Annotated in this window: 48 protein-coding genes and 1 tRNA gene (2 of these 49 cut by a window edge); 22 read left to right on the forward strand and 27 right to left on the reverse strand. The window is 70.1% G+C overall.

Annotated elements, in window-relative coordinates; all coding sequences use genetic code 11:
* The 7 genes from MT346_RS09965 to MT346_RS09995 form a co-directional block, all read right to left on the reverse strand.
* Positions 1–452, reverse strand: partial view of an endonuclease domain-containing protein gene (locus MT346_RS09965; RefSeq protein WP_243562910.1) — the beginning only. Its footprint begins 457 nt before the window's first position; only the first 452 of its 909 coding nucleotides appear in the window; its start codon is at positions 450–452; the stop codon falls past the left edge of the window.
* A 460-nt stretch (positions 453–912) separates the two neighbouring features.
* Positions 913–2,535 carry a chaperonin GroEL gene (gene groL, locus MT346_RS09970; RefSeq protein ID WP_123656295.1) on the reverse strand — a complete coding sequence of 541 codons (1,623 nt, stop codon included), beginning with the start codon at positions 2,533–2,535 and terminating at the stop codon, positions 913–915.
* Between the two features lie 285 nt (positions 2,536–2,820).
* A complete protein-coding gene (locus tag MT346_RS09975) occupies positions 2,821–3,024 on the reverse strand; it encodes a cold-shock protein (protein WP_056120541.1) in 204 nt (67 codons plus the stop codon).
* 258 nt (positions 3,025–3,282) lie between these two features.
* On the reverse strand, positions 3,283–3,855 hold the full coding sequence (locus MT346_RS09980; RefSeq protein WP_243562911.1) for a LytR C-terminal domain-containing protein: 573 nt from the start codon (positions 3,853–3,855) through the stop codon (positions 3,283–3,285).
* Entirely contained in the window at positions 3,852–4,145 is a 294-nt protein-coding gene (locus tag MT346_RS09985) for a DUF3263 domain-containing protein (protein WP_243562912.1), read from the reverse strand. Before MT346_RS09985 ends, MT346_RS09980 begins: the two co-directional genes overlap by 4 nt.
* Before the next feature lie 107 nt (positions 4,146–4,252).
* The gene (locus tag MT346_RS09990; protein ID WP_243562913.1) at positions 4,253–5,323 is read right to left on the reverse strand and encodes a DUF2332 family protein; all 1,071 of its coding nucleotides are present in this window, start codon (positions 5,321–5,323) and stop codon (positions 4,253–4,255) included.
* Positions 5,320–5,796 (reverse strand): GNAT family N-acetyltransferase, encoded by a 477-nt coding sequence (locus MT346_RS09995; protein ID WP_243562914.1) that lies wholly within the window; start codon positions 5,794–5,796, stop codon positions 5,320–5,322. Before MT346_RS09995 ends, MT346_RS09990 begins: the two co-directional genes overlap by 4 nt.
* Positions 5,797–5,852: 56 nt before the next feature.
* Between MT346_RS09995 and msrB the strand changes: the two genes are divergently transcribed.
* Both msrB and MT346_RS10005 read left to right on the forward strand, forming a co-directional pair.
* Positions 5,853–6,263, forward strand: coding sequence for a peptide-methionine (R)-S-oxide reductase MsrB (gene msrB, locus MT346_RS10000; RefSeq protein ID WP_243562915.1), 411 nt, complete (start codon positions 5,853–5,855; stop codon positions 6,261–6,263).
* Positions 6,264–6,305: 42 nt separating this feature from the next.
* A tRNA-Thr gene (locus MT346_RS10005) sits at positions 6,306–6,381 on the forward strand.
* A 217-nt stretch (positions 6,382–6,598) separates the two neighbouring features.
* Here MT346_RS10005 and MT346_RS10010 read toward each other — a convergent pair.
* Both MT346_RS10010 and MT346_RS10015 read right to left on the reverse strand, forming a co-directional pair.
* Entirely contained in the window at positions 6,599–7,630 is a 1,032-nt protein-coding gene (locus tag MT346_RS10010) for an aldo/keto reductase (protein WP_243562916.1), read from the reverse strand.
* Between the two features lie 54 nt (positions 7,631–7,684).
* A complete protein-coding gene (locus tag MT346_RS10015; RefSeq protein WP_243562917.1) occupies positions 7,685–8,470 on the reverse strand; it encodes an alpha/beta fold hydrolase in 786 nt (261 codons plus the stop codon).
* Between the two features lie 33 nt (positions 8,471–8,503).
* Between MT346_RS10015 and MT346_RS10020 the strand changes: the two genes are divergently transcribed.
* On the forward strand, positions 8,504–9,205 hold the full coding sequence (locus MT346_RS10020; protein ID WP_243562918.1) for an NAD(P)H-hydrate epimerase: 702 nt from the start codon (positions 8,504–8,506) through the stop codon (positions 9,203–9,205).
* Positions 9,202–10,095: a neutral zinc metallopeptidase gene (locus tag MT346_RS10025; protein ID WP_243562919.1), complete on the forward strand. Its 894-nt coding sequence runs from the start codon at positions 9,202–9,204 to the stop codon at positions 10,093–10,095. The genes MT346_RS10020 and MT346_RS10025 overlap by 4 nt, the downstream gene beginning before the upstream one ends.
* Positions 10,096–10,467: 372 nt before the next feature.
* On the opposite strand, the gene MT346_RS10030 is transcribed toward MT346_RS10025, so the two are convergent.
* On the reverse strand, positions 10,468–11,415 hold the full coding sequence (locus tag MT346_RS10030; protein ID WP_243562920.1) for a thioredoxin domain-containing protein: 948 nt from the start codon (positions 11,413–11,415) through the stop codon (positions 10,468–10,470).
* A gap of 279 nt (positions 11,416–11,694) precedes the next feature.
* Here MT346_RS10030 and MT346_RS10035 point away from each other — a divergent pair, with 279 nt between their 5' ends.
* On the forward strand, positions 11,695–12,795 hold the full coding sequence (locus MT346_RS10035; protein ID WP_243562921.1) for an ABC transporter ATP-binding protein: 1,101 nt from the start codon (positions 11,695–11,697) through the stop codon (positions 12,793–12,795).
* A 139-nt stretch (positions 12,796–12,934) separates the two neighbouring features.
* On the forward strand, positions 12,935–14,245 hold the full coding sequence (locus tag MT346_RS10040; protein WP_243562922.1) for a DUF4032 domain-containing protein: 1,311 nt from the start codon (positions 12,935–12,937) through the stop codon (positions 14,243–14,245).
* A 278-nt stretch (positions 14,246–14,523) separates the two neighbouring features.
* On the opposite strand, the gene rlmB is transcribed toward MT346_RS10040, so the two are convergent.
* From rlmB to MT346_RS10060, 4 genes are all read right to left on the reverse strand, one after another.
* Positions 14,524–15,534 carry a 23S rRNA (guanosine(2251)-2'-O)-methyltransferase RlmB gene (gene rlmB / locus MT346_RS10045; protein WP_243562923.1) on the reverse strand — a complete coding sequence of 337 codons (1,011 nt, stop codon included), beginning with the start codon at positions 15,532–15,534 and terminating at the stop codon, positions 14,524–14,526.
* A gap of 64 nt (positions 15,535–15,598) precedes the next feature.
* The gene (gene cysS, locus MT346_RS10050) at positions 15,599–17,008 is read right to left on the reverse strand and encodes a cysteine--tRNA ligase (protein WP_243562924.1); all 1,410 of its coding nucleotides are present in this window, start codon (positions 17,006–17,008) and stop codon (positions 15,599–15,601) included.
* Between the two features lie 32 nt (positions 17,009–17,040).
* A complete protein-coding gene (gene ispD, locus MT346_RS10055; RefSeq protein WP_243562925.1) occupies positions 17,041–18,267 on the reverse strand; it encodes a 2-C-methyl-D-erythritol 4-phosphate cytidylyltransferase in 1,227 nt (408 codons plus the stop codon).
* A 12-nt stretch (positions 18,268–18,279) separates the two neighbouring features.
* A complete protein-coding gene (locus tag MT346_RS10060) occupies positions 18,280–18,762 on the reverse strand; it encodes a CarD family transcriptional regulator (RefSeq protein WP_017888066.1) in 483 nt (160 codons plus the stop codon).
* Positions 18,763–18,927: 165 nt separating this feature from the next.
* Here MT346_RS10060 and MT346_RS10065 point away from each other — a divergent pair, with 165 nt between their 5' ends.
* Positions 18,928–19,512 (forward strand): hypothetical protein, encoded by a 585-nt coding sequence (locus tag MT346_RS10065; protein WP_243562926.1) that lies wholly within the window; start codon positions 18,928–18,930, stop codon positions 19,510–19,512.
* A 124-nt stretch (positions 19,513–19,636) separates the two neighbouring features.
* On the opposite strand, the gene MT346_RS10070 is transcribed toward MT346_RS10065, so the two are convergent.
* The gene (locus MT346_RS10070; protein WP_243562927.1) at positions 19,637–20,317 is read right to left on the reverse strand and encodes a response regulator transcription factor; all 681 of its coding nucleotides are present in this window, start codon (positions 20,315–20,317) and stop codon (positions 19,637–19,639) included.
* A complete protein-coding gene (locus tag MT346_RS10075) occupies positions 20,314–21,480 on the reverse strand; it encodes a cell wall metabolism sensor histidine kinase WalK (RefSeq protein WP_243562928.1) in 1,167 nt (388 codons plus the stop codon). Before MT346_RS10075 ends, MT346_RS10070 begins: the two co-directional genes overlap by 4 nt.
* A gap of 146 nt (positions 21,481–21,626) precedes the next feature.
* Here MT346_RS10075 and phoU point away from each other — a divergent pair, with 146 nt between their 5' ends.
* From phoU to MT346_RS10090, 3 genes are all read left to right on the forward strand, one after another.
* Positions 21,627–22,283, forward strand: a complete 657-nt coding sequence (gene phoU / locus MT346_RS10080; protein WP_243562929.1) for a phosphate signaling complex protein PhoU — start codon at positions 21,627–21,629, stop codon at positions 22,281–22,283.
* Positions 22,284–22,397: 114 nt separating this feature from the next.
* Positions 22,398–22,937: an AAA family ATPase gene (locus tag MT346_RS10085; RefSeq protein ID WP_243562930.1), complete on the forward strand. Its 540-nt coding sequence runs from the start codon at positions 22,398–22,400 to the stop codon at positions 22,935–22,937.
* Positions 22,938–23,022: 85 nt separating this feature from the next.
* Positions 23,023–23,967: a hypothetical protein gene (locus tag MT346_RS10090; RefSeq protein ID WP_243562931.1), complete on the forward strand. Its 945-nt coding sequence runs from the start codon at positions 23,023–23,025 to the stop codon at positions 23,965–23,967.
* 77 nt (positions 23,968–24,044) lie between these two features.
* Here MT346_RS10090 and MT346_RS10095 read toward each other — a convergent pair whose 3' ends face one another.
* Positions 24,045–24,791, reverse strand: coding sequence for a phosphoglyceromutase (locus MT346_RS10095; protein ID WP_243562932.1), 747 nt, complete (start codon positions 24,789–24,791; stop codon positions 24,045–24,047).
* Between the two features lie 43 nt (positions 24,792–24,834).
* Between MT346_RS10095 and MT346_RS10100 the strand changes: the two genes are divergently transcribed.
* Positions 24,835–25,608, forward strand: coding sequence for a class I SAM-dependent methyltransferase (locus tag MT346_RS10100; protein ID WP_243562933.1), 774 nt, complete (start codon positions 24,835–24,837; stop codon positions 25,606–25,608).
* Between the two features lie 148 nt (positions 25,609–25,756).
* Here the strand turns inward: MT346_RS10100 and MT346_RS10105 are convergent, their stop codons facing one another.
* From MT346_RS10105 to MT346_RS10115, 3 genes are all read right to left on the reverse strand, one after another.
* Positions 25,757–26,827 (reverse strand): folate-binding protein YgfZ, encoded by a 1,071-nt coding sequence (locus MT346_RS10105; protein ID WP_243562934.1) that lies wholly within the window; start codon positions 26,825–26,827, stop codon positions 25,757–25,759.
* Complete coding sequence (locus MT346_RS10110) at positions 26,827–27,435, reverse strand: FABP family protein (RefSeq protein WP_243562935.1); 609 nt, start codon at positions 27,433–27,435, stop codon at positions 26,827–26,829. Before MT346_RS10110 ends, MT346_RS10105 begins: the two co-directional genes overlap by 1 nt.
* 137 nt (positions 27,436–27,572) lie before the next feature.
* Positions 27,573–27,854 (reverse strand): hypothetical protein, encoded by a 282-nt coding sequence (locus tag MT346_RS10115; protein ID WP_243562936.1) that lies wholly within the window; start codon positions 27,852–27,854, stop codon positions 27,573–27,575.
* An 85-nt stretch (positions 27,855–27,939) separates the two neighbouring features.
* Between MT346_RS10115 and MT346_RS10120 the strand changes: the two genes are divergently transcribed.
* From MT346_RS10120 to MT346_RS10130, 3 genes are read left to right on the forward strand one after another with little or no spacing between them, the layout of a single operon-like run.
* A complete protein-coding gene (locus MT346_RS10120; RefSeq protein ID WP_243562937.1) occupies positions 27,940–28,626 on the forward strand; it encodes a response regulator transcription factor in 687 nt (228 codons plus the stop codon).
* The gene (gene mshD / locus MT346_RS10125; RefSeq protein ID WP_243562938.1) at positions 28,623–29,465 is read left to right on the forward strand and encodes a mycothiol synthase; all 843 of its coding nucleotides are present in this window, start codon (positions 28,623–28,625) and stop codon (positions 29,463–29,465) included. The genes MT346_RS10120 and mshD overlap by 4 nt, the downstream gene beginning before the upstream one ends.
* 46 nt (positions 29,466–29,511) lie before the next feature.
* On the forward strand, positions 29,512–31,605 hold the full coding sequence (locus tag MT346_RS10130) for a serine/threonine-protein kinase (RefSeq protein ID WP_243562939.1): 2,094 nt from the start codon (positions 29,512–29,514) through the stop codon (positions 31,603–31,605).
* 58 nt (positions 31,606–31,663) lie between these two features.
* Here the strand turns inward: MT346_RS10130 and MT346_RS10135 are convergent, their stop codons facing one another.
* From MT346_RS10135 to MT346_RS10145, 3 genes are read right to left on the reverse strand one after another with little or no spacing between them, the layout of a single operon-like run.
* Positions 31,664–35,890 (reverse strand): FtsK/SpoIIIE domain-containing protein, encoded by a 4,227-nt coding sequence (locus MT346_RS10135; protein ID WP_243562940.1) that lies wholly within the window; start codon positions 35,888–35,890, stop codon positions 31,664–31,666.
* Between the two features lie 50 nt (positions 35,891–35,940).
* Positions 35,941–37,344: an ABC transporter substrate-binding protein gene (locus MT346_RS10140; RefSeq protein ID WP_243562941.1), complete on the reverse strand. Its 1,404-nt coding sequence runs from the start codon at positions 37,342–37,344 to the stop codon at positions 35,941–35,943.
* Positions 37,341–40,034: a hypothetical protein gene (locus tag MT346_RS10145; protein WP_243562942.1), complete on the reverse strand. Its 2,694-nt coding sequence runs from the start codon at positions 40,032–40,034 to the stop codon at positions 37,341–37,343. The genes MT346_RS10140 and MT346_RS10145 overlap by 4 nt, the downstream gene beginning before the upstream one ends.
* A 263-nt stretch (positions 40,035–40,297) precedes the next feature.
* Here MT346_RS10145 and MT346_RS10150 point away from each other — a divergent pair, with 263 nt between their 5' ends.
* Positions 40,298–41,113, forward strand: coding sequence for a hypothetical protein (locus tag MT346_RS10150; protein ID WP_243562943.1), 816 nt, complete (start codon positions 40,298–40,300; stop codon positions 41,111–41,113).
* 19 nt (positions 41,114–41,132) lie between these two features.
* Complete coding sequence (locus MT346_RS10155; RefSeq protein ID WP_243562944.1) at positions 41,133–41,276, forward strand: hypothetical protein; 144 nt, start codon at positions 41,133–41,135, stop codon at positions 41,274–41,276.
* Between the two features lie 344 nt (positions 41,277–41,620).
* Here the strand turns inward: MT346_RS10155 and MT346_RS10160 are convergent, their stop codons facing one another.
* The 4 genes from MT346_RS10160 to MT346_RS10175 form a co-directional block, all read right to left on the reverse strand.
* Positions 41,621–42,025: a hypothetical protein gene (locus tag MT346_RS10160; RefSeq protein ID WP_243562945.1), complete on the reverse strand. Its 405-nt coding sequence runs from the start codon at positions 42,023–42,025 to the stop codon at positions 41,621–41,623.
* 103 nt (positions 42,026–42,128) lie between these two features.
* Positions 42,129–42,920, reverse strand: coding sequence for a hypothetical protein (locus MT346_RS10165; protein WP_243562946.1), 792 nt, complete (start codon positions 42,918–42,920; stop codon positions 42,129–42,131).
* A gap of 2,086 nt (positions 42,921–45,006) precedes the next feature.
* On the reverse strand, positions 45,007–50,343 hold the full coding sequence (locus tag MT346_RS10170; RefSeq protein ID WP_243562947.1) for a DUF6531 domain-containing protein: 5,337 nt from the start codon (positions 50,341–50,343) through the stop codon (positions 45,007–45,009).
* Between the two features lie 104 nt (positions 50,344–50,447).
* Positions 50,448–50,729, reverse strand: a complete 282-nt coding sequence (locus MT346_RS10175; RefSeq protein ID WP_243562948.1) for a pyrophosphorylase — start codon at positions 50,727–50,729, stop codon at positions 50,448–50,450.
* Positions 50,730–50,928: 199 nt separating this feature from the next.
* Here MT346_RS10175 and MT346_RS10180 point away from each other — a divergent pair, with 199 nt between their 5' ends.
* From MT346_RS10180 to pstB, 6 genes are all read left to right on the forward strand, one after another.
* Positions 50,929–53,094, forward strand: a complete 2,166-nt coding sequence (locus MT346_RS10180) for an RNA degradosome polyphosphate kinase (protein ID WP_243562949.1) — start codon at positions 50,929–50,931, stop codon at positions 53,092–53,094.
* Positions 53,091–54,038: an NUDIX hydrolase gene (locus tag MT346_RS10185; RefSeq protein ID WP_243562950.1), complete on the forward strand. Its 948-nt coding sequence runs from the start codon at positions 53,091–53,093 to the stop codon at positions 54,036–54,038. Before MT346_RS10180 ends, MT346_RS10185 begins: the two co-directional genes overlap by 4 nt.
* A gap of 274 nt (positions 54,039–54,312) precedes the next feature.
* Positions 54,313–55,422: a phosphate ABC transporter substrate-binding protein PstS gene (locus MT346_RS10190; RefSeq protein ID WP_243562951.1), complete on the forward strand. Its 1,110-nt coding sequence runs from the start codon at positions 54,313–54,315 to the stop codon at positions 55,420–55,422.
* Positions 55,423–55,511: 89 nt separating this feature from the next.
* Positions 55,512–56,456, forward strand: a complete 945-nt coding sequence (pstC, locus tag MT346_RS10195; RefSeq protein ID WP_243562952.1) for a phosphate ABC transporter permease subunit PstC — start codon at positions 55,512–55,514, stop codon at positions 56,454–56,456.
* Positions 56,457–56,471: 15 nt separating this feature from the next.
* Positions 56,472–57,551 carry a phosphate ABC transporter permease PstA gene (gene pstA, locus MT346_RS10200; protein WP_243562953.1) on the forward strand — a complete coding sequence of 360 codons (1,080 nt, stop codon included), beginning with the start codon at positions 56,472–56,474 and terminating at the stop codon, positions 57,549–57,551.
* 31 nt (positions 57,552–57,582) lie between these two features.
* Positions 57,583–57,671, forward strand: partial view of a phosphate ABC transporter ATP-binding protein PstB gene (gene pstB / locus MT346_RS10205; RefSeq protein ID WP_243562954.1) — the start only. 691 nt of this gene lie beyond the right edge of the window; only the first 89 of its 780 coding nucleotides appear in the window; the start codon lies at positions 57,583–57,585; its stop codon lies beyond the right edge, outside the window.

The following is a 57,671-nucleotide window of genomic DNA, read 5'->3' on the forward strand; positions in this document are numbered from 1 at the left end:
TGGTCCCCGACGGCGACGAGCGCGCGGACCCCGAGCAGTGACGCGCACTGCGCCCAGGCCGTTGCGGGCGTGGCCAGCGACAGCCCGGAATGCTCGACCGCCTGGGCGGCCGAGAGGCGATGGGCGCGGACGTTGGGCCGACGCATCCGAGCGCGATCCGCGGTCGTGGACACGTGCACCGTCGGGTCGTCCTGCACGGCGCGGGGAAGCGGTGCACCCCACAGTCGGGCCGCGGTGGTGTGACTGAAGAACTGGTCCGGACGCATGACGACCGCCAGCGCCTCGATGAACGACGCGAATCCCTCGTTGCCCATGACGACACGAACGCCGTGCACCGGAGCGGACAGGTCAGAACGCCGGAGCCGTTCGGCGTTCACTCCGAGGGCAGCGGCGTCGGAGACCCGGAAGGCTCCGCGTCCGAGGTCTCCGGGCAGGGGTCGCAGGCGGGGCATCCTCGATCATGACGTCGACCGCCGTGGTCGCAACCGCTCGTCGGACGGAACTGTGGAGAACCAGGCGTGCCGAGCCTCCTGTGCAGGACCTCGAAGCGGTGTTCTGGCCGCGTCCGAGCCCACCCGCCGATCTCACCGGTCAGGAATCACCGGCGGTCTGACGCCGACTGGTCGCAGGTCGTCGCTCCAGGCCCGGCGGACCGACAGTTCGTGACCGCTCAGCGGACGTGAGCGGGGTGTTGTGACCGGTCGTTGCGGGAGCTCCGCCACCGGCGCGCGGGAGCCCCGGCGCACGGGAGCGCGGGAGCCCCGGAGCGCGGCAGCACCCGCCTCCGGCACCGCCCCGGCGCGCGAGAGCCCCGGCGCGCGGCAGCACCGCCCCGGCATCGCCACCGCCCCCGGCACACGGAAGGGCCCCCGCACGCGCTGCGTGCGGGGGCCCTTCCGTGTCAGGACTGGATCAGAAGTCCATGCCACCCGTCGGGTCGCCGGCCGGAGCGGCCGCGGCGCGCTCGGGCTTGTCGGCGACGACGACCTCGGTCGTCAGGAACAGACCGGCGATCGACGCAGCGTTCTGCAGCGCCGAGCGCGTGACCTTGGCGGGGTCGATGATGCCCGCGGCGATCAGGTCGACGTACTCGCCGGTCGCGGCGTTGAGGCCCCAGCCCGCTTCGAGCTCGCGGACCTTGGCGGCCACGACACCCGGCTCGAGACCGGCGTTGAGCGCGATCTGCTTGAGCGGCGCGTCGATGGCCACGCGGACGATGTTCGCACCGGTCGCCTCGTCACCCTCGAGGGTGAGCGAGTCGAGCGCGACCTTGCCGGCCTGGATCAGGGCGACGCCACCGCCGGCGACGATGCCCTCTTCCACAGCGGCCTTGGCGTTGCGCACGGCGTCCTCGATGCGGTGCTTGCGCTCCTTGAGCTCGACCTCGGTCGCGGCACCCGCCTTGATGACGGCCACGCCACCGGCGAGCTTCGCGAGGCGCTCCTGGAGCTTCTCGCGGTCGTAGTCGGAGTCGGTCGCCTCGATCTCGGAGCGGATCTGACGGACGCGGCCCGCGATCTGCTCGGTGTCGCCGGCACCTTCGACGATCGTGGTCTCGTCCTTGGTGATGACGACCTTGCGCGCCTTGCCGAGCAGGTCGAGCGTGGCGTTCTCGAGCTTGAGGCCGACCTCTTCGGAGATGACCTGGCCACCGGTCAGGATCGCGATGTCCTGCAGCATGGCCTTGCGACGGTCACCGAAGCCCGGGGCCTTGACGGCGACGGACTTGAAGATGCCGCGGATCTTGTTCACGACGAGCGTGGCCAGGGCCTCGCCGTCGACGTCCTCGGCGATGATGAGGAGCTGCTTGCCGGCCTGGATCACCTTGTCGACGACCGGCAGCAGGTCCTTGATGTTCGAGATCTTCGAGTTGACGATCAGGATGTAGGCGTCTTCGAAGACGGCTTCCTGACGCTCGGGGTCGGTGACGAAGTACTGCGACAGGTAGCCCTTGTCGAAGCGCATGCCCTCGGTGAGCTCGAGTTCGGTGCCGAAGGTGTTCGACTCCTCGACGGTGACGACGCCTTCCTTGCCGACCTTGTCGATCGCCTCGGCGATGAGCGCACCGATGGTCGGGTCCGCGGCCGAGATCGACGCGGTGGCGGCGATCTGGTCCTTGGTCTCGATCTCCTTGGCGTTCGCGAGCAGCTGGTCCGAGACGGCCGCGACGGCCTTCTCGATGCCGCGCTTCAGCGAGACGGGGTCGGCGCCGGCTGCGACGTTGCGCAGGCCTTCGCGGACCAGGGCCTGGGCGAGCACGGTCGCGGTGGTCGTTCCGTCACCGGCGACGTCGTCGGTCTTCTTGGCGACCTCCTTGACGAGCTCGGCACCGATCTTCTCGTACGGGTCGTCGAGCTCGATCTCCTTGGCGATGGAGACACCGTCGTTCGTGATCGTGGGGGCGCCCCACTTCTTCTCGAGGACGACGTTTCGGCCGCGCGGGCCGAGCGTCACCTTCACGGCGTCGGCCAGCTGGTTCAGGCCGCGCTCGAGGCCACGACGGGCCTCTTCGTCGAAAGCAATGATCTTTGCCATGTGAGTTTCTCGTCCCTCCAGGACAACGTGGGGGTCTTCCGGCACTCAGCGTGACCGAGCGCCTGCGCACGCGGCGTCAGCCGGTGCACCTGGCACTCAGTACGACCGAGTGCCAAGCCCGATTCTGGCACTCGACCCCTGAGAGTGCAACACGCACCGACCAGCGGGTCCCGGCACGACGAACGCGCGCACCCGGCCGACACGACCAGCACGCACGCACGCACACCCGGCACGACGAACGCGCCGCCCCGGTGGGGACGGCGCGTTCCTCGTGTGGTTCGGCGACTACGCCGGACGGACCGACTCGGCCTGCGGGCCCTTCGACCCCGTGCCGACGTCGAACGTCACTGCCTGGCCCTCCTCGAGGACCTTGTAGCCGTTCATGTCGATGGCCGAGTAGTGGACGAACACGTCCTGGCCCCCTCCATCGACGGTGATGAAGCCGAAGCCCTTCTCAGCGTTGAACCACTTGACGGTTCCGTTGGCCATGATCTGTTGCTCCCTGCGGTACTGCTTGTCGCGAACGACGGGGCCGTCGGGTGACGCCGTCGGGTCCAGGGTGGTGCGCATCGTGCGTACCGAGGTCCGACGACATTGCGATCACTCCGGTGACCACTTGTGACTCTAATCAGGAACAGCCCGCGGGCAAGCGGTGTGACGGACATTTCCGGTACCCGCCGCCGGAACTCAACGTGCCGGAAACACGATCGTCACAAATGCGGTCCCGAATGCGCCGACTGCCACGGATCAACCGGTGTAGTCAGCCCCCAGCACGACACTGACGTCGGCGTTCGGGAATGCAGCGGACTGTTCCACAGCGGTCGTTCCGAGGGACTTCGCGATCCCTTCGGCGAGGGCCTTCTGTGACTCCTGCTGGTAGTACACGATGGTGGACGCCGTGCCGGTCGTGCCCGCGTTGCCGCTCGACGTGACCTTCCACCCCGCCGTGGTCAGCGTGCTCGTGCCCTTCGCCGCGAGTCCCGCGGTCGAGGTGCCGTTCAGGACGACGAGCGTCGTGCTGCCCTGGTCGGCCGGCGTGGCCGCTGCCGGGGTCGACGGCGACGACGAGTCCGAGGGGGACGCCGATGCCGACGCGGACGAGGACGCCGACGGCGAGGACGACGCGTCCGACCCGGAGAACGAGTAGCTGCCGTTCAGCAGCGCCAGCACGAGCACGCCGATGCCGACCAGCACCCCGGTGGCCAGGGCGGCCCAGGCGAACGCGATCCATCCGCGACCACGACGGTGCATGCCACGGTGCGCCCCGACGCGCGGACCGTCGGTCACGTCGTCGAAACGGTCATGGGGGAATCTCGTCATCGTTCCTCTTCGGTTCCGTTGGCACCCGGCAGGGCGAAGCTGCGCGCCGCACGCGCCGCGGTGCGCGACCGGCGCAGCCGCTGCAGGCGTCCGACGAGCTGCGGGTCGTGGGCGAGCGCGGCCGGCGAGTCGATCACGCGGTTGAGCACCTGGTAGTAGCGCGCCGGCGACATGTCGAACTCGACCCGGATCTCCGCCTCTTTCGTCCGGTCGTGCCGTGCCCGTTCGTGCTCGAACGCGAGCACGTGCTTGGCGAGCTCGCTGAGCTCGTCCGCGGGGATGGCGGTCACGACGGGTCCGATCGCGTTCGGGGAACAGGTCTCGCACATCGTAGGGGCGCGGTCGATGCCGACCCTGGCATGGCCCTGGACTGTCGCGGAATCGGCCCTGGGGGTTCTCAGACCGGACGGACCCACCGCACGCGTGTGCCGAACGCGTCGGACACCGCGACCGCGACGCCGTCGAGCGAGAGCGTCGCGAAGGCGTCCGGGTCGGCAGGGTCGACGTCGTCGGGCAGTGTGGCCGCCACGTCGCGCAGGATGCCGGTGCGCTCGAGCGCGACCCACCGCACGCCGCGCTCGCGGATCCGGTCGACGAACCGTTGCCGTTCGGCTCCCGGCACGTAGACCAGGGTGCCGGTGGTCAGGACGAGGGGCTCGCAGCCATCGGGCAGCGCGTCGATCGCGGCGTCGAGGTCGTCCGGCACACGGCCGGTGATGCGGACGGGAGGCACGGCGAGCGTCGCCGACATCGCCGATCGCATCAGGGCGATGCGGTCCAGGGCCTCGGGCGGCACCGCCTGCACCAGCCGGTCGAGGGCGTCCGGCGCGGCCGGGTCGATGGGGTGGGGGTCGAGGGCGACCCGCGCGGCGATGCGGATCGGCGCCGTGGCCGGCGCCGGCAGCGCTCCCCAGGCGTCGGCGACCAGGTGGATCGACGGGTCCGCGGGCGCGGTGTGCATCCGGACGGTGCGGTGTCGCACCCCCTGCCGGACGTCGCGCCCCCGCGCACCGGGGTGCGATGTCGCGAGAGGGGTGCGATCGGGGTCGGTGCCGTCTGCGACGCGGTAGTCCAGGGTCACGCGGTCCGGGATCGAGCACAGGCCCGCGGACGCGCCGACGTCCACCAGGCCGATCGGTCGGTCGACGGACCTGGCGACCATCGCGACGACCGGCACGACGGGACCGAGCCGCCGCGGGTCGTTGGCCTGCACCGTGGCGGTGGCGAGGGCCGTGACCAGCGCGGGCCGGGCCTCCTGTCCGAGGGCGCGGAGCGCTGCCGGGTCCGACGGGTCGGCGCCGAGCGACCGTGCGACCGCGAACAGCAGCTCCGGCTGCCGCTGGGTCGGCGGGAGCTGCTCGAGCATCGCGACCAGGTCGTCGTCGAGCGACCGCGCCCACGCGGCGTAGGCCGGCGACACGGCGGCGATGCGATCGGCGTAGGCCGCGTACCGCTCGCGGGTGCTCATCCGTCTGCCGGGCGGTACATCCCGACGTGGGTGATGCCGGCCTCGACGTAGGGGTCGCCGAAGCGGACGAACCCGTGCCGCTCGTACAGCGCGGCGACGTACTGCTGCGCGTGCAGGACGACCGGCTCGTGACCGTGCTCCTGCAGCACCGCCGCGACCAGTCCACCGGCGATCCCGGTGCCGCGGTGCTCGGGGTGCGTGGCGACCCGGCCGATCACCCACGCCGGGGGTGCACTGTCGGCAGGGCGCGTCTCGGCCGGGGCGGGCCGGATCAGGCGCAGGTACCCGACGGCGACGTCGTCGGTCCCGAACCACCAGTGCTCGGTGTCCGGCTCGCGGTCACGTCCGTCGAAGTCCTCGTCGGTGACCCGTTGTTCGAGCGCGAAGACGCGGTTGCGCAGCCGGACGATGCCGTACAGTTCGTCCGTCGTCAGACGGGTCCATCGAGCGCCGTGCACGGAATGTCTGGACATCGCGGCGAGTTTACTGAAGGTGGCCGACGACCCCGGCCGGAAGCAAGGAGGAACCCATGGCACACAACGTCGAGAAGACCGACGCCGAGTGGCGCGAAGAGCTCTCCCCGGAGCAGTACGCCGTCCTCCGTCAGGCCGGTACCGAGCGGCCGTGGACCGGCGAACTGCTGGACGAGGAACGTGCCGGCATCTACACGTGTGCGGCGTGCAACGCCGAGCTGTTCAAGAGCGGCACGAAGTTCGACTCCGGCTGCGGCTGGCCGTCGTTCTACGAGTCGGTGGACCCCCAGGCCGTCACGCTCATCGAGGACAAGTCGATGGGCATGGTCCGGACCGAGGTCCGGTGCGCGAACTGCGGTTCACACCTGGGCCACGTGTTCCCCGACGGGTTCGGCACCCCCACCGGTGACCGGTACTGCATGAACTCGCTGTCGCTGAACTTCACCGAGAAGACCCCGGCCGAATAGCACGCAGATCCTGAACCGCGCATCGCTAAGATGGGCGGGTCAGCCAGCATGGCGCAATTGGTAGCGCACCGTACTTGTAATACGGGGGTTGCGGGTTCAAGTCCCGCTGCTGGCCCCAACACCCGGACGGTGAGCATCCCGGGCGGTGAGCACCCCGGACGGCGAGAGCCCCGAGCGACGTGGTCGCTCGGGGCTCTCGGCGCAGGTGGAACACGGATCAGGAGTGTTCCTGGCGCTCAGCACGGTAACCAGCCGGCCGTACCGGGATACTGACATCCCGGGGAGGGGCTCGTCCAGGGTTCCTGCCCGACCTCGCGGGTTCCCGCAAGGAATCGTCAGCGACCGCCCTGGATCTTGCGCTCTCGTTGCGCGACACCGGCGGTGCCGTAGGGGTAGTCGTCGATCCGCGGTGCGCTGGCGTCGGTGAGGCGCTGCAGCTCGTCGTCGGTCAACACGAGGTCGGCCGCGCCGAGGTTGTCCTCGAGCTGGGAGATCGTCCGTGCACCGAGGATGACACTCGTGACCGCCGGACGCGCGAGCAGCCAGGCGAGTGCGACCTGCGACTTCGAGGCACCGTGCGCGTCGGCCACTGCGGACACGGCGTCGAGCACCTGCCACGTGCGCTCGTCGCCGTTGCGGGCCTCCCACGCCTCCATGCCGCGCTCGGGGTTCTCCCCCAGACGAGTCGACCCGGTCGGGGCCTCGTCGCGCTGGTACTTGCCCGACAGCCAGCCGCCCGCCAGGGGCGACCAGGGCAGCATCCCCATGCCGGCGTCCAGGCAGGCGGGGACGATCTCGTGCTCGATGTCGCGCACGAGCAGGTTGTACTGCGGCTGCAGGGTCACGGGCGGCGCCCACCCGTGGGCCTTCGCCTCGTAGACGGCCTTGGTGATCTGGTACCCGAGGTAGTTCGAGAAACCGTACGAGCCGATCTTGCCCGCGGTGACGGCGTCGTCGAGGAAGCGCAGGGTCTCCTCGATCGGGGTCAGCGCGTCCCACGCGTGCATCTGGTACAGGTCGATGTGGTCGACGCCGAGCCGTTCGAGCGAGGCGTCGAGGGCCACGCGCAGGTGCCGCCGGGACAGGCCCAGGTCGTTCGGGCCGTCCCCCTGGGGGAACCGCCCCTTGGTCGCGATGACGACCTGCTGGGCTTCGGTGGGGTGGGCTGCGAGCCACCGTCCGATGATGCGCTCCGACTCGTTGCCGGAGTACACGTCCGCCGTGTCGACGAGCGTGCCGCCGGCTGCGACGAAGGTGTCGAGCATCTGGTGCGAGGTGGCTTCGTCGGCTTCGCTGCCGAAGGTCATGGTGCCGAGGGTGAGGGAGGACACCGCTGTCCCGCTGTTCCCGAGGAGTCTGTGTTCCATGCGCCGGACGCTACGCCGCACGGGCTGCGCGGCGAGAGGCCCTGCGAGTACCGGTCAGCCCGCTTGTCCGAGGAACGCGATCGCCGCCTGGCGGAACGCCCGCGACGTCGGGGCATTGAAGTGGTTCCGTCCCGGGATCTCGAAGAACTCGGCGTTCGGCGCGGCCTCGGCCAGCCGGACGGCACTGTCGCGGATGCCGTCCTCGCTGCCCGCCGCCATCAGGATCGGCTGCGCGGGGGCGTTCGCCGGCGTCGGCTCGATGCTGTTCCGCATCCCTTCGACCATCGCCACGAGGGCCCGGAGGTCGTTGCCCTCGACGTTGCCCGCCATCGTCAGGTACCCGTTCGTCACGCGGTCCTCGATCGGGGTGCCGTCGGTCAGGTACGCCCGTGCCTGGTCGACCCGCACGCGGCGCATCGGGTCGGCGTCGGGGATCCCGCCGAACACCGCGCGGGTGATCCGGTCCGGGATCCGCTCGGCGGTGTGCCACCCGACGCGCGCACCGAGCGAGTACCCGAGGAACGCGACGTCGTCGAGCAGGTACGTGTCGATGACCGTGGTCACGTCGGCCACCAGCAGGTCCATCGAGTAGGCGTCGGGCTCGTGCGGCTTGGCGGACGCACCGTGTCCGCGCTGGTCGAGCGCGACGACCCGGTAGCCGGCGCGGACCAGGTCGCGTGTCCAGCCGGAGGCGTGCCAGTTCAGGATCGCCGCCGAGGCGAACCCGTGCACGGCCACCACGGCGGGCGCGTCGGGGTCGCCGAAGTCGTACGTGGCGATGCGCCGACCGTCGGGCGACATGACGGCGCGGGGCAGGGGCGCGGCGGGGACGAGTGACATGACCTCCCAGGCTAGCGGGGCACTGTGGCGGCCATGGACGGCTACGGCGGTGATCAGGTCCGGGCGGCGGAGCGGCCGCACCTGGACGCGGGGGAACCCCTCATGCAGCGGGCGGCGGCCGGACTGGCGACGATCGTCGGCCGGCTGCTCGACGACCCCGCCGAACGGCCGGGCGACGGACCGGGATCGGTCCTGCTGCTGGTGGGCAGCGGCGACAACGGCGGTGACGCCCTGTTCGCGGGTGCGCACCTGGCAGCCGACGGGAGGCACGTGGCAGTGCTGCGCGTCGGCTCACGGGTCCACGAGGCGGGCCTGGCAGCGGCGCTGGGAGCCGGTGCGGTCCTCCTGGACGGTCCGCCGGAGCAGGTCGTGACCGACGCGGCGCTCGGCGCCGACCTGGTGCTCGACGCGGTCCTCGGCATCGGCGTGCACGGCGCGTCCGCGCTCCGTTCCCCCGCACGCGAGGTCGTGCAGGCGATCCGTGAGCTCGCCCGCGACCAGCGGGCGCCGTTCGTCGTCGCCGTGGACGTGCCGAGCGGCATCGACGTCGACACCGGCGCCGTGGCGGACGACCACGTGCTGCAGGCGGACGTCACCGTCACCTTCGGCGGGGTGAAGGCGGGACTGCTGCGGGGCCCCGGCGCCACGCTCGCCGGGCGGATCGAACTGGTCGACGTCGGCATCGCGGACGACCTGGCGACGGTGGAGCCGCTCGTCCGTACCCTCGGACCATGACGTTCAACGACGACTCGCAGCTCGGCGGCGGCAAGGTCAAGCGGCGCGGGCGGACCGCGGGCATCGCCGGGGGCGGGGTCGGCGTGGTCGCGATCGTGGTGTTCCTGATCGCCCAGTTCACCGGCGTCGACCTGAGCGGTGTCGTCGGTGACGGCAATGGCCTCACACCGATCCAGCAGGACGGCGGGCAGGCATCCCCGGTGGCCGAGTGCCGCACGGGCCGGGACGCCAACGCCAGCATCGACTGCCGGATGGAGGGCGCTGCCGAGTCGCTCGACGCGTACTGGACGTCCGAGAGCCGGCAGCTCGGCGTCCCGTACTCCACGCCCGACTTCTTCCTGTTCGACGGTTCGACGGACACCGCGTGCGGGACGGCCTCGGCGTCGACGGGGCCGTTCTACTGCCCGCCGGACCGCGCGATCTACCTGGACACCGCCTTCTACGACGACCTGCAGACGACGTACGGGTCGTCGGGGGGACCGCTGGCCCAGATGTACGTCGTGGCGCACGAGTGGGGGCACCACGTGCAGCAGCTGCAGGGCACGTTCGCCGACACCGACCGCAGTGGCACCGGGGCGTCGTCGGGCAGCGTCCGCGTCGAGCTGCAGGCCGACTGCTACGCGGGCGCCTGGGCCGGGGACGCCGCGACGACGCAGTCCGCCAACGGCACGACGTTCTTCGAGCCGTTCACCCGGGCGCAGATCGCCGATGCGCTGTCCGCGGCGAGCGCGGTCGGGGACGACAGCATCCAGCGGCGTTCGAGCGGCCAGGTCGACCCGGACTCGTTCACGCACGGCACGAGCGAGCAGCGGCAGCGCTGGTTCACCCGCGGCTACGAGCAGGGTGCCGGCACGTGCGACACGCTGAGCGTGCCCGCGTCCGCGCTCTGACCGACCGCACACGCGCTGCCGCGCACCCCGGGCGGTCACGACACCCCGCTCACGTCCGCCGAGTGGTCACGAAACGTCGGCCGGGCCGGCGCGCAGCGACGACCGGCGACCGGTCGGCGGCACACCGACAGGGTGTTGCGACCGGTGGCGCGGGCCGACGCGACTGCCTGGAGGCCCGGAGCACGCCCGCCGGACCGCCACCGGGCCTCCAGACGGGCGGCTCCAGGACCCCCGACGCGCACCCGGGACGCACCCCGGGCGGTCACGACACCCCGCTCACGTCCGCCGAGTGGTCACGAAACGTCGGCCGGGCCAGCGCGCAGCTACGACCGGCGACCGGTCGGCGGCACGCCGACGGGGTGTTGCGACCGGTCAGGAAGCGCTGGGAGACGCCGAGGCGCTGGGGGTCGGCGTGGGGGTGCGAGTCGGGGTCGGGGTCGGGGTCGGCGTCTCGTCGCCCGCACCCGCGGCCGTGATGACGAACGTCCGGAACTCCTCGTTCGTGAACGGCTGCGAGTACTCGTACCGCTGCCCGTTGACCAGCACGAGCGGCACCCCGGGGAACTCGTTCAGCGTCGTGCCGGGGACGTCCCCGCCCGTGACGGCGCTCGTCCGCTCGTCCACCCACTTGCCGTAGCGCTGGTCCGTGATGCACGAGTCGATGGTGCCGGTGTCGCGGATCCCGTCGACACGGTGGACGATGCGCTGCAGCTGGGCGTCCGTCAGCCCCGCGGTGCCCTGCTCGGGCTGCGCTGCGAACAGTGCCCGGTTGACGGCCCAGAACGAGTCCGGCGACGACTCGGCCACGCACGCGGCGGCGTTGGCCGCACGGAGTGAGTACTTCGTGCCCTGCGAGCGGTTCGACAGCGTGGCCACGGGGTGGATGTCGACCGTCGCCGCTCCGGAGTCGACGAGTCCCTCGAGGTAGGTGCGGTTGGTCTTCTCGAAGGCGGCGCACTCGGGGCAGTTGTAGTCGACGTACATCGTGATGCGCACCGGCTCGGCGGAGTCCGTCGCACTCGCCGAGGGACTCGAGGACGCGGACGCGCCGGAGACGGCCTTCAGGTCCTGCCCGATCGTGATGCCACCGCGGGACATCGATGACGGGCCGGGCCCGGCGGGCTTCGTCGAGTCGATGAGCACGAGCGTGACGACCGTCGCGGCGGCGATGAGCACGACCCCCAGGCCGACCTGCAGGCCGATCCGGACGCCCCGCTGTCGGCGCTTCTGCTGGGTCCGGGCACGCTGGGCGCGCTCGCGGGCTGCTGCTCGGCGCTGGTTCCGCTCGGCGCGGGCATCACCCTCGGGGCGGTTCGTCATTCGTGGGTCGTCCTCCTGATCGGGGTCCGACCGCGTTCACCCCCGAGCGCGGCGGACAGACCCGGTCGATCGTAGTGGGGGGCTCTGGGAAGCGCCCAATCGGTGCTGGGAGTGCGCCGACCACCCCGCAAGAAGGGGACAGGACACTGGCGCTGCCCGGGGAAACCGTGTTGTATGAGCACCGTTGGTCGACGACGACCAACCGGGTTCCCCTCGGGGACACCGCTTCACTCGGATCGTCCGGCACGTACCTGCCGGTGGAGAAAGGACCGAACGCTCATGGCGTCCGTCACCTATGACAAGGCAACCCGTCTGTACCCCGGAGGCAACCGCCCCGCGGTGGACTCCCTCGACCTGGACGTCGCCGACGGCGAGTTCCTGGTCCTCGTCGGCCCGTCGGGCTGTGGCAAGTCGACCTCGCTCCGTATGCTCGCGGGGCTCGAGGAAGTGAACTCGGGCGCGATCCGCATCGGCGACCGCGACGTCACCGACGTCCCGCCGAAGGACCGCGACATCGCGATGGTGTTCCAGAACTACGCGCTGTACCCGCACATGACCGTCGCCGAGAACATGGGCTTCGCGCTCAAGATCGCCGGCATCGGCAAGGAAGAGCGCGCCACCCGCGTGCAGGAAGCCGCCAAGCTCCTCGACCTCGAGCAGTACCTCGGCCGCAAGCCGAAGGCCCTCTCGGGTGGTCAGCGTCAGCGCGTCGCGATGGGCCGTGCGATCGTCCGTCAGCCGCAGGTGTTCCTCATGGACGAGCCGCTGTCGAACCTCGACGCCAAGCTCCGCGTCCAGACCCGTACGCAGATCGCGTCGCTGCAGCGTCGTCTCGGCGTCACCACGGTGTACGTCACGCACGACCAGACCGAGGCCCTGACGATGGGTGACCGCATCGCGGTGCTCAAGGACGGCATCCTGCAGCAGGTCGGCACCCCGCGTGACCTGTACGAGAAGCCGAACAACGTGTTCGTCGCTGGCTTCATCGGCTCGCCCGCCATGAACCTGCTGCCCGCCTCGGTCCTCGAGGGCGGCATCAGCTTCGGCACGCTCAACCACCCGGTCGACCGTGACACCCTCAGCAACGCCCGCTCCAAGCAGGTCACCGTCGGTGTCCGCCCCGAGGACATCATCGTGTCGCAGGGTGGCGAGGGTCTCCCCGTCACGGTCGACGTCGTCGAAGAGCTCGGCGCCGACGGCTACCTCTACGGTCACGCCGACGTCAACGGCACCCGCACCGACATCGTCACCCGCGTCGACGGCCGCAGCCACCCGTCGATCGGCGACACGATCGTCGTGAGCCCGAAGCAGGGCCACGTGCACATGTTCGACGCCGAGTCGGGCGAGCGTCTCGACGACAAGGCCGTCGTCAGCGCCTGACACCCAGCACCACCCGGGAGCCCGCGCCCGCCTCACAAGGGCGGGTGGCGGGCTCCCGTCGTTCCACCCACCGGACGGGAGGTCCGTGGCGACGCCGCCACGAGCCTCCCGTCTTGCACACCGCACCACAGGAGCAACCGTGCCCGACTCCCTCGCCATCACCGCCGCCACCGTCGACCCCGGGCTGCTCGACCTGCCGTGGGACCTGCCACTCGACGCCTGGCCGGACGAGACGATCGTCGCCCTGCCGAAGGGCATCTCGCGGCACCTGGTGCGGTTCGTGCACCTGAGCGGGTACGTCGCCGCGGTGAAGGAGACCGGCGAAGAGGTGGCGCGTTCCGAGTACGACATGCTCCGCACCCTGCAGCGCATGGACGTGCCCTGCGTCGACCCGGTCGCGGTCATCACGAACCGCGCATCGGCTGACGGCGAGCCCCTGCACCCGGTGCTCGTCACCCGTCACCTGCGCTTCTCGTTGCCGTACCGCGCGCTGTACTCGCAGACCCTGCGGCCGGACACCGCCACGCGTCTGGTCGATGCCCTGGCGCTGCTGCTCGTCCGCCTGCACGTCATCGGCTTCTACTGGGGCGACGTGTCGCTCTCGAACACGCTGTTCCGTCGCGACGCCGGCTCGTTCGCCGCGTACCTGGTCGACGCCGAGACCGGCAAGCTCTACCCGGGCGGCCTGTCGAACGGGCAGCGCGAGAACGACCTCGAGGTCGCGCGCGTGAACATCGCGGGCGAGCTGCTGGACCTCGAGGCAGGCGGGCGCCTGGACGAGAACGCCGACCCGGTCGACGTCTCGAACCGGATCGTCGCGCAGTACCGGACGCTCTGGACGGAGCTGACGGGCACCGAGCAGTTCGACGTCCGCGAACGCTGGCGCATCAACGACCGTGTCGAGCGGCTCAACGCGCTCGGCTTCGACATCGAAGAGCTGTCGATCCACACGACCGAGGGCGGCTCGCAGGTCCGCATCCAGCCGAAGGTCGTCGACGCCGGGCACCACCAGCGCCGACTGCTGCGGCTGACCGGACTCGACGCCGGCGAGAACCAGGCACGACGGCTGCTCAACGACCTCGACGCCTACCGCGCGCGCAACGGTCGCGACCAGCTCGACGAGGAGATGGTCGCCCACGAGTGGGTCTCGAAGGTGTTCGAGCCGGTGATCCGCTCGATCCCGCGTGACCTGCGCGGCCGGCTCGAACCCGCCGAGGTCTTCCACGAGCTGCTGGAGCACCGGTGGTTCATGTCGCAGGAAGAGGAGCGGTCCGTCTCGCTGCCCGAGGCCACGACCGCCTACATCAACGACGTGCTGCGCCACCGCCGCGACGAACGGCTGCTGATCAACCCGCCCACGTCGTCGTTGACCCTGCCGATACCGCTGGTCGACAACGACGCCGACGTCGACGAGGCCGAGGACGTCGAGGACTGGCGCGCGAACGTCTGACGGGCGGTCGCAACGTCCGCGACTGCCGCGCCGTCTGCGTCCCGTCATGTCCTGCGCTGACCGGTCGCAACACCCCGCTCATGTCCGCCGACCGGTCGCGAGTTGTCGGTCGGAGGCGCGGCGAACGACGATCTGCGACCGCTCGGGGGAACGCACGCGGGGGTTCGCGACCAGTCGCAACCCACGCAGCCACCCCGGATCCCGGATGCGACCTGGTGACGCACTGGAGGCCCGGTGCCGGTCCGACGGACCGGCACCGGGCCTCCTGGCGGTTACGACTACTCCGCGCGACGGCGGCGCGCGACCTCCCACAGGGTCACGCTGGCGGCGATGCCCGCGTTGAGCGACTCGGTCGCCGACGAGATCGGGATCGACACGATGGCGTCGCAGGTCTCGGTGACCAGACGGGACAGGCCCTTGCCCTCGGAGCCGACGACGATCACGATCGGCCGGTCGGCGAGCTGGAGCGCGTCGAGCTGGACGTCACCGTCACCGTCGAGCCCGAGCACGAACAGCCCCATCGACTTGAGCGACTTCAGGGTCTGCGTCAGGTTCGGCGCCATCGCGACGGGGGTGCGCGCGGCGGCTCCGGCCGAGGTCTTCCACGCCGAGGCGGTGACCCCGACCGACCGACGCTGCGGCACGATGACGCCGTGGCCGCCGAACGCCGCCGTCGAGCGGATGATCGCACCGAGGTTGCGCGGGTCGGTGATGCCGTCGAGCGCGACCAGGAGCGGCACCTGGTCGCGGGCGAACGCGCGCTCGACGATGTCCTCGGAGACCGCGTACTCGTACGCGGGCACCTTGAGCGCGACGCCCTGGTGCACGCTGTCGTGCCCCGTGATGCGGTCGAGCTCGGGGCGCATCATCTCGATGATCGGCACGCCGCGGTGGTTCGCCAGCGCCAGGATCTCCTTGACGCGGTCGTCGACCTCGATGCGCGCGGCGATGTACAGCGTGGTCGACGGGGTCTTGGTGCGCAGGGCCTCGAGCACCGAGTTGCGGCCGGTGACCAGCTCGGAGTCGTCGCTCTTGCGCTGCGGCGGACGGCCCGTGCGGTTGCCCGTCGAGCTCGAGGCGCCGTGGCGCGTGCGTGCCGCGTCGAAGCGCTCCTTCGCCGCCTTGCGCTTGCCGGCGGGGTGGTACGGACGGTCCTCGGCCTTGGGGGTCGGCTTGCGGCCTTCGAGCGCCTGGGCACCCTGACCACCGGAGCCGACCTGCTTGTTGCCCTTGCGCCCGGACCGGACGGCACCGGGACGGCCCTTCTTGTTCCCCGAGATGTTCTTCATGGTCTGCTCCTTCGGCGCCGCCTGCGCGACTTCGGTGCCGCGAGTCCGCGGCGGTGCGTCGCGACTACGCGATGCTCCAACGTGTTCCGGCCGAGGTGTCCTCGATCGTGATGCCCGCTGCGGCGAGGTCGTCGCGCACACGGTCGGCCGTGGCGAAGTCCCGGTTCGCCCTGGCGTCGGACCGCTCCTGCACGAGGCGGTCGACCAGTGCGGCCAGCGGTGCCGCGGCGGCGTCGTGACCGGCACCTGACCAGTGAGACGCCCGCGGGTCGATGCCGAGCACCTCCACCATCGCAGCCACCTGATGGTACGCGACCCCGAGCGCTTCCGCATCGCCGGAGTCCATCGCGGCGTTGCCGGCGCGCACCGTGTCGTGCAGGACGGCCAGCGCCTGGGGGACCGACAGGTCGTCGTCCATCGCGGCGGCGAACGCGTCGGGGACCCCGGGAGCGTCCGTCAGCACGACCCCTTCGAGTGCGGCGGCACCGCGCTCCAGGAACCCGGCGATGCGGTCGAGCGCTGCCTCGGCCTCGGCCAGGGACCCGTCGTGGTGGTCGATCGTCGAGCGGTAGTGCGCCGCACCCAGGAAGTACCGGACGACGATCGGACGAGCACTGCCGAGCATGTCGGCCGCGAAGATGGAGTTGCCGAGCGACTTCGACATCTTCTGGCCGTCGACGTGCACCAGGCCGTTGTGCAGCCAGTACGACGCGAACCCGTCGCCGGCCGCGGTCGACTGCGCGAGCTCGTTCTCGTGGTGCGGGAAGCGCAGGTCGAGTCCGCCGCCGTGGATGTCGAACGCGGCACCGAGGTAGCGCTTCGACATTGCCGAGCACTCGATGTGCCACCCCGGGCGACCGGCGCCCCACGGGGAGTCCCACGAGGCGGTGGTCGGTTCGCCCGCCTTGGTGCCCTTCCACAGCGCGAAGTCGCGGGCGTCCCGCTTGCCGCGCGGATCGGCGTCGGCGGCCTCGACCATGTCGTCGCGGCGCTGCCGGGTGAGCGCACCGTAGGCGTCCCAGCTGCCGGTGTCGAAGTAGACGTCACCCGATCCGTCGGCCGCGGGGTAGGCGTGCCCGCGGTCGACGAGCGTGGCGATGATGGCCTGCATCTCGGGGATGCTCGCCGTGGCGCGGGGCTCGTACGTGGGCGGCAGGATGCCGAGCGCGGCGTAGCCGGCACTGAACTCGAGCTCGACGCGGTACGCCCGTGCCCACCAGGGTTCGTCCGCGGCAGCGGCCAGGTCGAGCACCTTGTCGTCGATGTCCGTGACGTTCCGCACGAGCGTCACGTGGTACCCGCGGTGGGTCAGCCAGCGGCGCCAGATGTCGTAGACCAGGGCGGACCGCAGGTGTCCGACGTGCGGCGACGACTGCACCGTCGGACCGCAGACGTACATGCTGACCTGTCCGTCAACCAGCGGGACGAGGTCGACGACGTCTGCGGCACGGGAGTCGTAGAGGCGAACGGTCACGCACCAACCCTAATCGGCGCGTGGCCGCTGTTTCAGGAGGACGGGGCGACCGGCACGACCAGGGCCGTCGCGATCGCCGCGAGCCCCTCGCCGCGTCCGGTGAACCCGAGCCCGTCCGTGGTCGTTCCCGAGACCGCGACCGAGGCTCCGACGACCGCCGACAGGGCCGCTTCCATCTCGGTGCGCCGGGATCCGATGCGCGGGCGGTTGCCGATCACCTGCACGGTGACGGAGGTCGGCGCGAGGCCGGCCGCTGCCAGTGCCTGCACGGCGCCGCGCACGAAGACGTCGCCGGTCGCGCCGGCGTAGGCGGGGTCGGACGTGCCGAACCGTCCACCGATGTCGCCGAGTCCGCCGGCGGAGAGCAGGGCGTCGCAGACCGCGTGGGCCACCGCGTCCCCGTCGCTGTGTCCCGCCAGGCCGTCCTGACCCGGGAACTCGAGCAGGCCGACACGGCACACGGCGCCCGCGTCGAAGGCGTGCACGTCGATGCCGAGCCCCATCCGCACGTCCATGCGGGGAGCGGCAGGCAGGTCCGACCGGGTGCGCTCGGCGACGACCGCGGACGCGCGCCGCAGGTCCCACGCGGTCGTGATCTTGAACGCGTCGGCGTCCCCCGGGACGAACCGCACGGTGCCGCCGGCGGCCTGGAACACCCCGGCATCGTCGGTCTCCGACTGGATCGACACGGCGTACGCCCGGCGCAGCGCAGCGAGTGGGAAGCCCTGGGGCGTCTGCACCCCGACCAGCGCAGACCGGTCCACCGTGTCCACCACGACGTCGCCGGACACCTGCTTGACGGTGTCGGTGACGGGCAGCGCGGGGACGATGCCGCACGCGTGCTGGTCGACGGCGTCGAACACGGCCTGGAACTGCGCCGCGGGGGTCAGGCAGCGCGCGGCGTCGTGGACCAGCACCGTCTGCACCGACGACGGCAGCGCCGCGAGCCCGGCCTGCACCGACGCGTGGCGGTCGTCCCCGCCGGCGACCACCGCGGTGTACCCGACAGCGACGTCGGCGACGGACGCCACGAGCGCTCGACACTCGTCGACGCGGTCGGCCGGTGCCACGACGACGACGAACACCGGGTCCGGCAGCGTGAACAGCGGCGACAGTGCCCGCTCGAGCATCACCCGTCCGGCAACCGGGACGAACGCCTTCGCCGTGCCGAGCCCGAGCCGGGTGCCGGAGCCTGCCGCAACGACGACGACCCCACGGACCGGATCGGTCGGTGGGGTCGTCGTGATGGTGTCGGGCACGCCCTGGTCAGCTCAGGAGGCGAGGACCTCGTCGAGGACGGTCGATGCCTTGTCCTCGTCGGTCTTCTCGGCGAGTGCCAGCTCGGAGATCAGGATCTGCCGGGCCTTGGCCAGCATCCGCTTCTCGCCCGCGGACAGGCCGCGGTCCTGGTCACGGCGCCACAGGTCGCGGACGACCTCTGACACCTTGATGACGTCACCGGACGCGAGCTTCTCGAGGTTCGCCTTGTACCGACGGGACCAGTTCGTGGGCTCTTCGGTGAACGGTGCACGCAGGACCTCGAAGACCTTGTCGAGGCCTTCCTTGCCGATCACGTCACGCACACCGACCAGGTCGACGTTGTCCGCCGGCACCTCGATCGTCAGGTCACCCTGGGTGACCCGCAACTTCAGGTAGACCTTTTCCTCGCCCTTGATGACCCGGGTCTTGACTTCTGAGATGGTTGCCGCCCCGTGATGGGGGTAGACGACGGTTTCGCCGACTTCGAATTGCATGTGTGAAGCTCCGTTCCGCGGCACTCAGTTTACCACAGGGGCCCAGCAACCACGGGGTTCGTGACGGGAAGCCCCACCGGGTGATCGCTAGGATGGAGGCGCGTCGGACCGAACGGCCGTTCGCATCGTGATCTTCGGAGGAATCTCTTGCGAGCTCGGGTACTCGTGTCCGTCGCCGTTGCGGCAACCATCGCGCTCGGCGCGACCGGCTGTGAGTTCATGTCGCCGGCGTCCACCGGCGAGATCCGGCAGATCACCGACGGCGTGAACGTCTCGACGGGCAAGGTCGACGTCCGCAACGCGCTGCTCATCTCCGACTCGGGCAAGAACGCCCGGTTCGTCGGCACCATCGTCAACACCAGCGCCGACGACATCACGCTGACCATCGAGGTCGCCAGCGTCGCCCAGACCGTGGTCGTCCCGGCCAACTCGCACGTCGACCCGTCGTCGGGCACCGCTGCCAGCGCCGAGTCGAGCGTCCAGAGCGGCGCCGAGACGCAGGGCACCCGCGCCGCCGGCACGGACGCCGTCGTGTTCCGCGGCGCCGACGTGACGCCCGGCTCGCTCGTCAAGGTGTACTTCTCGTACGCCGGTGCCGAGGGCGTCTCCGCCAACGTGCCGGTCCTGACCAGCGCGCTCGAGGAGTACAACACCCTGGCGCCGACCTCCACGCCGACCCCGACCCGCACGGCCGAGTCCGGCGAGACCTCCGAGCCGACCGACACCCCGACGGCGACGCCGGCCGGCTGAGTCCGGACGCATCCGACGGGCGCACCGACGGCCGCGCCAGCAGCACCAGCCGCACCAGACGTACCGACAGGAGGCGCGGTGCCGGTCCCCGGGACCGGCACCGGGCCTCCCGTCAGTTGCCGTCTCAGGCTTCGATCCGGTACCCCAGACCGCGCACGGTGACCAGCACCTCGGGTGTCGAGGGAACGCGCTCGATCTTCGAGCGGATGCGCTTGATGTGCACGTCGAGGGTCTTCGTGTCTCCGAAGTAGTCCGAGCCCCACACCCGGTCGATGAGCTGCCCGCGGGTCAGCACCCGACCGGCGTTCCGGAGCAGCAGCTCGAGCAGCTCGAACTCCTTGAGCGGCATCGGCGTCTCGGACCCGTCGACCGACACCGTGTGGCGCTCGACGTCCATCCGGATGCCGCCGACCTGCAGGATGCCGCTGTCCGCCGGGTCGTCCTCGGTGCGTCGACGCAGCACCGCACGGATGCGGGCGAGCAGTTCGCGGGTCGAGTACGGCTTCGTCACGTAGTCGTCGGCGCCGAGCTCGAGCCCGACGACGATGTCCACCTCGGAGTCCTTGGCGGTCAACATGATGATCGGCGCGTTCGACCGCGTGCGGATCTGTCGACAGACCTCGGTGCCAGACAGGCCCGGCAGCATCAGGTCCAGCAGGACGAGGTCCGGGTTCTCGCTGTCGAACTTCGACAGGGCGGTCACGCCGTCCGCAGCGACGGAGGTCTCGTACCCCTCACGCTGCAGCAGGAACTCCAGGGGCTCGCTCAGGGCCGGCTCGTCGTCGACGATGAGGATCTTGGTCACGATGGCTGCTCTTCCAGTTGCTCTTCGAGTGCTGTTGTCAGTTCGGTGTCCGCCTCGGGCAGGCGGATCGTGAAGGTCGAGCCCTTGCCGGACTGCGACCACACGCGCACGTCGCCGCCGTGGTTGCCGACGACGTGCTTCACGATCGCGAGACCGAGGCCCGTGCCTCCGGTGGCCCGCGACCGTGCGGGGTCGACGCGGTAGAAGCGTTCGAACACCCGGTCGAGATCGGCCTCGGGGATGCCGACGCCCTGGTCGGTCACCGCGATCTCGACGAATCCCTTGCTGCTCCGGACGCCGACACCGACACGGGTGTGGTCCGGGGAGTACTTGACCGCGTTCGCGATGAGGTTCGACACCGCGACCTGCAGCAACGACGGGTTCCCCATCACCCGCAGCTTCGACTTCTTCGCGCGGACCAGCTCGATGCCCCGGGCACGGGCGACGACCTCGTTGGCGTCGATCGCCGCGGAGACGACCTTGTCGATGGACATGTCCTCGCTGGACTCGAGCGTGTCGACCGACTGCAGGCGGGACAGCTCGATGATGTCCTTCGTCAGGGCACCCAGCCGCTCCGACTCGGTCACCAGCTGCGCGGCGAACTTCCGCACGTGCACCGGGTCGTCCGCGGCGGCGATGAGGGTCTCGGACAGCAGGCCGATCGCACCGATCGGGGTCTTCAGCTCGTGCGAGATGTTCGCGACGAAGTCACGGCGGACCTCGTCGATGCGCCGGGACTCGGTCAGGTCGTCCGCGGTGACCAGCACGTAGCGGTTGCCGAGCTGCGCGGCGCGGAAGCTGAGGTAGCCCACGAGCTCACCGCGTCGTCCACGCGGCAGCTCCATGTCCTCGGACCCCATCTCGCCGCTGGCGCGGACGCGGTCGACCAGGGAGCGCAGCTCGTCGTGCACCAGGCGCCGGCGCACGACCAGGCCGATCGTGAGCGCCTGGGGTGACGCGGCGACCACGGTGTTCGACGGGTCGACGACCACGGCCGGGTTGTGCATCGTGGCGATGACCGCGGCAACGCCGTCCGGCAGGGTGCGCTCGGCGACGTCGGCTGCCCGTGCCGTGCGCTCGGCGGTGATGATGAGCCCGACGACGCCCGCGCCGAAGACCCCGCCGAGGAGCATCGACAGTGGCACGAGCCACGCGTTGTCCATGTGGTCAGTGTAGGAGTGGTCATGCGGGGTTCCGACACCGTTCACCCCCGTTCTCAGGCCGGATCGCGAAGCGTTCAGGCCCGAGACACCGACCGTTCACCTGGGCTGACGACACTCTCCCGGTACGCAGAGAGAGGCCATCCCCCATGCGCGAAGTCTTCCAACAGGAACTCCAGGACGTCCAAGAGCGTCTCGCCGAGATCGCCGGGCTCGTCGAGTCCGCCATCACCCGGGCAACGCAGTCGTTCACCGAGTCCGACGTCGCCCTCGCCGAAGAGGTGATCGCGGACGATGCGAAGATCGACGACGCCGCCTCGAGCCTGGACGAGATCGCGATCGACATCCTCGCCCGCCAGGCCCCCGTCGCCCGCGACCTGCGCGTCGTCGTGACCGCCCTGCGCGTCAGCTCGTCGCTCGAGCGGATGGGCGACATGGCCGAGCACATCGCGCAGCTCACCCGCCAGCGCTTCCCCGAGAAGGTCGTCCCGAAGGGCCTGCGCGGCACCTTCAAGAAGATGGGGCAGCTCGACGTCGCCATGGCGCAGAAGCTCACGCGGCTGCTGGCGACCGAGGACATCGCCCTGGCATCGGAGATCCGCGACGAGGACGACGCCATCGACGAGCTGCACGCCAGCGTGTTCGACTTCGTGCTCGGCGAGACGTGGAAGGGCGCACCGATCGACACGGTCGACGCCACGCTCGCGTCCCGGTACCACGAGCGCTTCGCCGACCACGCCGTGTCGATCGCCAAGAAGGTCGAGTACCTGGCGACCGGTGACTGGGTCGGTTCGACCAACCCCTGAGTCGTGTCACGAACGGCCGATCCCGCTTCTGGCGGGGTCGGCCGTTCGTGCGTCCGCCGCGGTCTGTGCCGTCGTGCGTCCGCCGTGGCCCGTCGGTCTGGGAGGATCGAGGACATGGCCCAGGTCGCGATCATCGTCAACGGCATGCCCGCCTCGGGCAAGAGCACGATCGGAGCAGCACTGGCCGAGGTGCTCGGCTGCCCGTTCCTGTCGAAGGACCGGATCAAGGAGCCGCTGGCCGACATCGCCGGCCCGATGATCCCGTCTCGCGAGCTCGGTGCGATCGCGATGGGCACGATGTGGCAGATGGCCGGCGCGGTCGAGAACGGCGTGGTGCTGGACGCGGTCTGGCTGCCGGTCCGCGACCGGGCCTTCCTGGAGGCCGGACTCGCCACCGCCGGATCACCGCGCGTCGTCGAGGTCTGGTGCGACGTCGACCGCCCGACCGCCGAAGAGCGGCTGGCGGACCGGTACGACCCGGGTTCGCCCCTGCGTCACCAGGTGCACGGCGACCTGGCGGACATCCGGGCGTTCTGGGACGAGCACGGTCAGGCCGCCGGCCCCATGCAGGTCGGTCCCGTCGTGCGCGTGGACACCACGGCACCCTACGACGTCGGCGAGCTCGTGCAGGAGATCGCATCACACTTCGTGTGAACATCGCATACTGAATACTTTGCAGTTGGTCCTGCGATGCTGCTCGACGCCCGTCCCCCGACGGGCGTCACGAAGGAGCACACCCATGACCACCCCCACCCGTCGTATCGCGGCGGCCGCCGCCGGTGCCGCACTCGCCGGCGCGATCACCCTCGGCGCTGCCCTGCCCGCCACCGCCGCCACCGGATCCGGCCCGTCCGTGTCCACCGTGTCGGCCACGTCCACGAAGTCCGGTTCGGTCCCCACGCCCGGGGTGAACGGCATCGACGTCGTCGACGGCGTCTCGTACCTCAGCGGCACCGGCGTCCCCGGCGCCGACCTCACCATCAGCGGCCGCACCCTGATGCACGGGACCGTGGGCGCCGACGGCACCTGGCGCATCCAGGTCGAACCCGCGTCGGGCTTCAGCATGTACCAGGCGGTCGGCTCCACCAGGTCGCTCCCGATGTACTGGGCGACCGGCAGCCCGGCCGTCCCGGCCGGCCAGGTCACCCCCGAGGCCCCCAAGGCCCGGACGCCCACCCCGGGCGTGAACGGCATCCAGGTCGTGGACGGTGTCTCGTACCTGAGCGGCACCGGGGTCCGCGGTGGAAGGGTCACCATCACGGGCGGTACCACGGTGATTGCCACTGTCCGCGACGACGGCACCTGGCGCATCGCCGCCCGGCCGAACACGGGCTACCGGATCTACCAGAAGGCCAACGGCTCGCAGTCTCGAGACGTCATCTGGATGACCGGTGACCCGGCAGTGCCGGCGGGCGAGGTCACGCCGCCGCCGGCGATCCCGGCAGCGCCGACGGTCACGGAGTCCACGCGGCTCGGTCCGAACTCGATCCACCTGACCGGCACCGGCACGCCGGGGCTGTACCTGGACGTCGCGTTCTCGTACGGCGGCGGGATCGTCACGAAGGTGCAGGCCGACGGCACGTGGCAGGTCGACCTCGCCGACTCCTCGCGCGGGTGGACGATCTACCAGGTCGACCAGGGCGCGAAGTCGCCGACGGTCGCGGTGGCGCCGGTCGCCGACTGACCTGGTCGACGACGGACGGCCCCGGACTCCGGTCGGAGTGCGGGGCCGTCGTCGTCGTGCCGAGGACGCGCCGGTGGCTACTTCTTGGCGCCCTGGGCGGCCACGGCGGCGGCACCGGCAGCGGCGGCCTCGGGGTCGAGGTAGCGCGAGGGCCCGGTCGGACGGAAGTCGTCGTCGAGCTCGTACACCAGCGGGATGCCCGTCGGGATGTTGAGCCCCGCGATGTCGTCGTCGGAGATGCCGTCGAGGTGCTTCACCAGCGCGCGCAGGGAGTTGCCGTGCGCGGTCACCAGGACGGTCTTGCCCTGCGCCAGGTCCTTCGTGATGTCCGACTCCCAGTACGGCAGCAGGCGCTCGATGACGAGCGCGAGCGACTCGGTGCGGGGCAGGTCCTCGCCCAGGTCGGCGTAGCGGCGGTCGCCGTACTGCGACCACTCGGCGTCGTCGGCGATGGGGGGCGGCGGCACGTCGAACGAGCGGCGCCACTCCATGAACTGCTGCTCGCCGTACTGCTCGAGCGTCTGGGCCTTGTCCTTGCCCTGCAGGTCGCCGTAGTGGCGCTCGTTGAGGCGCCAGTCGCGCTTGACCGGCAGCCAGGCCAGGTCGGCTTCGAGCAGGGCGATGTCGGCCGTCTGGATCGCGCGGGTCAGCAGCGAGGTGTACAGGACGTCGGGGACGATGCCGGACCCGGCGATGAGCTCGCCGGCGCGCTTCGCCTCCTTCTCGCCCAGCTCGGAGAGCCGGACGTCGACCCAACCGGTGAACAGGTTCTTCTGGTTCCAGTCACTGTTGCCGTGACGGAGCAGGACGAGCGTGGAGGTCATGGTCGAAGTCTACCGAGCGGCCCGCTCCCCGTAGCCTGGTGGCATGCCGATCGGGAACGTCACGCGCGGGACGACCGGGCACAACCGGCTGCGCCGCGTCGACCGGTGGATCGCAGCACAGCCGGCGTTCCGACGGGCTGCCGACCCGCTCGTCGCCGACGTCGGCTACGGCGCGAGCCCGACCACCACGCTCGAGCTCCGCGACCGCCTGGCGCTGGTGCGACCGGATGTCGAGGTCACCGGCATCGAGATCGAGCCGTCCCGCGTGGCACTGGCCACCGCGGGGACGCGCGACGGCGTCACGTTCCGGCTCGGCGGGTTCGAGACCCCCACGCCCGATGGACGCCGGCCCGTGGTGATCCGCGCGTTCAACGTGCTGCGGCAGTACGACGAGTCCGAGGTCGCCGCGTCGTGGCGCATCATGCAGGACCGTCTGCAACCGGGCGGCGTACTCGTCGAGGGCACGTGCAACGAGGTCGGCCGAGTGGCGTCGTGGGTGACGCTCGACGACCGGGCGCCGCAGACCTTCACCGTCTCGTTGCGACTGGCGGGACTCGACGTGCCGTCGGTCGTGGCCGAGCGGCTGCCGAAGGCCCTGATCCACCGGAACGTCCCCGGCGAGCGGGTGCACGCGTTCCTGCGTGACCTCGACCTGGCATGGGCGGTGGCGGCGCCGCTCGGCACGTACGGCCCGCGGCAGCGGTGGCTCGCGGCGGTGGCGGGCATGCGTGACCGGGGCTGGCCGGTGCTGCACGGCACGACGCGGTGGCGACTCGGCGAGCTCAGCGTCCCGTGGTCGGCCGTCGCCCCGCGCTGACGCGACACCCGTGCCCGTGCCCGCCGCCCGCCGTCCCTGCGACGCCGAGTCTCGGCCCGGCGGACACATTCGACGTCGCGACAGCGCGAAACTGTCCGCGGAGCCGAGACTCGGCGCGCGCCGAGCAGCACGCGCCGGGCGCACCGGCTCAGGAGCGCTTGACCGCGCCGAGCCGGGGCAGCCGCGGCACGTTCGCCGTCGCACCGGCCCCGGGCGGCACGATGGTCTCCTGCGCTGCCGTCACCACCACGTCGTCCGCGGTCAGCGTCAGCACCGCAGCCGGGTCGAGCGAGCGCTTGACCACCGCCAGTCCGATCGGCCCGAGCTCGTGGTGCACCGCCGACGCCGCCAGCCGCCCGACCACGACGTCGTCGAGCAGCACAGGGGTCCCCGGCGCCGGCAGGACCGCGTCGGAGCCGTCCAGGTGCAGCATCACCACACGCCGCGGCGGATGTCCGAGGTTGTGGACCTTGGCGACGGTCTCCTGCCCGCGGTAGCACCCCTTGCTCAGGTGCACGGCGGAACGCAGCCAGTCGAGTTCGTGCGGGATCGTCCGCTCGTCGACGTCGGTCAGGACCGGACGCCACGCGGCGATGCGCAGGGCCTCGACCGCCAGCAGCCCCGCGACGGGCCGGTCGGACGCGGCGAGCGCGGCCGCGGCGTCGGTGGTGAGGACCGCGATCCGCAGCGTCCAGTCGGACCCGGGGTGGGCCTCCTGGCTGGCGTAGCTCCACCCGCCCAGCGTGACGGACGCCCATGGGTCGACCCACGCGACGACCGCGTCGGGGACCAGGCCGTCGGCGAACGCGCCGATCGTGACGAACTCGGCGGACCGGTCGGTGACCTCGACGCGCAGCATGAACCGCATCGACGACAACCAGGCTGCGAGCGGCTCGGCGTCGCCGGGTTCGGTGAGCAGCCACGTGGTCCCGCCGTCGTCGACCACGCGGGCCGCGTGCTCGACCCGGCCGGACTGGTCGAGCACCAGCGTCTCGGTGCTGACACCGGGTGCGAGACCGAGCAGCAGCTGCGACGTGATCGAGTTGAGCCAGGACAGCCGGTCCGGGCCGGTCACCGTCACGACGCCCAGGCCGAGTTCGACGACTGCGCGACCGTCGGCCAGCGCGCGCTGTTCACCGAGCGGGTTGCCGAAGTGGGCGGCGGGGCCGGCGTCCGACGCGACGAAGGCGGGGCGATCGGCGAACACGGAGACGGCCATCAGTCGACCTTCGCGAGCTGCCCCGAGGCGTGCGAGGTCAGGGCACGGCCGAGTGCGGCGATGTCCCACGCCCAGAAGAGCTTGCCCTCGACCAGGCCGTAGATGCGCGTCGCTGCGGCGTAGTCCTTGGCGTTGGCGGAGCGCATCACGGCGTCGGTGGCCAGGTCGATGCGGCCCTTGCGGACCTGCCCGACGTAGAGCTCGTTGACGCCCGTGGGGTGGATGATCGCCGCTTCGATGTCGAAGCCGTCGTTGGTGTTGCGCAACGTCTCGACGCTCTGGGTGGTGCCGAACGGCACGACGCCGTCACCGAGCAGCATCGCTGGGCCGCGGTCGCCCGGTTCGGACGGACGGTCGAGTCGCCAGTACCCCATCTCGGCGGCGAGCGGCGTGTTCGCGTCGTCGAGCAGCCAGGTCGTCGACGAGTAGTTGAGGTAGGGCAGGCCGTCGTGGCTGAAGCTCACGCGCTGGCCGAACTCGTAGTTCTCGACGTCGGGCTCGTCGCCTTCGCCGACGGGGTACTCGACGACGCCGGTGCCTTCCCAGACGCCGACGAGCCAGGACAGGGGCACGAGTTCCGGGGCCAGGCCCTCGGGCAGTTCGATCAACGCTGGCCCTTGAACAGCTTCACGACGACGGTGACCGACACGAAGGCGATCGCGAGCGACGCCAGGCCCAGCAGACCGACGTAGAAGAGCTCGAGGGCAAGCAGCGAATCCATGCCCCGGAGTCTACGCGGCGCGGCTCAACGCGCCAGGAGCACCACGGCGGTGACGAGCACCACGACGAACGAACCCGACGACGCGATGCTGATCCGCTCGACCAGGCCGTCCTTGGTCGCGGTGATCAGCTGCAGCACGAAGCTGACCATCACCGAGGCCACGAACACCAGCAGCAGCCACGCGAACGAGTCCCGCTCGCTCAGCGTCAGCACCAGGACCGCGCCCAGGATCGACAGCAGCCAGACGGGGAGCACCGACGTCAGCTTGAGTCGACGCTGGTCGGCGGGCGGGACGGGCTCGGTCACGTCCCCATCATGTCAGGTGCGGATCGGGCGCTTCCCGAGCATCACTAGGATGTCCCGCAGACGTCTCATCCGTTCTGGAGGTCCTGTGGCACAGCTCCTGGTACTCACTTCGGCCGCGCCCGGCGACGTCCTGCCCAGCCTCGGCCTGTTGAGCCACCGGATCCGCCACGTCCCGGCCGAGGCGGCCCAGCTCGTGAACGCCCCGCAGTGCGACCTGATGTTCGTCGACGCCCGCACCGACCTGGTGAGCGCCAAGGCCCTGTGCAAGATCCTGTCGACCTCGGGCTCGACCACGCCGATCGTGCTCGTCGTGACCGAGGGCGGGCTGACCGCCGTCACGAGCGAGTGGAACGTCGACGACGTCGTGCTCGAGACCGCCGGCCCGGCCGAGGTCGACGCGCGCATCCGCCTGAGTTCGGGGCGCGCCGCCAAGAACTCGACGGGCACCAAGATCCAGGCGTCCGGCGTGGTCATCGACGAGGCCAGCTACTCGGCGAAGGTGCGCGGCAAACCGCTCGACCTGACGTTCAAGGAGTTCGAGCTCCTGCGGTTCTTCGCCACCCACCCCTCGCGCGTGTTCACCCGCGAGCAGCTGCTGAGCGAAGTCTGGGGCTACGACTACTTCGGCGGCACCCGCACCGTCGACGTGCACGTCCGACGGCTGCGCGCCAAGCTCGGCGACCTGGAGTCGCTCATCGGCACGGTCCGCAACGTCGGCTACCGCTTCAACGTCTACGACGACGAGGCCGAGCGCCTGACCGGCCAGTCGTGACCGACCTGTCGCCGTTCACCGTCCCCGGCGAAGCGCCGCCGTTCTCGGACCAGACCCTGGTCGACGTCCGCGCCGGCCGTGCGGTCGTGGTGCAGGAACCGGCCGAGGGTCCGGCCGACGGCGTGGCCGTCGTGCGCGATCGCGAGCTGGAGCTGGTGGTCCGCCTGGAGGCCCGGGGGAACGGCATCGGCACACGGCTCGTCGAGCAGGCGCTCGCCCTGGGCGACGGGGTCGCACCGCGGCTGGCCTGGGCGCACGGCGACGGTCCCGCGGCACGTGCGATCGCGACCCGGTACGGCTGGGCGGCCACGCGCACGCTGCTGCAGCTGCGCGCACCGGTGCCGGACACCGGAGCCGCCCCGGGCCTCCCGGCCGGACACACGCTCTCCGGAGCCGTCATCGGCACCGACGCGCCGTCGGCGGACGAGACCGACTGGCTCGCCCTGAACGGCGCCGCGTTCGCGCACCACCCGGAGCAGGGCTCGATGACGCTCGACGACCTGCGGGCGCGCGAAGCGGAACCGTGGTTCTCCGGCGACGACCTGCTGCTGCTCCGTGACGCATCCGGGGCGCTCGTGGGGTCGTGCTGGCTCAAGGTCGACGACGGCGTCGGCGAGTTCTACGCGGTGGCGGTGCGCCCGGACCAGCAGGGTCGGGGACTCGGCGGCGTGCTGATGCGTGCCGGGTCGGCGCGACTGGTCGGACGGGGGCTGCAGGCGCAGGCGCTCTACGTCGAGGGGGACAACGAGCCGGCGCTGGCACTGTACCGACGGTCCGGGTTCACACAGCATGCGATCGACGTGCAGTACGCGGCACCGGAGCACCTGCCCGGCCGGTAACATGAGAGGGCCGGCGAGGGGTCGGTCACTTCGAGTCGGGGGATCCGTGACGGAGCACATCCGGGCGCAGTACGGCGCGGGCGAACCGCTCGGTGCGGCGTACCGACTGGTCGAGTTGCTGGGCACCGGCGCCACGGGCGAGGTCTGGCGCGTCGGACACACCGCGACCGGCGACGAGTTCGCCGCGAAGCTGCTGCGCGCCGAGCTCGCTGCCGACCCCGGCATCGTCGAGCGGTTCGTCCGCGAACGGTCGGTGTTGCTCGCACTGCAACACCCGTCGATCGTCCGGGTCCGCGACCTGGTGGTCGAAGGGGACCGCCTGGCGATCGTGATGGACCTGGTCCGCGGCGGATCCGTGCGCGACCTCCTCGCCACGTCCGGCACCCTCCGGCCCCGCGACGCCTTGACGATCACCGCGGAGACGCTCGATGCGCTGGCGGCGGCGCACGAGCAGGACGTCACCCACCGCGACGTCAAGCCCGACAACGTGCTGCTCGCCGCGCCGTGGGCATCGGGTGCGGTCGGGGACGTCCGCGTGACGGACTTCGGCATCGCGTCCGTCGTGGCCGAGCGCGAACGTACGACCACCGGGTTGCTCGGGACGCCGCAGTACATGGCGCCGGAGTCGATCAGCCACGGCCGGTCCGGTCCCGCCGCCGACGTCTACGGCGCCGGGGTGATGCTCTACGAACTGCTCGCCGGACGGACGCCCTTCGCCGGTCCGGGCACCGACTTCGCCGTCGCGTACCGACACGTCACGTCGACGCCGCCCGTGCTCGACGTGGCTCCCGCGCTCTGGGCCGCGCTGTCGTCGATGCTCGCGAAGGACCCGGGTGCGCGGCCGAGTGCCGTCGACGCGGCGGCGACGCTGCGTCGGGTGGCGCGGGCGGTGTCCGACGCCCCGGCACTCGCGCCGACGGGTGACCCGGAGGCGTTCGACGAGGTCGAGCGGCCGGCGACCGTGGTGCGCGGGGCTGCCGCCGGTGGCGGGGCTGCTTCGGGCGGGGCTGCTGCGGGCAGCTCCGCCGGCTCCGGTGTGGGCGACTCCGGTGTGGGCGGCTCCGGGTCCGACGCCGGTGCGGTCGGTCCGGTCCCCGAGCTCGGTCCCGCGGGGTCGCAGACCGTCATCCGGCCGATGTCCCGGCAGCCGCGCATCGCGCCACCGGGGTCCTCGACGGCGTCAGCGGCGTCAGCGGCTTCGGCCTCCGAGGGCCCCTGGTGGCGTCGTCGCCCGTCGTGGCTGACGAACCGGGCCGTCGTGTTCGGGGCCCTCGGCGTCGTACTCGTGGCTGCGCTCGTCGTCGGCGGCGTCGTCTGGCTTCCAGGAGCCCTCAGGAAGACGCCCGGTGCGGCCGCGACCGCCCAGGCCGCCAGCGCCTACCAGCAGGACCGACCACTGCCCACGGGACTCGCGACCACGCGCAAGGCCACGATCGACCCGCAGCGCCGCACCGTGACGCTCAGCGTGACGTACTCGGCGCAGGACGTCGCGCTGCGGGGCGACCTGCTCGAGGTGGTCCCTGGCGCCCAGCGCGGCTCGACGTGCCCCGCGGTCACCTGGACGGGCGACGGTCTCCGGGCGAAGCGGAACCAGCCCTCACTGACGGGCGTCGACACGGCGTGCGCCTGGACGCTGTCCGGCCTGCAGGTGCCCGCCGGTCAGGACGTCACCGTGCAGGCTGCCGTCGCGCTGCCGTCCGTGACCGACGCCGCCGCACTGCAGACGTGGCTCGACGGGGTCGGCTCGGCCACGACCGCAGCGGTCACGGACCAGTCGGTCACCGGGACCGCGTACCCCGTGCAGCGGCTGCAGGGTGTCGAGGTGCGCACGCCCGACCGGACGGTGAGCCAGACGACGCTGCCGGTGACGATCGTGCCGGTGTGGCCGAGTGGCGCTGACGAACTGAACCCGCTGTACCGCAGTCCGAGCACGGGGACGCCGTCGCAGATGCTGGTCGACGTCGCCGGGGGCGAGGCCGGCGTGCGGTTCGCCGACGGGTGCTCCGGGGCGCTGGCGGTGTCGTCGGACGGGCTCGTCGTGACGGCGCTGTCCGTGGCGCCGTCGTGCACCGTGCTGGCGACGGTGGGCAACTTCACGAACCTGCAGAGTTCACCGTTCGGGATCACGACGCGCGACTGACGGCGGCGGTTGTCGGGAGCCGGGGTGCGGGGTCCGGATGCCGGTTCCGGGTGCCGCGTCAGGCGCCGGCCGACGCCGTCTGGACGAGTCGGACCGCACCACCGGATGCCGCGTACCCCCGGCCGACGGTCATCGCCACGGGCGAACGTCGGGGCAGGGTCACCCCGAGCAGTTCACCGTCGTAGTCGACGTCCGGCTGCAGGAGCACGCCGCACCGTGCCTTGCGGACCGTCTTCGTCCAGTGGCTGTAGATCGAGCGCAGGTCTGCCGCACGACCGGCCGCCACGACGCACAGTCCGGGCCGCTCGGTGGCCAGGAACGAGCTGATCGCCTGGTCGCCGTCGTCGAACCGTTCGGCGTCGTCGATCAACAGCAGCACCGGCCCACGTTCGAGTCGGATGCCCGCCAGCAGCGCCGGGACCTCGTCCGGGCCGACCGCGACCCGGTCGAACCCGGCAGCAGCGAGGGGGGACCGTCGGTCGCAGATCGCCCACACCGCCGGACGCGTGCCCGACGCCGAGCGCACGAGTTCACCGATCGTCAGCAGCATCGTCGACTTGCCCGACCGCGCGGGTCCGGCGACCAGGACGTGCTCGCCGTCGTACACCTCGAGTGCGGCGACCCCCAGGTCGTCCTCCGCGATGCCGACCGGCAGGCGCCAGGGCTCGGTGTCGAACGACGCGCCGGTGCCCAGGCTCGCGATCGGGACGGTCTCCGGCAGTCGTCCGACCGACTGCGGCTTGGGCGTCGCGTCCGGCCACCGCGCCGCGACCGCGCCGACCGCCTGGTCGAGCGGCAGGCCCGGCGTGGCGACGTGGGCCTGCAGTCGATCGGTCGAGCCGATGAACCGACCCGGCACGGCCGGTGGGACGTTCTTCGGGCGGACGCCGATCGATGCGTAGTCGTACGGGTCGGCCAGGCGGAACAGCCACTTCTGCGTGGTCACCTCGTCCATCGCCGAGGGCACGGCCTTCGCGCGCGTCGTCGAGACGGCGAACGAGATGCCGAGCGCCGGCCCCTCGGCGTACACGCGGTACAGGGCGTCGAGCAGCAGCTGCCCCTCGAAGTCCTGGTACTCGTCGCGGAGCGCCGCCAGTCCGTCGATCAGCACGACGGCACGGCGTCCACCGGGCGACGCTCGGCGCCGGTCGAGTTCGGTGCGCAGGTGACGCAGGAACCGTGCACGCAGCTCGACCGAGCCGGTGCCGGACCCCACGTACGCCGTGGTGTGCGGCAGCGTCGCCAGCGGCGCGAGGTCCCCAGGCCCCATGTCGAGCACCAGCAGGTCGAGGTCGTCCGGGCTGGCGGACGTGGCTGCCTGCAGGGCGATCGTCGCCAGGGCGGTGCTGGTGCCGCTGCCCGGGATGCCCATGAGCATGAGGTTGCCCTCGTCCAGGTCCCAGCCCGTCGTCACCTGCCGCTGGTGGTCGGGGTCGTCGGCGATCGCCACGGGCACGACCCGGCCGTCGACGTCGGTCAGCGCGTCGAGGTCGACCCGTTCGCCGAGCGCCTCCGGCCAGATCGGTCGCGGAGCCGCGTGCCCGGCAGCGGTGTTCGCCTTGCCGATGGCCTCGATGAGCAGGTCGAGCTCGGTGTCGTCGCTCGCGCTCGGAACCGGCGCGGCGGGCCGTGCGGGCACGCCGAACACGTCGGTCGGGCGGACGGTCACGGGCCGCTCGGCGCGCTCGTCCCGCGCTCGCCCCGTGACCAGGGCGGTCTGGACCGGGGTGATGTCGTCCTGGCCGAGCTTCACGTAGGCGCGACCGGTCTGCTGCCGACCGATGCCGGCTGCTGCGGGCACGCCGATGACGTTCGTGGAGTCCTCGCGGCTCTGCACCCGGAGCGCGACGCGCATGTTGGTGTTCGCCAGGATGTCCTCGCTCACGACGCCGGCGGGACGCTGGGTCGCCAGGATCATGTGCACCCCGAGCGTGCGGCCCACGGCGGCGACGCTGACGAGCGAGGTGAGGACGTCGGGGAAGTCCTTGGCGAGCATGGCGAACTCGTCGACGACCAGCAGCAGTCGGGGCATCGGCTCGGCGGGGCGCGTCGCCAGGTACGCATCGAGGTTGTCGATGTCGGCACCGGCGGCGGCGAAGACCCGCTGCCGCCGTTCGAGTTCGGCCTCGAGCGCGCGGATCGCCCGGTCGGCGAGCTGCTCGTCGAGGTTGCTGATCGTGCCGATCGTGTGGGGCAGACGCTCGCACGCGGCGAACGCTGCCCCACCCTTGAAGTCGACGAGCAGGAAGTTGAGGTGCGTCGGCGCGGTCCGGGCCGCGAGCCCTGCCACCAGCGACCGCAGGAACTCGCTCTTGCCCGAGCCGGTGGTCCCACCGACCAGACCGTGGGGGCCGTCCCGGACCAGGTCGATCTCGAGCACGCCGGTCTCCGACGCGCCGATCGGCGTCGAGACACCCGTCGGGGCGTCCCATGCGGCGCGGATCGCGTCAGGTGTCCTGCCACCGAGCAGGTCCGGCAGGCGGACCAGGGACGGCAGCGACGCACCGGGCACCGTCAGTTCCGGGTCGTCGAAGTGCGCGATGCTCCGTGCCGCCCGCTCCGCGGTCGCGGCGCTCAGCCCCGCGAGCACGACGTCCTCGACCCGGGTGCGGTCCTCGGGCCGGTACACCGTGGCCGCGGCGTCCGGGGCGACCGTGATGATCGAGGTGCACGCGGCCGGCAACTGCTGCTCGTTCGTCGCGATGACGATCCCGCTCACCCGTCGGGGTCGTTCGCCGGGGCGAAGGGGCTGTCCGGGAACGGTACGCCCCTGGCCGAGCAGGTTCCGGGCGGGGGCGTCCCGCCCCTCGGTCAGGACCTCGGAGTCGATGACCACGAGCAGGTTCGGGGTCGGCAGGTCGTCGAGCGCATCGTGCAGCCCACGGAGCATCGATGCGCTCTGGTCGCGCTGGGCCGCCATCCAGCGTGCGCCGGTGCTGCTGCCCGCGACGCGGGCGTGCGGCAGCCAGGAGGCCCAGCTCCAGTCCGTCTCGCGGCCCCGGTCGCAGAACACCCCGACGGTCAGATCGGCTGGTCCGCAGTGCACGGTCGCCTGGGCAAGGAGGCTCCGGGCCAGCGCGAGCGCGCCGTCCCGGTCGCCGACGATCCCGACGACGCCGGCATCGGACAGGTCGGCCACCACCGGGGCGGCCGTCAACCGACTGTCGTCGACCACGGTCTTCACGGCGTCGTCGAGCTTGACCGACGAACCCCGCTGGTCCACCTCGGGTCGCCACGGCGCGTCGCCGGTGCCCGCGTGCAGGCTGAGGAAGTCCAGGTCGTCGGACCGGCGCTGCCACAGGAGTGTCGTCGGCAGCAGGGCGCGACGGATGACGGTCGCCGGGTCCGGCACGAGTTCCTGCCGGCGTGCCGCTTCGACCGCCGCAGCATCGGTGATCTCGCCCCGGAACGCGTCGACCGCCCCGGCGAAGCGCGCCTCCTCGTCCTTCAGGTTGCGGGCGCGGCGGTGCTTCTGCTCGAACCACATGCCGATCGCGGTCACGGGGCTGAGGAGTGCGAACAGGGCGAAGCGGGCGTCGCCGAGCAGCAGCACCATCGCACCCGCGAGCACGAGCGGCGCAGCGACCGTGATCCAGCTGAACTTCGACGCGGGTGGGACGTCCTTGCGGGTCGGCGGCACGACCGCATCGGTCTCGGTGCTGCGACCTGCACGCGGCGGACGGTTGAACGGTGCCGTCGACGCCGGCGTCAGGTTGGCGGCGGACCCGGCGGGTGCCACCGGGGTCTCGTCGAGCGCCGGACGGACGAGCAGGACCGCGCCGCCGACGATGACGCTCGTGCTGCCGGTGAGCAGGACCCCCTCGTCGGAGATCCGCTCCCCCGCGATCACCGTGCCGTTGGTCGAACCCGAGTCGCGGACACGGATGCCGTCGGCTTCGTGCTCGAGCGTGCAGTGCTCCCACGACGCGCTCTCGGTCGCCAGGACCACGTCGGCCTGCGGTGCCCGTCCGACCACGAGCGGTCGGCCGCGGGGCACGGACACGACCCGTCCCGCGTCGAGGCCACCGGCCAGGGTGACACTCCACCCGTCGACGACGGACGGGCGGTCCTCGGGGGTCCGGGCGATGCGCGATCCCTCGAGCAGCACCAGGTCGCGCAGCGGGGTGTCGGTGCTGGTCCGGTGCCCGTCGACGGCGAGCGTCGTGCCCGGTTCGGGAGACGACCCGAGAGCCGCACCCAAGAGTTCACCCAGGGTCGAGGCCCCGGACCAGCCGTCGACCTCGACCGCCTCGGACCGGTCGTCGAGTTCGATCAGCACCCGCATCTGCCTGCTCCCTGTCCGTGTGGTGTCGTGTCGCCCGGCCGGTTCCGGGGTCAGCGCTCGGCGGAGTCCGCGAACCAGACCAGCGACGCGGTGTCGTCGCCCGTGCTGGTCGGGCGGAGGCCGAGCGGCTGTGACGACGCGGCGAGCACCGTCGCCGGGGTCGCCAGAGCGGACTGCCGCCGGAAGTCCAGTGCGGGACCGGCGATCCCGTCGGCCGCGTCGAGGTCCTGCCGAGCAAGGGCATCGGTGACCTTCGCGGGCGTGGTGCTCCGCGCTGCGCCGACGGCACGCACGAGCGCGACGACCGCGTCGTGGCTGCGTGCGTCCGCGGCCCCGGCCACCGCGGCGAAGGGCTGGTCCCCCGTGAGGTTCTCGGCATCGCCGTCGTTCGCCAGCACCCGGACACCGCCGAGGAAGGCCGACATCGCGCGCCCCTCGGCGTCGGACGTCAACGCACGGGCATCGTCCGCCGCGACACCGACCGTGCGGAACGTGCCGCTCAGGCTGCCGCCCGCCGTGACGAGCGCCGAGCCGAACGCCGGACTGGTGGCGTCGGGCGTCAGGACGACCGGCACGGAGACGTCGGCGGCCTGCAGTGCGGCGACGAGCGCACCCTGTCGTGCGGCCGAGCCGCTGACCACCACCGCATCCGAGTCGGCCGTCGGCGCAGCGTCCGCCGAGGCCTGGGCGTCGGCCGTCGCGCCGTTCGTCGGCGTCGCTCCGGTCCGCGTGGCGATGGTGCTCGCGAGGGCCGCGGTGTCGGTCGAGTCGGCTGCGTCGAGGACGTGCGCCAGACGGAGCCCGCTCGGCGCACCCCCGCCCAGGTCGACGAGCAGCGGTGACCGCGCACCGCCGAGCGCCGTGGTCATCGCCGCGGCGACGGACCGGTCCGAGGGCGCGGTCGACCACGCGTCCTGCGAGCTCGCCGCGTACGGCAGCACGACGGGCACGCCCGCCTTCGCCGCGGCCGCGGTCGCGCCCGAGACGTGGGCGCCGGACGACGCGACCACGATGCCGGACACGCCGGCGTCGACGAGGGCCTGCACCGCCGCGCGGGCGCCGTCGGTCGTGCCGCCGTCGTTGCGCGTGACGAGTTCGACGTGCGTCCCGCCGAGTGCCAGTCGACGCTCGGCGACGCGGGCGCCCTGCGCGGCCTGGTCCCACTCCGAGCCCTCGCCGTCACCGAGGGTGATGACGACGCCGATCTTCGTGGCCGTGGGCACGTGGCCGACGGAGATCGCGACGGGCACGGTGGCGGGAACGGCCTCGGCCGGTGCGGCGCTGAGCGACCGCACCGTCACGACGGCAGCGACCGCAGCGACGACGACGACCGCGACCGCCGTGATCAGCAGGGCCCGACGCCCCCGACGGACGCTCGCGACGGCCTGGCCGGGCGTGGTCGGGTCCGGGTTCGGATCCGTGGTGGTGTCGTGCGTGACGGTGTCGTCGGTCATCGTCCCGCCCCGATCTCGAAGGTGTACAGCGTGGTCGCGGTCGCGCTCGAGGGCACGTGCATCCGGAACGCGGGCAGGGACGTCGCTGCCGCGAGCGACGCACGGAACTGCTCCTGCTGCAACAGGATGCCGGCGACGTCCTCGGCGCGGACGTTGGCGTAGCCCGCGGCGTTCTGCGACGCCAGGGCCAGCTGGTAGTCGGCGGAGTCGGACTTCGCGGCGCTGGTGGCCATCGCGCCGAGGATGCCGGACCCGTTGACCTTGCGGTCGCCCAGGTCGAGCATCACCCGGTTCAGGTCCCCCGTCAGCAGGGTCGACGCCCCCTCGACGTCGCGCGTGGACTCCGACGTGCTGGTCTGGATGCGCTGCAGGCTCGACGCGGTCTGGGAGTCGACCGACGACGCGAGGGCGCTGTTCTGCTGCTCGAGCTTCCCCTTCTGCTGGTCGATCGTGCCCTTCGACCCGCTCGTGACGTCGTCGGCGGTGGACCGGAGCCCGGCGATCGACGAGTCGAACGCCTTGACGACCGCGTCACGGCTCTTGCCGGCGGTGTCGCTCACCTGCCGGACCTGCTGGTCGATGATCGCCGTGACGTCCTTCGAGGACTGGTCGGACGCCTGCGCGAACGCATCCCGCACGGCGTCCTGCAGGGTGGACTGCTGATCGCGGACCTTCGTGAGACGGTCTCCCACGACGGCACTCGACGCGGTGGCGTTGCCGAGCAGGACCCGCAGTCGCTGTGTGGCGCCGTCCACCGATCCGTCGTCGTTCTGGATCGCCTGACGGACCGCGCCCACCGCGGTGTCGACAGCGCCGAGGTCCTTGGAGAGCGTGGCGAGCGCACCACCCACACCGTCGGCAGCGTTCGGGTCGGTCGCGGCGATGACGGCGTCCCAGCGTGCGGCCTGGTCGGTCAACCGCTGGTCCATCGGCGTCGAGAACAACCCGCCGGGTCGCAGCGAGGTGTCACTGCCGTCGCAGGTCGTCGCCGTGAGGTAGCCCCGCAACTCCGCCGCTGTGGCGTCGTCGAGCTTCCCCAGCGCGGCGAGCGCACAGATCTGGGTGGCCACCGCGGAGTTCTGCGCCTGCATCGACGTGCTCAGCAGTCCGTCACCGGCGTTGCCGAGCAGTGCGCGTGCGGCGCTCGCCTGCCGGTTCACCGTCGCCAGCGCGTCGCGCACACCGGTGACGTCGCTCGTCGACGTGCTGACCTGGTCCTGCAGCGACTGCAGCGACGCGGCCACCTGGCCGGAACCGTCGCTCTGCAGTCCGTCGAGCACCTGGCCGATGGACGCGAGCTGCGCATCAACGTCCTTCGAACGGTCGATCGCCTCGTCCGCCAGGTCGGGGTTCAGCTGGTCGGCCAGCTGCTGCCCCTTCGCGACCAGGCCGACCAGCGAAGCGCTGACCGCACTGGACGAGTCCCAGAGCGCACAGGTCAACGAACCACGGGCCTCCTGGGCGGCGCACGTCGTCGCATCCGGCGTGGCCGGACCGACGGCAGCGGTGAGCTGCGCGCTCACCTGCTGCTTGCAGGACTCGCTCGCATCGGCGTAGCCGGTCAGCTGGGACGACACCCGGAGCAGGTTGCCGTACACGCTCGAACCGGTTGCGCCGGCCTGCGGCGTCGCCGCGCACCCCGCGCCGTCGAGGGACGGGGCAGGGGCCGTCGCCGAGGTGTCGCCGAGCAGCCCGTCCAGGCTGGTGGTCGTCTGCTGCAGCTGCTGCAGCACGGTCGACTGCGTTGTCTTGACGGTGGCGCCGAGGTCGTCGTTCAGGGACCCGAGCTCGCCGGACAGCGCGCGCATCGTGCCGGCGAGCTGGGTGCTGCTCTCCTTGAGGCGCTCGGCGGTGCTGACCCCGAGCGTCTTCGACGTCGTCTCGAGGTTCGAACGGACCTCGGTGATGGTGCCGCCAGCGCGGGCGAGCACCTCGTTGACCTGCGCCACCAGGTCGATCGTCCGTCGCTGCAGCGCGAGCTCGGAGTCCGTGCCGGACCCGAACGCGGCGTTCATCACGCCCGACGTCGACAGGTCCGTCGAGATGCCGGGCTGCGCGGCGATGTCGAACGACGGTGCCGAGAAGTCCTTGACGTCGGCCACCAGGTGCAGGGTGCTGCTGGCTCCCGAGGTCGGCGGAGCGAGCAGACGGCCCCACTGCACCACAGCGTCGCCGTCGGCGTTCGTGCTCACCACGCCGTCCGTCGCGGCGCCGCCGGCGTCGGCCGAGTCCGTGACGATCCGGTTCGCGCCGGTACCGGCCAGCACGGTCGAGGCGGCGATGCTGAACGGCGCCCCGACGAGCGCTGGGGTCGTGCGCGACGATCCGGCGACGTCGTAGGTCAGGTCCTTCGACGTGACCGTCAGGTTCTCGACGGTGACGTCGATCTGCACCCGCCCGGAGTACCCGGCCAGGTCGGCCAGGTCCGTCCCCGTCTTCTTCTTGGTGGAGTACTGGGTGGTGATGCGGAGCGGCAGGTCACCTGCGGCCTTCGCCGGGTCGTGGTCGGTCGTGGCGGACGACGACCGGTTGCTGCCGACCGAGATGGCCGTGTCCGAGATCGACGTGATCGAGCCGTCGGCTGCCAGGTGCGTGTCGACGGTCTGCAGGACCCGGGACGGATCGGTGACCTTCTGGTCGTCCGACGTGCACCCGGACAGCACGAGCGCCGCGATCCCCGCGACGGCCACCATCCCGATGGTCCGTCTGTTGTGCAGTCGAGCTCCGGCCGTTGCGGCGCGCAGAGTCATCACGTTCTTCCCCCAGGTTGTTCACGAGCACCCCGTGTTCACGAGCACATCGATGCTACCGCTGAAATACGGTCCAGAACGGGCTGTGGATGGATCCGATGGCCCCCGTTCGGGCTGCAAGACCTCACCCCACGCGGTTCTGATACGTTGCACGCGACATGCGCTCCTGTGCGCATGTGCCGTCTTCCGGGGGAACCACCATCATGTGGACCACGATCATGTCCGTCGGCATCGCCGGCGTCGCAGCCTTCTGCATCCCACTGCTCGTCCGCACCACGGTGCGTCGCAACGACCTCCGTCGCGCCGCGCAGCGCCCACCCAACCGCCCGGAGGACGGGCCCCTCGTCGTCCGCCTGCGCACCTGGCAGTGGGTGGTCTGGCGTGTCCTCGGGGCCCTGTTCGTCATCGTCGGTGGCTTCTACTCGATCGTGAGCGTCCTCGGCACCGAGCCGTCCGACGACCCCGCGCCGACCATCGCCGCCGTCGCGATCCTGCTGGCCGGCGTTGGAGCACTCGTGCTCGCACGTTCGCTCCGGCGGACGCGGATCACGGCGACTCCCGACGCCGTGCTGGTGCGCCGGGGGCTCCGTGCAGAGCGGACGGTGCCCATCGCTTCGATAGCCGCTGTCCGCCCGCTCGCGAACGCGTACGGCGGGATCGATGCACGCGATGCCGACGGCAGGCGACTCTTCACCGTGATGGGCCTGGCACTCGGGTACGCGGAGTTCGAACAGTTCCTCGCCGAGCGCGTCGTCGAGCCGCGACGCACGGCTCCGGCCGCCCCGGGCCCGAACGGGTACGCCGTCCCCACCTGGCGCGGCGCCGGGATCGCTGCGGACTGGACGCTCCTCGCGCTCGGCTCGCGGCGCGGGCCGCAGCCCGTCATCCGGATCCACTCCGACGCGGGCGACGTGGCACTGCACCTCGCCGAGGGAACTCGCCCGCGGCCGGCTGCAGGTCGCGGAGTCGCTCTGGGAGCCGGAGGCGTACCTGTGCCGTTCGGGCAGTGCGTCACCTGACTCACCGGCCGGCCAGGCGATGAACGGGTTGCCGACGGGCATGCTCGCGCTGCTCATCGGGGAGTTGCCCAGACCCGCCGCGGTCTTGCGCGACGCTGAGCTCGACTCGTTCACCCGCTGGGTGGAGCAGTTGCCGATGTCGGGCGCCCAGGTCGCACAGTGAGGCCGCTGCCCGCGCGTGGGAGCGGGGCAGACCGGAGGCCCGGAGTGCATCGACGACGATCAGCATCAACGACCCGAGGACGAACCGTCACGGGCCTGTCCGGCTCCCACGCTGATGCGGCTGTCTCTTGCTCCACGCTCGATACCGCAGATGGGATCCGATGCAGCACCCAGCCAGACCGCCGACTAGTCCCGCGGAGCCGAACCGAACACAGCAAACGGCAGCACTCCGACCGCGTTCCCACCTCGGCTCCGATCGACACGGCGATGATCACGCGTACTGCGGCAACCACCACGGCGGAGATCAGCACACGAACAGGCTGCGGAGTTCCACCCCGATTCCGTTCAGGCCTCGCCATCCGACCTCCCACGGTTGCTGGTCATCGGTGCACGTCTGTCTCGATGATGCCACCAGGGCCACACCGGCTTTGCCAGAAGCAGGCCCGCGATCGCTGGAAAGAGCCACGCGAACTGGTAGGACTGGCCCGGACCGGAAATCGATGCCAGCACGAGCAGCATCCCCAGGATGACGGCCATACCGACCGGCCAGGCCCACTTCGTCGGCAACCGCGCGGACAACAGTCCGACGACAAGCCCCACAACAGCGACGCATGCTGCGATGAACACATCCGATCGAGCGAGTCCGATCGTCACCCACGCGGCAGCCGAGAAGAGCACCACGACGAGGAGTGTCAAGTACCCCAGGAGCAGCGACCGGTCGAGCTTGTGGTTGATCGCGCGCTTCTTCATGTCTCTCGATACTCGTAGATCGTCGTGGTTGCTCCCGCGTGGAGCCAAATTCGAGGTCTGCCCCGTTTCGACTTAGGGGAGCGTATCGCCTCGGGATCGTACGTCAAGGCAATGAAGGTCGGACCCGCAAGACGTCGACACCACGTTGGACCAAATTCTCCCCCAAAGGCCTCTTTCCCATGAGGAAAGTATCAGCTGCGCGTATTGCTGACTGGAGGTCTAGCGTAAGCCCGCGTGATACGGGCGCACTTACGTTTCCCATTGCGATCTCAACGGATTCATCCGATCGCGAAGCACCCGAATGCGGTAGCTCCCACGCATTCTCATCGGTTGAATCTTCGGTACGAAAGACGATGAGGCGGTCGCTCGCATTTCCACACACATCGATCTCGCGTTCATCGTGAATCACCATCACCAGCGTTCGACGCACTCCGTCGAGGGCTCGGATCTTCGCTTCTACCTGCGCTGCCGTGGGCGACTCATGCTCAAACTGTTTGCCTTTCACCCACCACCGCAAGACAGGACCCGCGGTTCGCAGTTGCGCAGGTAGGTTCTTATCCAAACGTCGCCGAACAAGCGCGCCGAGCACCCACCCGGCGAGCAGACCCATGAACCATGCCCTGATTGATAGTTCCGCGCCGGTCAGTAGAAATCGCGTCATTACTGGGCCTAGGAAGAACACCGTCGCAAGACCAACCATCGCCCAGCCAGAGCCAACCAGCCCCAGGGCACCAGCAATGACGACGGCTACGAGAACGTTCGTCAGAGCAACTTGAAAGCTCAACTGGTTCAGACCGAAGAACAACCCAACCGAAATAGCGAGGGCGATCAAGACCACATTACCGAAGACGCCCACTCGACTGAGGGGGCGATACACTCGCGCTCGTTTCTTCACTTACCCATCCAAACGCGCCTGTCACCAAATCGTGTACGAAATCTGCCCCCGCATCAACGCCGACTCAATGGGGAAAGCATCGCCTGTGCGATCCCGGAATTGCGCGGAAATTCACGGTAGTTGTAATTTGCGATAGTTGTAAATCGTTGGAGCGACTTTGAATATCTTCAAGACTCCGCGAATACTGTACGATCCGTCGCCAATCTCGTATCTGTATTTCTGTCCCTGCTCAATCCGATCCGCAATCGTGTCCATATTGTCTCTATAAACCCCCTTGCTCAGAATCAAATTTCCGCAGTCGGTGTGGAAGAGCACTTGAGGTTGCGAGCTACCGATTCCCTTCGTCGACTGGGAGGAAGCGGTACCTGATTCAACGGAATCGACGTTGCAGATGAGTGAGATTCGGTGACTATCGTCATATGCGCCAAGTATCAAGGAGCCGAATCCGAAGATGGTTATTGGCACCCCCACGACTACCAAACCGATTGACAGTGCGACTATACGTTTTCGCCAAACGCGTCTGCGAATCTTCTTGCTACTATCAGCCATGCTGACTGCCGGCAGCGATTGTTTCATATTCAAAGACTACCCTGAGTGACGTCCGGCGGGCGAGCGTACGTCTGCCCCTATTGATTTCGGTTCACAATCGCGTCTATATTGTCTCTGCAGACCCCATCGATCAACACCAGATTTCCGCAGTGGGTGTCGATGAGTGCTTGACTTTGCGAGCTACTAATTCAGCATGTTGACTGGGGGAAAGAATCGAGACGCGCTGGTCACCACATTGCAGCAGGAACCACCTCTTCATCCGCATACTCGATGAAATCTTTGACATAAACAGCCTGACGAACCGCACTCAGGAACTCTTGCATTCGGAAGGAACCTGCACCGACACAAAACTGGTGCCGAGCTCCAGCCAACCCATTTACTCCTAGCCTGTCTTGATTATCCCGGCTCACGCCCTACTTGAGTAACAACGTTCCGCAGTCCTTTGTTTCGAAAACAACCTGCGCCGTTGATGAACCAACGCCTTTCAATGACCTGAATGAGCTGATCCCGCTATGTGCCGAACTCACAGTACATATGGGATGGTCTCGATGCGCGGCGTCATAGATCTTCAACATTGCTGGCCCAACGACGAAGCCTAGTAACGGAACACGTACTACCACGGCAAGAACGATCACCGCTCCGATACGTTTCGCTAGGATAGGCCTACTCGTGGCTGTCTTCGAGGTACTCATGCATGCGCCAACGTGATCCTCCTCATCGCACCGAATGCAACCCCGCAGTCCGTACCCCCGCTCCCGAGATCGCTTCGTTGATGCCGTCCTTCATGTAGCCGCTGGAGTCTTTTCCGGTGAAGATTTCGTTCGCGGCAGCTCCGGCTGCCCCAAAAGGCGAGGCGCTGAGGAGCGAGCCCTCGCGCTGACCGATCGTCCCGGTTGCTTGTCAGGTGGGAGGCCCCGTTACCGGCGCTGCCAACGACCCCGTTGACGCTGACGTTCGCGATGACGGCGCTTCCCGCTCGTCCAGCGTCCGCCGCCATCTTGGCGAAACGGATCCCCGCGCGCACGCCTGCTCCTCCCAAAAGACCCGGGACTCCGCTGATCAGCGCCCCCCAGAGGCCGGCGTCACGCCCTGCGGAATCCTTCAACTTCCGGCACGGTGTTCAGAAGTTGTAGTAGCCCACGAAGAGCGATCGATCCCTTTCCCACCCTGATTTCGTACTCGTGTCCAATTTCGATGTTCGCGGCGATTCGCGAACTACTCGCTTCGGTGACCCCTTGTCGATAGACGAAGCGGCCGCAGTCCAGTGTGTTGATGTCCACTTGATCCACATATGTACCGATGCCTCGCCCTGAGTGGGTCGATACGCTTGAAGCTTTGGCGCTAGAGACCGTGCAACGGAGGGTCTGTGGGTGGGCATGATCGTAAGCGCGAAGCGCATTCTGACCAAACACGAAGAATGCTATCACCCCAAGAACTGTACACATTATGATCGCGTAAATAATTCGACCCGCAGTGGGGGATATCCGGGATTTCTTGCCCGGCCGGGGACGCGCGTAGCTGTGAGACAAATCCACTCCTACTGATCGGCTGTGCCGTGCATGGGCACCCTCGGCCCTTTGGCTCCGGTGAACAGCCCGTTTTGAAAACTCCCCCAAGGGTCCGGCGCACTCTCTGGATCCCTAGGACCAAAAGCATCATTAGCTACCGCCTGAACTCCACCGAGCGCATGATCGATCACAATTTTCGTCGTATCAACTGCCGTCCCAGATCCAGCCACGCCCGGAAGTTTACCCGCGAGTGGGCTCATGAAGGTAGACGCAACGCTCGATCCAGCTCCGATGGCAACGCCGGTCCCCGTTGCAGCCGCAAGCCCACCAATGGTCTTGTCTGGAATTTTCGGGTTCCATGCGTAACTCAGTCCGCTTGACGTACCATTCGCGGCGCTTCCAGCCACAGCAGCACGCCCGGTTCCTCCGATTGCTTTGGTCGCGACCCATCTGGCCGCGGAAGAACTCCAACGCGCGACTATTGGAGCCGCCTTCGAGACGATGGCCGGAGCGAGCTGACCGAGCCTGGCGGCGACAGCACCTCCTACCAGTCCCGAAATTCCGCCAATAGCGGTATCCCTACCGACTTTCCCCCATTCGACCTTGCCGTCCTTCATATTTTGGCGAATGGATATTCCACCAGCTAGGGCAGCACCGGATCCAGCGGCAAGCGCCACAGCTGCAATGGGGGCAAGAGGAGTGAACATCGCGATGACTGCGAGCCCGATACCGACACCGATCCCGATGTCCGAGAGGATTTCGGCGTGCTCATCCGCCCAGTCCCGCAGATCTCCGAACATCCCCTGGTGCGCATCCCGGTACGCCTGCATGTCCTTGTCCGTCGCCGGCCGCAACCCCAGCGGGTCAAGCGCCTGCAGCGGGTCGTTCCCCGCGTACGAGTACGGGTTCCCCGCCCACGCTGCCCCCACGACCGGCGCGAGCGGGTCCACAGACAGGAATCCCCGCGCCGCCGGGTCGTAGACGCGCGCCCCGAGCCACTCCAACCCACCGATGGACAGGCCGCCGGAACCGGTCAGCGCAACCCCCGCGGGCAACGCGAGGTCGTTCGCCGCAGCCAGCACCGCCCACGGGTCGGCCGCATCGGTCGCCCGGGCAGTCCGCCACCCCGGCTGCGTCCAGGCATCGCCGATCGCCAGCAGTCCGCCGGGCAGGTCGAGCAACGACGTCCCGCCGATGTCCACCAGCGAGGGCACGCTCGACGCTGAGTCGAACCAGGTCGCCACGCCACCGACCTCGGCCAGCTCACCGAGCGCATCCGCCCAGACGTCCAGACGGCCCGTCTCGGTGTAGGCGTCGTCACGGTCGACGATCGCGGACAGGGAGCCGAGTGCCGACCAGCCGTACTCGGTCGTCGATCCGTCAGCAGCCGTCCGACGAACGCGTCGACCGAGCCCGTCGTGCAGGTACTCGGTGCGGGCACCGTCCCGAACGCTCGCGACCAGCTGGCCGGCGACGTCGTACTCGAGCGTGGTCTCGACGCCGTCGACGACCTGTCGGACGAGCCTCCCGCCGTCGTCGTACTGCCAGGTGGACGCACCCGCGCGTACGAGCTGCCCAGCAGCGTCGTACTCGTACGCGACACGACCGGACGACGCCTCGACTGCCGTGATGCGACTGTCGGCATCGCGGTCGATCGTGGTGGTCGAGACACCATCCGGGGTGGTCGCCGTGTGTGCGACGAGCGATCCCGCTCGGTACGACCACGACTGCACCACATCACCCGTGGCGGCCTGGACGATCCGGCCCGAGGCGTCGTAGGCGAACGTGCCCGTGCCGAGCCCGTCACGCTCGACGCCGACGACATGGCCAGCCGCGTCGTGACGGTAGGTCGTCCGGGTGCCGTTCGGGTCGATCCGCGCCGTGCGACGTCCGTCGGCGTCGTACTCCCAGCGCAGCGCCGACCCGGCGCGGGTACGCCGGACCAGCAGTCCGCGGCGGTCGTACTGCAACTCGTGCTCGACGGCGAGCCCCGCGCCCCGCGTGTGGTCGGTGACGACGACAGTGCGCTCGCGCGGGTTGCGGTGGACCTCGGACTGCAGCGTGCCGTCGACGAGCACTCGGTGCTCGCGCCCAGCAGCGTCGTACGTCCACGTGGTGGTGTGTCGTTCCGGGTCGGTCTGGCTCAGCTGCCGACCAGCGGCGTCGTACGTGGCGGTGGTTCGGCGACCGAGCGGGTCGGTGACCGCGACGACACGGTCGGCGTCGTCGTACTCGTGTCGGGTGACCCCGCCCGCGGCGTCGGTGATCGTGGTCAGCCGTCCGCGGTCGTCGTACGAGAACGACGTGACCCCACCCAGGCCGTTGACGACCTGCGTCAGCTGCCCCGCTACGTCGTACCGGAAGCGCCGCTGACCGAAGCGCACGTCATGACTCGAGACGAGCCTGCCGGCCAGGTCGTAGCGGAACCGCGCGGTGCCGGCACCCGGACTCGTCTGTGCGACCACCCGGCCGACCAGGTCGTACGTGACCCGCTCGACCTCGCCCGTGGGCAGGGTGCGCGCCACGACCCGGGAATCGGCGTCGTAGGTCAGGGTGGTGCGCGCGCCGGTGGCGTCGGTGGCCGCGAACGGGCGGCCGCAGGCGTCGTACTCGTACGTCGATCGCGCGCCGGACGGGGTGGTGACGGCGGTGACGCGACCGGCCAGGTCACGCTCCAGCCGGGTCAGGCCGCCTTCACCGTCGACGAGTTCGACAGGTCGTCCGGCAGCGTCGTAGACGACGAGCTCGGATCCCGCTTCGTCGGAGGTCGTCTCGACGGGCCGCCCGTACGCGTCGAAGCGCACCGTCGCGGCGCTGAACGCGTCGCGCAGGGTCGTGACTCCGGTCCGCGGGTCCTCGGTGAACTCCTGCCGCACGCCGGTCGGATCGACGACGGCGGACAGGCCGCCGTTGACGTCGTACTCCCGCTGCCACGTCGCGCCGGTGGGGTCGGTGACGGCCTGGAGGCGCGACAAGGCGTCGTGCACGAACGTCCAGTCCGCGCCGCCCGGCAGCTCGATCCGTGTCAGGTTGGCCTGGTCGTCGTACGTCTGCGTCGTGGTGCGGCCGAGCGGGTCGGTCGTGGTGCGCAGCTCGCCGTCGGCCCCGTGGTCGAAGATCGTGCGCGCGCCGAGCGGATCGACCACGGCACTGATCCGGCCGCCGACGGTGTGCTCGAAGTGCCAGACCGCCCCGTCCGGGTCTTGGCGAGCGACGAGCTGGCCGGCCGCGTCGTAGCGGTACTCGGTGCGCGCTCCCGAGGGACTCGTGGCGACGACCGGTCGACCGGCGGCGTCGCGCTCGATGCGGAGCGTGTCGCCGACGGCGTTCGTCATGGCGACCAGTTCGCCGAACGCGTCGTGCTCGAGCGTGGCGCTGACACCGGTCGGGTCGACGACACGGGTCAGCACACCGCCCTGCCACGTCAGTTCCGTCCGACCGCCGACCGGGTCGACGACGACCGAGGGGTCGTGGTCGTCGCCGGAGTACTCGTAGGTGACGACCGCACCACCTTCGGTCACGACGGTGACCGGACGGTCGTGGTCGTCGTACCCGTAGGTGATGTCCGCGCCGGCCGGGGTCACCGTCCGGACCTTGCGGCCGCGGTCGTCGTACGCGTGGACCGTCACCGAGCCGTCACGCTCGGTGACCGACACCAGGTTGCCGTGCGGGTCGTAGCTCATCGACTGGCGGTGGTCGTCCGAGTCGACGACCCCGACCAGCCGCCCCTTGGTGTCCGCGATGTAGGAGTTCGACCGGGTGCCGTCCTGGTCGGACACCACGGTGACCCGCCCGGGCAGGTACGCGAACCGCACCCGCCGACCGTGCGGACTGACCTGCTCGACGACGCGGCGGCGATCGTCGTAGGTGTTGTCGACCTCGACGACGCCGGCAGCGCTCGTGACCGTCGTGATCAGGTCGTCGTCGTTCCAGCCGTAAGTCCTGGTGCCGACCGGGTCCGTGACCGTGGTGAGTCGGCCGCGGTCGTCGTAGCCGTACTCGACACGACGACCGTCGGATGCGCGGAGCACCGCGACCCGGCCGTCGACGTGGTCGACGTCGACGGAACGACCGTGCTCGTGGACGAGTCGGACGATGGTGTCATCGGCGTCACGGACGACCTGCACGCCGGTCCCCGTGCCGCCGCGCTGTCCAGTCCACAGACCGGACGGCGTGAACGCGATGCGCTCGCCTGCGTTGTCGCGGACGACCAGCTGGTCACCCTCGGCCGCGAGCCAACGGTTCTCGCCGACGCCGCGCGCCCAGCCGTCGGCAGCACGGGGGAAGCGGATCTGACGGCCGTCGCCACCCACGAAGGTCGCTCCCTCGTCGTCGAGGACGAGCCGGGTCTCGAGGACCGAGGACCACCCGGGGCCGAACAGCCCCACGTGGTCGTCGAGGGAGTTGTACATCCGCGTGACCCGGAGCGAAGCGGACGCGCCCGTGAACGCGAGGTCGAGCTCGGGCTCGAGGAAGTTGCCCGTGCCGGTGTTGACCGGGTCCATCGAGAAGCCCGTCGTCGGCTGAGCGCCGTACGCGGTGGGCGGGTCGAACTCGATGTCCTGCCGGCTCTGCGAGACACCGGCGGCCGCGAGTGCTGCAGCCAGCGCGGAGTCGGCGACGCTCGACACGGCGCCGTCACCCCCGGCGGCGGCGAAGGCGGCGGCGATCGTGGTGGCCCACGTGACGTCCTGGTCGTTCGCGGCGAGCCACTGCTCGAACGCGGTCACCAGCCCACCGGCGTCGATGTGGCCCCACGAGCACTGCGCCGCGAAGTCGGCGAGCTTGCCGCGGAGCGCCGCGGGCTTGCCGTCGAGCTCGCGGTTCAGCGTGGAGGAACCGGTGGCGAACGAGCGGAGGTCGGTCGGTCGCGCCGACGACGTCCCGCCGCCACCACCGCCGCCCGTGCCGGGGTTCGGGGTCTGACGCGTGCCGGCCCTGACGTCGGGCGACGGGAACGACGGCGCCTTCTCGTTCTTGACGTCCGGCATGGGGTCGTAGTGGAACGTGTCGTTCGCCCAGTCCTGCAGGCCGTTGCGCCCGTCTTCGCGCTCCTGCCACTCGCGGGCGGTCTTGCGACGAGCACGCTCCTTGGTTGCGGCGTCCCGCATCTGCTGGACCCACCCCGCGACCGCGGTCATGGCGTCGGCGATGGACTGCGCGTCGTTCTTGGCGGTTGCTGCGTTCTGTGTGAAGAGGTCGGCGAACCGGCCGCGGAACTCCTGCGACGCCGTCGACACGTACGACTGGCGCGACCCTGACTGGCTGGTGATCGCGTCGGCGGACGTCGTCAACGCGGTCTTCAGCGCGGCGGCTGTGGCGTCGTCGAACGCGATGTCGTCGGTGTTGGCGTGGATCTGCGCCATGGTCGTTCCCCCCGAGGATGCTGCTGGTCGTGCGTGGTGCGGTCCGCCCCGGACCGCGGACGCCCGGGCCGTCGTCTCCGACGACCCGGGCGATGGCTCGGTGCTTACGCGCCGCCACCAGCGGTGAAGATGTCCTGCGAGATCTTGTCGAGCTGCGTGCGCAGCTGCTCGAGCTCGGTCTTCGCCTTGTCGAGGGCGGACTTGGTCTCCGGCCAGGTCGACCCACGGAAGGTCGACGCGAGCGGGCCGTCCCAGACGTTGGAGTCGGACAGGATCCGACCCTGGGCATCGAGCTGCGAGATCTGGTCGGTGAACCCACCGTTGACGATCGACTGGATCTGGCGGATGGCCGACTTGGCCTGCTCAGTGGAGAGCACACGTGACATGGTGAACCTCTTTCATTTCGTAGCTGCACCCCCGCGCAGTGGAATCCCCCCGGAGGCTCTGACGGGTTCACCTTAGCCGGATTCCGGGGCAGATGTCACCGGCTGTATATCGTGTTGATCCATCCCCCATTTCGGGGGTCATCCACAGTTCCCCCGAACGGCCGCTTGCCGGACACCCGCTGGTGGCAGGATGTGGGGCATGGACACCGAACCGCAGCTCGACGGGGACTCCGTCTCGCACGACCTCGACGACTTCGACGAGGTCGTCGAGATCGAGCACGAGTCGCTGCCCACGGACCGCTACTCCGACCGTGAGATCAGCTGGCTGCGCTTCAACCAGCGCGTGCTCGAACTGGGCGAGGACCGCACGGTCCCGGTGCTCGAGCGTGCGAACTTCCTGGCGATCTTCGCGTCGAACCTCGACGAGTTCTTCATGGTCCGCGTCGCGGGGCTGAAGCGCCGCATCGACACCGGCATCGCCGTGCCGACGAACGTGGGCCGCGCGCCCAGCGACGTCCTGCGCGACATCGCGAACAAGGCGCACGAGCTGCAGGACCGGCACGCCCAGGCGTTCATCGCGTCGCTCAAGCCGGACATGGACGCGGCGGGCATCCACATCGAGCACTGGTCCGACCTGGCCGAGGCCGACCGCCTGACCATGCGCGACTACTTCGCCGAGCAGATCTTCCCGGTCCTGATGCCGCTGGCGGTCGACCCGGCGCACCCGTTCCCCTACATCTCCGGGCTGTCGCTGAACCTGGCCGTGCGGGTCCGCAACCCGAAGTCACAGCGGCAGGAGTTCGCGCGGCTCAAGGTCCCGCAGAACTTCGCGCGGCTGATCAAGCTGCCCGACGACAACTCCGGGCGGATGCGCTTCATCCCGCTCGAAGACCTGATCGCGAACCACCTCGGTGACCTGTTCCCGGGGATGGAAGTGCTCGAGCACCATGTGTTCCGGGTCACCCGCAACGAGGACGTCGAGATCGAAGAGGACGAGGCCGAGAACCTCATCCAGGCCCTCGAGCGCGAACTCCTGCGCCGCCGGTTCGGCCCGCCCATCCGCCTCGAGATCACCGAGGACATGGACCCGGTCACGCTCGACCTGTTGGTGCGCGAGCTCGACATCACCGAGCAAGAGGTCTACCGCCTGCCGTCGCCGCTCGACCTGGCGTGCCTGTTCGAGATCGCCAAGATCAGCCGCCCGGACCTGCACTACCCCAAGCACGTGCCCACCACGCCCGTGCAGTTCCAACCGGGCGAGCCGAACACCAAGCCCGACCTGTTCCGCGCGATCGCCACGCGCGACGTGCTGGTGCACCACCCGTACGAGTCGTTCGCCACGAGTGTGCAGGCGTTCCTCGAACAGGCAGCCGCCGACCCGCACGTGCTCGCGATCAAGCAGACGCTCTACCGCACCTCGGGCGACTCCCCCATCGTCGAAGCCCTGATCGACGCCGCCGCCGCGGGCAAGCAGGTGCTGGCACTGGTCGAGATCAAGGCGCGCTTCGACGAGCAGAACAACATCACCTGGGCGCGCAAGCTCGAGAAGGCCGGCGTGCACGTGGTGTACGGCCTGGTCGGGTTGAAGACGCACTCCAAGCTCGTGCTCGTCATCCGGCAAGAGGGCGGCACGCTCAAGCACTACAGCCACATCGGCACGGGCAACTACAACCCGAAGACCTCGCGCATCTACGAGGACATGGGCCTGTTCACCGCCGACGACACCGTGGGCAAGGACCTGACACGCCTGTTCAACGAGCTGTCGGGCTACGCCATCGAGAAGAAGTTCAAGCGGCTGCTCGTCGCTCCGCTGCACCTGCGGAAGGGCCTGCTCAAGCGGATCCAGGTCGAGACGGACAACGCCCTGGCCGGCAAGCCGTCGGGCATCCGGATCAAGGTCAACTCGATGGTCGACGAGCAGATCATCGACGCGCTGTACCTGGCCAGCCAGGCCGGCGTGCCGATCGACATCCTGGTGCGCGGGATCTGCTCGTTGAAGCCAGGGCTCGAAGGCGTCAGCGAGACCATCCGCGTGCGCAGCGTGGTCGGCCGGTACCTCGAGCACTCCCGCGCGTTCGCCTTCCACAACGAGGGCGACCCGTACGTGTACATCGGCAGTGCGGACATGATGCACCGCAACCTCGACCGTCGTGTGGAGGCCCTGGTGCGCCTGTCCGACCCGGCCCACGTGAGCGAGGTCACCGAGATCTTCGACCTGGCGATGGCCGACACCACCAGCTCGTGGCACCTGGAGTCCGACGGCGAGTGGACGCGGCACTCGACCGACGACGACGGCCGCCCGCTCGAGGACGTGCAGAATGTCCTCATGCGGAAGATCTCGTCCCGGAAGCGCTCGACCCGGTGAAGGGCGGACCAACGGGGCCCGTCGTCGCTGCGGGCGCGGTGGTCTGGCGTGAACGGGACGGTGTCCCGCTCGTGTTGCTCGTCCACCGCGAGCACCACAAGGACGTCTCCTTCCCCAAGGGCAAGGTCGACCCGGGCGAAGCCGTCCCCACGGCCGCCGTGCGCGAGACCGACGAAGAGACCGGCTACCGGGTGCACCTCGGAGCACCACTCGGCGTCGCCGAGTACGTGCTGCCGAACGGCCGCGACAAGGTCGTGCACTACTGGGCGGCCCGGGTGTCGGCCAAAGAGCACGAGCGCGCTGGGAAGTTCCACCCCAACGACGAGGTCGCGGCGATCGAGTGGGTGTCCATCGAGGACGCCCGTGCCCGGCTGACCTACTTCCGCGACGTCGAGATCCTCGAGCGGTTCGCCGAGCTCGTCGACCGGGGCCAGCACGACACCTTCGCGCTCATCGCCCTGCGCCACGCCAAGACCACGCCCGGCGCCGACTGGCGTGGCCCCGACGCCACCCGGCCCCTGCTGCCGGTCGGTCGCTCCCAGGCCAGGGCGGTCTCCACCCCGGTCGCCGCGTACGGTCCGCGCAAGATCCTCAGCAGCACGGCAGCGCGGTGCCTGGCGACCGTCGAGCCCCTGTCGGCAGCCACCCGACTCGGTGTCTCGAGCACGCCCGGCATCAGCCAGGACGCCCACGACCAGGGCTCTGACGACGTCAAGGGCGTGGTGCGCAAGCGCCTGGCCAAGGGCAAGTCCGCAGTGCTGTGCTCGCACGGCCCGGTGCTGCCCGACATCGTCGCGCACATCGCCTCCGACACCACGGACGACACCAGCCGGTTCGACCTGCGTCGTGCCGCGATGCTGTCGGTCGGCGACTTCTCGGTGATGCACATCGCGGGCGACACGCTCGTCGCCGTCGAGACACACCGCAACCCCGTCTCGGCGTAGCGACCACCGCGCCGGGGCCCCGTCTCGGCGGAGCAACCAGCGCGCCGGGGCCGCACCGAGCCTCCAGTCCGGCGGTGGGCACGCTGCTCCCGAGCATGCTCCCGCGACGGCGCCACCGCGCGATCTCCGCGCCGCGACAACCCCTCGTTCACCTTCCGTTCACCGGCGGCAACCAAACCGGTCACTTCGCGTCCCTACAGTCACTCGCGGGTCGGCACCGGCCCACGGGACTGAACAGCGGTCCCACCTGCACTCACTTCCCGAAGGGACCCCTGTGAACATCAAGCGAATCGGCACGGTCGCGGCAATCGCGATCGCCGGCGCGGTCGTGCTCTCCTCGTGCGCGGCAAACGAAGGCGGCGCGGGCAGCACCTCGTCGGCCTCGGCTTCGGGTGTCGACTACTCGAACCTCAAGGGCACGCTCACCGGCTCGGGCTCCTCCGCCCAGCAGACCGCGCAGACCACCTGGGCCGCTGGCTTCCAGGACCAGGCCTCTGGCGTCACGGTCAACTACTCGCCCGACGGCTCCGGCGCGGGCCGCAAGAACTTCATCTCCGGCGCGGCGGACTTCGCCGGCTCGGACGCCGCACTGTCCGACGACGAGCTCAAGGGCACGTTCGGCAACTGCGCCGCGGACTCCAAGGCGATCGACATCCCCGTCTACATCTCGCCGATCGCGATCGCGTACAAGATCGACGGCGTGAAGGACCTGACGCTCGATGCCAAGACCATCGCGGGCATCTTCTCCGGCAAGATCACCAAGTGGAACGACTCGGAGATCGCTGACCTGAACAAGGACGCGAAGCTCCCCGACGCCAGCATCACCGTCGTGCACCGCTCGGACGACTCGGGCACCACCGAGAACTTCTCCGAGTACCTCGACGCGAACGCGGGCGACGTCTGGGGCAAGGACCCGAGCCAGACCTTCCCGTTCCAGGTCGGCGACGCCGCTGCCAAGACCTCGGGTGTCGCCTCGGCGATGGCCGGTGCGTCCAACGCGATCACCTACATCGACGACTCCGGCGCAGGTGACCTCGACAAGGCGAAGCTCATGGTCGGCGACTCCGCCACCACGATCTCCGCCGACGGTGCCGCCACGGTGGTCGCCGACTCCGAGATGGTGTCCGGCCGCGACTCGAACGACCTCGCGATCGACATCAACCGCAAGGACACCGCCAAGGGTGCCTGGCCGCTCGTGCTCGTCTCCTACGCCATCGCGTGCCAGGAGTACAAGGACTCGACCAAGGCCGACCTGGTCAAGGCGTACCTGACCTACGTGGTCTCGGACGACGCCCAGAAGTCCGCTGCGACCGAGGCCAAGTCGGCCGCGCTGTCGAGCGACCTCGCCAAGAAGGCCGCCACCGCGGTCGCTTCCATCAAGTAACTCCTCATCGAGAGCCCGGACGCCGGTCCACCCACCACCCGACCGGCGTCCGGGCACTTCCCCGTCTCCCGACAGGAGTCCCACTCCCCATGACGACCGCGCAGCAAGCGTCATCGCTCACCCCACCGAAGCCGAAGGCCGTCGTCCGCGTCGGCGACCGTGTCTTCTCCGCCGCCTCCGTCATCTCCGGCGGCCTCATCCTGGTGGTCCTCGCGCTCGTCGCGGCCTTCCTGGTGTGGCAGAGCATCCCCGCCTTCTCCGCGAAGGCCGGCGAGCTGCCGAACTCCGCGTCGAACTTCTGGACCTACGTCGGCCCGCTGGTCTTCGGCACCGTCTGGTCCGCGCTCCTCGCCCTCGTCATGGGTGTCCCGCTGGCCCTCGGGATCGCGCTGTTCATCTCGCACTTCGCGCCCCGCCGCATCGCCCCGCTGCTCGGCTACGTGATCGACCTGCTGGCCGCGGTGCCGTCGGTCGTCTACGGCCTGTGGGGCATCGTCGTGCTGGCGCGCTTCGTGAAGCCGTTCTACGCGTTCCTCAACGAGTACTTCTCGTGGATCCCGCTGTTCTCCGGATCGCTCTCGGGCACGGGGCGCACGATCCTGACCGCGTCGATCGTGCTGGCAGTGATGACCATCCCGATCATGACCGCGATCATGCGCGAGATCTTCCTGCAGGCGCCGACCCTCAACGAAGAGGCCGCGCTCGCCCTCGGCGCCACGCGCTGGGAGATGATCCGCCTGTCGGTCCTGCCGTTCGCCAAGTCCGGCATCGTCTCGGCGATCATGCTCGGCATGGGTCGTGCCCTCGGCGAGACCATGGCCATCGCGCTCGTGCTGTCGGTGTCCACCAACATCACGTTCAAGGTGCTGACGTCGCTCAACCCGTCGACCATCGCCGCGAACATCGCCCTGCAGTTCGCCGAGGCGTCCGGAACGGCCCTGAACGCGCTGATCGCGTCGGGCCTGATCCTGTTCGTCATCACCCTGGTCATCAACATGCTCGCGCGGTACATCGTGCGCAAGCGCGTCAGCTGAGAGGTCGCACCCCCGATGTCCCTCGCACTCCGTCAGTCCGCCGGCAACGTCTTCGCCAACGGCAAGCTGCACAAGTCCGTCCCGTGGTTGCTGCTCGGCGGCAGCTGGGTCGTCCTGGCGCTCGTCTTCGCCCTGCTCAACGCGGGCGGCGCCGTCAAGGACTTCAACGTCGTCGCCGCGCTGTTCCTGGGCACGGTCCTGTTCGACGTCCTGATCGTCGTCGTCTCCCGCATCGTCGAGGGTGGCCGCAAGGCCGTCGACCGGCTGGTCACCTCGCTGGTCATCACGGCGTTCGTGATCGCGGTCCTGCCGCTGGTCTCGCTGCTGTACACCGTGCTGGCGGACGGCCTCGCACGCTTCGACGTCGCGTTCTTCTCGTACTCGATGCGCGGCGTCATCTCGACCGGTGGTGGTGCGCTGCACGCCCTGGTCGGCACCATCGAGATCACGCTCTTCGCGGCGGTGATCAGCGTCCCGATCGGTCTGCTCACCTCGATCTACCTGGTCGAGTACGGCACCGGCGCGCTCGCCCGCGGCATCACGTTCTTCGTCGACGTGATGACGGGCATCCCCTCGATCGTCGCCGGTCTGTTCGCGTACTCGCTGTTCGCGCTGTTCCTCGGCCCGGGCGCCCGCTTCGGCCTGGTCGGCTCGGTGGCCCTGGCGGTGCTGATGATCCCGATCATCGTGCGCTCCACCGAAGAGGTCCTGAAGATCGTCCCGATGGAACTCCGCGAAGCGTCCTACGCCCTCGGTGTGCCGAAGTGGCTGACGATCGTGAAGATCGTCCTGCCGACGTCACTCGCCGGCATCACCACGGGTGTCATGCTCGCCATCGCCCGCGTCATCGGTGAGACCGCTCCGCTGCTGGTCACCGCGGGCTTCACGTCGAGCATGAACTACGACCTGTTCGGCAACCCGATGATGACCCTGCCGGTGTTCGCGTACACGCAGTACTCGCAGCAGGGCGCCAACCCGGTGCCGTTCGTCGACCGGGCCTGGACCGCCGCGCTCGTGCTCATCCTGATCGTGATGCTGCTGAACCTGCTGGCCCGCTTCATCACCCGCCTCTTCGCCCCCAAGCTCTCGCGCTAGCGCGAGTCACCCGAACACAGTAAGGATCACCGTGTCCAAGCGCATCGAGGTCGACGGCCTCAACGTCTACTACTCGAAGTTCCGCGCCGTCGAGGGCGTCGACATGATCATCGAGCCCCG

The sequence above is a fragment of the Curtobacterium sp. VKM Ac-2922 genome (assembly GCF_022815645.1).
In the GTDB taxonomy this organism is placed as follows: Bacteria; Actinomycetota; Actinomycetes; order Actinomycetales; family Microbacteriaceae; genus Curtobacterium.

Excerpts from the sequence above, each read along its gene's own strand:
- groL (WP_123656295.1), bottom strand. The coding sequence starts at position 2,535 with ATGGCAAAGATCATTGCTTTCGACGAAGAGGCCCGTCGTGGCCTCGAG.
- MT346_RS09975 (WP_056120541.1), bottom strand. The coding sequence starts at position 3,024 with ATGGCCAACGGAACCGTCAAGTGGTTCAACGCTGAGAAGGGCTTCGGC.
- MT346_RS09980 (WP_243562911.1), bottom strand. The coding sequence starts at position 3,855 with ATGACGAGATTCCCCCATGACCGTTTCGACGACGTGACCGACGGTCCG.
- MT346_RS09990 (WP_243562913.1), bottom strand. The coding sequence starts at position 5,323 with ATGAGCACCCGCGAGCGGTACGCGGCCTACGCCGATCGCATCGCCGCC.
- MT346_RS09995 (WP_243562914.1), bottom strand. The coding sequence starts at position 5,796 with ATGTCCAGACATTCCGTGCACGGCGCTCGATGGACCCGTCTGACGACG.
- msrB (WP_243562915.1), top strand. The coding sequence starts at position 5,853 with ATGGCACACAACGTCGAGAAGACCGACGCCGAGTGGCGCGAAGAGCTC.
- MT346_RS10010 (WP_243562916.1), bottom strand. The coding sequence starts at position 7,630 with ATGGAACACAGACTCCTCGGGAACAGCGGGACAGCGGTGTCCTCCCTC.
- MT346_RS10015 (WP_243562917.1), bottom strand. The coding sequence starts at position 8,470 with ATGTCACTCGTCCCCGCCGCGCCCCTGCCCCGCGCCGTCATGTCGCCC.
- MT346_RS10020 (WP_243562918.1), top strand. The coding sequence starts at position 8,504 with ATGGACGGCTACGGCGGTGATCAGGTCCGGGCGGCGGAGCGGCCGCAC.
- MT346_RS10025 (WP_243562919.1), top strand. The coding sequence starts at position 9,202 with ATGACGTTCAACGACGACTCGCAGCTCGGCGGCGGCAAGGTCAAGCGG.
- MT346_RS10030 (WP_243562920.1), bottom strand. The coding sequence starts at position 11,415 with ATGACGAACCGCCCCGAGGGTGATGCCCGCGCCGAGCGGAACCAGCGC.
- MT346_RS10035 (WP_243562921.1), top strand. The coding sequence starts at position 11,695 with ATGGCGTCCGTCACCTATGACAAGGCAACCCGTCTGTACCCCGGAGGC.
- rlmB (WP_243562923.1), bottom strand. The coding sequence starts at position 15,534 with ATGAAGAACATCTCGGGGAACAAGAAGGGCCGTCCCGGTGCCGTCCGG.
- MT346_RS10060 (WP_017888066.1), bottom strand. The coding sequence starts at position 18,762 with ATGCAATTCGAAGTCGGCGAAACCGTCGTCTACCCCCATCACGGGGCG.
- MT346_RS10075 (WP_243562928.1), bottom strand. The coding sequence starts at position 21,480 with ATGGACAACGCGTGGCTCGTGCCACTGTCGATGCTCCTCGGCGGGGTC.
- phoU (WP_243562929.1), top strand. The coding sequence starts at position 21,627 with ATGCGCGAAGTCTTCCAACAGGAACTCCAGGACGTCCAAGAGCGTCTC.
- MT346_RS10085 (WP_243562930.1), top strand. The coding sequence starts at position 22,398 with ATGGCCCAGGTCGCGATCATCGTCAACGGCATGCCCGCCTCGGGCAAG.
- MT346_RS10090 (WP_243562931.1), top strand. The coding sequence starts at position 23,023 with ATGACCACCCCCACCCGTCGTATCGCGGCGGCCGCCGCCGGTGCCGCA.
- MT346_RS10095 (WP_243562932.1), bottom strand. The coding sequence starts at position 24,791 with ATGACCTCCACGCTCGTCCTGCTCCGTCACGGCAACAGTGACTGGAAC.
- MT346_RS10100 (WP_243562933.1), top strand. The coding sequence starts at position 24,835 with ATGCCGATCGGGAACGTCACGCGCGGGACGACCGGGCACAACCGGCTG.
- MT346_RS10105 (WP_243562934.1), bottom strand. The coding sequence starts at position 26,827 with ATGGCCGTCTCCGTGTTCGCCGATCGCCCCGCCTTCGTCGCGTCGGAC.
- MT346_RS10135 (WP_243562940.1), bottom strand. The coding sequence starts at position 35,890 with ATGCGGGTGCTGATCGAACTCGACGACCGGTCCGAGGCGGTCGAGGTC.
- MT346_RS10140 (WP_243562941.1), bottom strand. The coding sequence starts at position 37,344 with ATGACCGACGACACCGTCACGCACGACACCACCACGGATCCGAACCCG.
- MT346_RS10150 (WP_243562943.1), top strand. The coding sequence starts at position 40,298 with ATGTGGACCACGATCATGTCCGTCGGCATCGCCGGCGTCGCAGCCTTC.
- MT346_RS10155 (WP_243562944.1), top strand. The coding sequence starts at position 41,133 with ATGAACGGGTTGCCGACGGGCATGCTCGCGCTGCTCATCGGGGAGTTG.
- MT346_RS10160 (WP_243562945.1), bottom strand. The coding sequence starts at position 42,025 with ATGAAGAAGCGCGCGATCAACCACAAGCTCGACCGGTCGCTGCTCCTG.
- MT346_RS10170 (WP_243562947.1), bottom strand. The coding sequence starts at position 50,343 with ATGGCGCAGATCCACGCCAACACCGACGACATCGCGTTCGACGACGCC.
- MT346_RS10175 (WP_243562948.1), bottom strand. The coding sequence starts at position 50,729 with ATGTCACGTGTGCTCTCCACTGAGCAGGCCAAGTCGGCCATCCGCCAG.
- MT346_RS10180 (WP_243562949.1), top strand. The coding sequence starts at position 50,929 with ATGGACACCGAACCGCAGCTCGACGGGGACTCCGTCTCGCACGACCTC.
- pstC (WP_243562952.1), top strand. The coding sequence starts at position 55,512 with ATGACGACCGCGCAGCAAGCGTCATCGCTCACCCCACCGAAGCCGAAG.
- pstA (WP_243562953.1), top strand. The coding sequence starts at position 56,472 with ATGTCCCTCGCACTCCGTCAGTCCGCCGGCAACGTCTTCGCCAACGGC.